Source organism: Granulicatella elegans (assembly GCF_020735385.1).
Taxonomy (GTDB): Bacteria; Bacillota; Bacilli; order Lactobacillales; family Aerococcaceae; genus Granulicatella; species Granulicatella elegans_B.
On sequence record NZ_CP085953.1, the window covers coordinates 1151587 to 1209257 of the forward strand.

The window sequence follows — 57671 nt, forward strand, 5'->3', positions numbered from 1 at the left end:
ATTGATGGTTTAGGAATTGAAGAAGGTAAACGATTCATTCACCACTATAATTTCCCACAATTCTCTGTAGGTTCAGTGGGTCGTGCTGGTAGCCCAGGTCGTCGTGAAATTGGTCACGGTGCTTTAGGGGAACGTGCATTGAAACAAGTCATTCCAACTCCAGAAGATTTCCCCTATACAATTCGTCTTGTATCAGAAGTGTTAGAATCAAATGGTTCTTCTTCTCAAGCAAGTATTTGTGCGGGAACATTAGCCTTAATGGCAGCAGGTGTTCCAATTAAAGCGCCAGTTGCGGGTATTGCGATGGGATTAATTTCTGATGGTACAAATTATACAGTATTAACAGATATCCAAGGTTTAGAAGACCACTTAGGAGATATGGACTTTAAAGTTGCTGGTACAACAACTGGTATTACAGCTTTACAAATGGACATTAAAATCCAAGGAATTACAGAACAAATTTTACGTGAAGCATTAACACAAGCGAAAAAAGCTCGTTTTGAAATTTTAGAAGAATTAACTTCTACAATTGCTGAACCTCGTAAAGAGTTAAGCCCATATGCACCTAAGATTGAAATGATTTCTATTCACCCAGATAAGATTAAAGTCGTTATCGGTCGTGGTGGAGAAACAATCAATAACATTATTGATGAAACAGGCGTTAAAATTGATATCGATCAAGAAGGTCATGTATCAATTGCTTCAACAGATGCAGCAATGATTCAACGTGCAAAAGAAATTATTGAAGATTTAACACGTGAAATCGAAGCTGGGCAAGTGTATGAAGGAACTGTTCGCCGTATTGAAAAATTCGGAGCTTTTGTTGAAATTGCAAAAGGAAAAGATGGATTAGTTCACATCTCAGAATTAGCGCATGAACGTGTAGCGAAAGTGGAAGATGTATTAGCCATTGGAGATAAAGTAAAAGTAAAAGTTACTGAAATTGACGGACAAGGTCGTATCAACTTATCTCGTAAAGCATTAATCGAAAAAGAAGCTTAATCATTCATGAAATGAGGCTAGGAAAAACCCTAGTCTCATTTTTTATTTCTAAGAAAAATATGAAATGTTAGTCAAAAAAACGTAAATATGGTATTCTAGAATAAGAATGTAAACAAGTTGGTAAGACAAAATACAACAAATAAATAAGATGAGGTGAACTATGAGTTCAATTAAAATAATGGCGCTAGGAGGCGTTCGAGAAAACGGTAAGAGTTTGTATGCCGTTGAAGTAGATGAAGATATTTTCGTCTTAGATTGTGGATTGGTTTATCCAGAAGACGAATTATTAGGAATCGATGTCGTGATTCCAGATTTTACTTACTTAGAAGACAACAAAGATCGGATTGCAGGAGTATTTTTAACCCATGGTCATGCGGATGCAGTAGGAGCTCTTCCTTATTTTCTAAAAAATATTCAAGCACCAGTTTTTGGAACAGAATTAACGATTGCTTTAGCAAAATATTATGTAGAGTCTTCTAAACAAGTAAAAGGCTTCGATGATTATCACGTTGTAACTGAAAATACAGAAATTGATTTTGAATCTGTAACGGTGAAATTTTTCAAAACAACCCATACTATTCCAGATTCAGTAGCGATTGTTTTAAAAACGGTGGACGGAAGTATTGTTTATACTGGAGATTTTAAATTTGATCAAAGTGCTGCAGTAGGATATCAAAGTAATTTTGGACGTATTACGGATATTGGAGAAGAATATGTCCTAGCTTTATTAAGTGATTCTAGTGATGCTGAAAGTTACGAGGAAAATGTTAGCGATTGTAAAATTGAAGCTAGTATTTTAGATACTTTTAGAAATGCAACGGGTCGTATTATTGTAGCTTGTGTGGCAAGTAATATTTTACGAATTCAACAAGTGTTTAATGCAGCTTATGAATCAGGACGTAAGATTTTCTTAACAGGTGTAGAATTAGAAGAAATCGTGAATATTGCATTGAAATTAAATAAATTAACCGTTCCTTCAGAAGATTTATTCGTAACAGCACGTGCATTAAAACGTTTAGCAGATGATGAAATTGTGGTGTTAGAAACAGGAAACGTAGGCGAACCAATTAAAGCTTTACAAAAAATGGCACAAGGTCGTCACCGTCAAGTGAATTTACATCAAGGAGATTTAGTTTATATTGCGACAACACCTTCAACTGCAATGGAAACAGCCATTGCTCGTACGAAAGATATGATTTATCGTGCGGAAGCTGAAGTCGTTGAAATGGCAGATAATGCGAAAGCAAGCGGACATGCAACTCCAAATGATTTAAAACTAATGATGAATTTATTACAACCAACATTCTTCATTCCAGTTCAAGGGGAATATCGTAGTTTATTAGCTCATGCTGAGTTAGCACATGAATTAGGAATTCCATATTCTAATATTTTCATTCCTGGTAAAGGGGATGTGATTGAAATTTCTAATGGAAGAATGACAGTTACTGGACAAGTTCCAGCGGGGAATGTTTTAGTAGATGGAATTGGTGTTGGAGATATCGGCAATATTGTACTAAAAGATCGTAAGATTTTATCAGAAGATGGAATTTTCGTAGTCGTTGTAACCATTTCTAGACGTTTAGGGAAAATTTTATCGGGTCCACAAATTGTCTCTCGAGGATTTGTTTATATGAAGACAAGTGAGGAATTATTACAAGAATCTCAAAAAATTGTCACAGATATTGTAGAGGAAAACTTAGCAAGTGATAATTTTGAATGGCCACGTTTAAAACAAGAAGTACGTGATGGACTAAGTCGCTACTTATTTGAACAAACAAAACGTCGCCCAGTTATTCTTCCAATTATTATGGAAGCATCACATTATAAAAAAGATTAAGTTGTATCATTGAAAGGGGAACGTTCATGGGTTCAAAAGCAGTTAAAATTATGTTAGAAGTGGTATTAGCAATCGTTGTTGCTAGTGGACTTTCTTACATTCCAGTAATTGGAGGAAATGTAGTCATTGACTTTGCCATTATTCCTTTAATTTTGCTATCTCTTCGTCATGGAGGAATTTGGGGAGTAATTGCAAGTATTTTATTTGGTCTTTTACATGGAGTATTGCATCCAAGTGGAACAGGATATATTGTCGTTGCATTCCATGATTCTGTAATGGCATATGGTTTTGTAGCTTTTGCTGGATTCTTTGCGAGAAATACCGTTCGTACAGCATTTAATGCTCGTATTTCTTCTACTGTTTTAAATGTAGTAACAGCAAGTATTATTGCAACATTTGTTAGCTATGGTTTCCATGCTATTGCTAGTGCAATTGGAGCACCAACACTATTTGCAACTGAAAAAGTTGCTTTAGCAAGTGGATTTTTAGGATTTTCAGTAAACTTTATTGCTACATTAGTAGTGACATTAGTAGTATTAGTAACGTTAATCTATGTAAAACGTGACATTTATATTCCGAAAGGAACAAAATACTTATCTCGAAAAGAAAAATCTCACTTATTAAATGACTAATGAGAGTGGGAAAACAGTTTCTGTTTTCCTACTTTTTTTCTAAGTAAGAAGGGAAGGAGAGAGGAAATGGATTTATTATCAATAATAGTGACAGGTTTGGTATTTATCAATACACTTGGAGCGATTATTACGATATTTAGAGAACCAAGAGAGATATCAGCTACATGGGCTTGGTTATTAGTCTTAGTCTTTTTCCCATTTTTAGGTTTTTTCATTTATTTCTTTTTTGGAAGAAAAATTAGTAAAGATCGGATTTTTGATTTGAAATCCCAAGATACATTTGGAATTAGAAAACTAGCTGAAACTCAATTAGAAGAATTAGAACAAGATAATACTTTTTTTGAAGACTTATATTTAAAAGAATTAGCAGTATTATTTTTAGAAAGTGATGAATCTGTTATTACGAAAGGAAATCAAGTTGAAATTATCACAACTGGGCAGGTGAAATTTACTCAATTAAAAGAAGATTTGAGAAATGCTACAGACCATATTCATATCGGCTATTATATTTTTAATGATGATGAATTAGGGCGTGAATTGTTGGAAATTTTAATTGAAAAAGCGCAACAAGGAGTCGAAGTTTTAGTGCTATACGATGCACTAGGTGCCCGTTTTACAAAACAAAAATTTTGGAAGAAACTTCATGATGCAGGTGGCCGTTCAGAAGCCTTTTTCGGGTATACATTTGGAATCATTAATTTACGGATGAATTATCGTAATCACCGTAAAATTGTTGTCATTGATGGAAAAATTGGCTATGTAGGTGGCTTTAATATTGGGGATGAATATTTAGGAAAAGGAAAATTGGGTCAGTGGAGAGATACGCATTTAAGAATTAGAGGGAATGCGGTATTATCTCTTCAAGCTCGTTTCTTTATTGATTGGAATGCAACAGCTTCAGAACGATATCAAAAAATATTTTCTGAGCGATATTTTCCTACTTTAGAATGTCTAGGAGATACAGCGATGCAAATCGTTTCAACAGGGCCAGATAATGATTATCAAAAAATAAAAATGGGATTTGTTAAAATGATTTATATGGCAAAAAAATCGATTGATATTCAAACGCCTTATTTTATTCCGGATGAAAGTGTTATTGAAGCTTTACAAGTAGCAGCTCTTTCAGGGGTGAAAGTACGAATTATGATTCCATGCAAACCGGATCATCCATTTGTTTATCGTGCCACTGAATATTATTGTCGAAATTTATTAAAAGATGGTGTAGAAATTTATTTATATGAAGAAGGTTTCTTACATGCGAAAACAATGGTTGTAGATGGCGTGGCTTCTACAGTTGGAACGTCAAATTTTGATATGAGAAGTTTCCGATTGAATTTTGAAATTAATGCGTTTATTTATGATGAAGAAATTTCATGTAAGCTACAAGATATTTTTGAAAAAGATATTGAGAATTGTTTATTAGTAGATGAAGCGTATTTTAAAAAGCAATCTCCATGGAGAAAATTAAAACAAAAATTCTCCAGACTGCTTTCTCCGATACTTTAAATTATTTATAAAAGACTTCCCATTGTAGGCAGGAAAATTTGAGACCTTAGGCTCAAATTTTAGCTATGAGACCGAAGGTCTGCTGGCGTCCTAATACTACAATATTAGAAGTCTTTTTTCTACACCTGAATGGCTGAAACGACTTGTTCTAAGTTTAGGATCATGGTTAAATCTTCGCTTAGAAAAACAAAATGATTGTTTGGTTGAATACAGCTTTTAATAATACCTTTTTTAGTAAATTGTTGTAATTCACCTTTCGAATTATATTGTTCAAATAAAAGAGTAATTTCTTTTTTGAAATAGTAACTGTTATGAATCGTCTCAACAACATCAATTAATGGCATCACAGGTGTAAATGAAGTTGATTCTGGTGTAAATTGTAAACTGTTTAATAATGGTTGAATAAATGAATGAAATGGTTTTTTATATTGTTCCATAATCGAACCTCCCGAACAAACGTTTGTATTTATATTATACGAACATTTGTTCTGAAATGCAAACATTATTTAAAAAAATAAAAAAATTTTTTCAAAAAAAGTAGTGTTTCTTCCTATTTAATTATACTAATCAGAGAGGAAGCAGGCGTAGAATTAACGTTTGATACATTTTATAAAGAAGGGTATAATAATAAAAGTAGGGATTTATAATCGATTCAGACCTATAAGATGGGAGGTGTACTATGAGCCAAAAAATTGTAGAATCTGTTCAATCTATTGAAAATCAAGCTCAACAATTAAAAGAAGATTTTCAAAAGAAAATTGATGAAGCAAAAATTCAAGCGAATCAAAAGATTTCTGAATCTAAAAAGAATGTAGAAATCGCTTTGACAAATTATAAAAAAGAATTAGAGGATAAATATTCTCAAAAGAAATTGGATTTCCAAGAAGAATTAGCATCTCTTCAAAAAGAAGAAATTCAACAAATACAACAGGTATTTGAAGTCAATCGACAAGAATTGGTTCAGGAAACAATTAAGGAGGTGTTAAAACGATATGGCAATTGCTAAAATGAAAAAATTGATGTTTATTGCACCAAATCGTATTCAAAGCCAATTGATGGACGCGGTTCAAGAATTACAATCATTAGAATTCATTTCCTTAAGTCAAGGGCAATCCATGTTAGAAGAATCAAAACCTTCGAATCAAAAAAATCTTCAAGAGTTAGAAAGTAAAGTAGAACGATTACAAGTAGATATTTGCTTTTTAGAAAAATATCTTAAAACACCTTCACTCATGAAAAAATTGAGAACTAAAAAAGAAACCTTTACGATTGAAGAACTTCAACAAACGGTTTCTAATTGGGATTATCAAGGATTAATAGAGAGTGTTGAAAACTATCGAGTACAATTACAAAAATTTGAAGATAAAAATGCAGAGCTCGTTGAAACTGAAATTCTACTTAGAAAATGGGGGGAATTAGACTTCCATCCAAAGGAAATCTTTAAACAACCATTTACGAAGACAAAAATGGGGACGATTCCTCAAACAACGGATAATCGTTATTTAGAAAGTCTAAAAGAGAGTCAGTGGATTGTTATTCAGGAAGTGTATCATACAAGAGAAGAGGTTGGAGTATTTGCAACCTATTCAAGAAAACATCAACAAGAAGCTAAAGAAGAATTAGCGAAAGTGAATTTTAGTGTGACATGGTACCCATTTGACCATAGTCCTAAAGAAGAATTGCAATTGAATTTAGAATGTCAAAAACAATTAAAAGAAGCTAAAATTTCATTAGTACAAGAAATGCAACAACAAGAAGATCTTGTTAGAAAATTAAAATTGTATTGTGAATATGCGTTTAATGAATGGCAAAAAGAAATTGCAAAAGAGCAATTGTATTCAGGAGAACATTTATTCTGTTTACATGGTTATTTATGTGATGATGTGGTGGAACAAGCAAAACAACAAATTGAAGATTATGGAATTGCTTCTCAAGTGACAGTAGTAGAATTGGAAATTGATCCAGAAGAATATGAAGAAGCTCCAACTGTCTTGAAAAACCATTCGCTCATTAAACCATTTGAAATGATGATTGAGATGTATGGTTTACCAAAATATGGAGAGGTGGATCCAACACCATTTACAGCGCCGTTTTATCTTGTGTTCTTTGGAATGATGTCTGCGGATATCGGATATGGACTTGTATTATGGTTCGCAACATTCCTCGGGTTAAAACTGTTTGTATTAGATAAAGGGATGAAACGTAATTTAATGTTCTTCCATTTATTAAGTTATCCAACAGTAGTTTGGGGAATTATATTTGGTTCATTTTTTGGAGTAGATATGCCATTCCAACCATTATCGCTTTCAAAAGATTTAACGACAATTATGATTTTGTCAATCATTTTTGGGATTATTCAAATTATTGTAGGTCTATTTATCGGAGCTTATAGTAACTGGAAGAAAAAAGATTATGCCAATGCGTACACCACCCATATTGGATGGTTAGCGATTATTTTTGGCTTAATTTTATATTTAGTAGGTTCGATGATTTTAAATATACCGATTCTTGCAACCATTGGATCATATGTAGCAATGATTGCAGCGGTACTAATTGTGATCGTATCGATGTTGACAAGTTCGAATAAATTTGCGGGCTTGGCAAGTGGTTTATATAACTTATATGGGATTAGTGGTTATGTGGGAGATGTTGTCAGCTATACTCGTTTGATGGCTTTAGCGGTATCAGGGGGGAGTATTGCAGCAGCGTTTAACATGCTAGTGACTTTCTTACCACCAGTCGCAAGAGTGACAGTAGGAATTCTTCTGTTAATTGCACTTCATGGGTTAAATATTTTCCTAACATTTTTAGGAGCTTATGTTCATGGATTAAGATTACAGTTTGTAGAATTCTTTGGTAAATTCTATGAAGGTGGCGGAAGAGCGTTAAAACCATTTAAAACGTATGAAAAATATATTGAAACAAAACAAAAATCAAATCAATAAGATGGAGGAAGATTTATTATGACAAACTGGTTAACATTTTTTACTGAAAATTCTGGAGGTTTTATTTTCGCAGCATTAGGAATGGCTGTAGCAAGTATTTTTTCAGGAATTGGTTCTTCAAAAGGTGTAGGGATTGCAGGGGAAGCTGCAGCAGCCTTAATTAAAGAACAACCTGAAAAATTCGTTCAAGCGTTAATTTTACAATTATTACCTGGTACTCAAGGGATTTATGGATTCATCATCGCATTCTTCATTATGCAAAAAATGAGCGCAACAATGCCTTTAAGTTCTGGTTTATACTTATTAATGGCAGCTTTACCAATTGCATTCACAGGTTTATTATCTGGTATTGCTCAAGGGAAAGTAGCAGCGGCTGGTGTTCAAATTTTAGCGAAAAAACCAGAAGAATCTACTAAAGGGATTATCTTTGCAGCCATGGTTGAAACTTATGCAATTTTAGGATTATTGGCTTCATTCTTAATTATCAATCAATTAGGTTAGGAGTTGGAACGTTTGAAAGATTTAGAGCAACTAAAACAACAAGTATTAAAAGAAGTTGAAGAAGATTTCTCACATCAATTAGCTGTTGCTACTAAAGAAGAAGAAGAACGTACAAATGTCATGAATGCAACTTTAGCCGAACAAGAAGTGGTAAAGAAAACTCAATTAAAACAACGTGCAAAACAACTTTTGGATAAAGAAAAACAATCTTTAGTCAATGCGAGTAAAAAAGAAATTTTACAAGAGAAAAGACGATTACTCGATAGCGTGTTTGAGGAAGTTTACTCCTTAATGTCTGGATGGAGCGGCGTAACGTTAGTACAGTTTATTCAATCGGCAGTAGCTCAATTACCTAAACAAGAAAAAATCACTTTAGTGTTAGGGGAAGCAACAGCAAGTCAATTATCACAAGAAGATATTCACCAATTAACGATTGCTTCTGAAGTAGAAGTATCCCAAACGACTTTAAAACAAAAAGTGGGCTTTGTGTTACAACAATCAGGAATTGAATACAACTATTTATTCGATGCATTATTAAAGGATTTAAAACAAGAATACTCACCAGAGTTAGCTAAAAAAGCTTTTGAAAGATAGGAGGGATTTCAATGAATGATTTAGCTTATTCAGGAATCAATACTACTGTTCGTATTTTAGAACAGCAATTACTTTCAAAAGATATCATGAATAGTTTATTAGCTTCAAAAGACTTACAACAAGCTTTAGAAGTTTTACAAAAAACGGCTTATGATTTTCAAGCGGATGAATTATTACAAACGAAACAATTTGATGCGGTATTAATGAAACATTTGAAAAAACAGTATGAGGAATTATATGAATTAATGCCTACACCTGAATTGTTCGATATTTTTTCAATTCGTTATACGTATCATAATTTAAAAGTTTTATTAAAAGAAAAATTTACTAAAAAAGATTTCTCGCATTTATTAATCCCAATTGGCCGTTATTCATTGGCAAGCTTAAAACAATTGGTAGAAACGAGAGATTCTCAAGATGTTCCTAATGTAATGGTGACAGCTGTTCGAGAAGCTTATGAAGATTTTGAAAATTTTGAGCGATTAGAAACTGCTGACGTTTTTATGGATACGTATTATTTTAAACATTTAAGAATGTTAGAACGTCAATTGCAAGATGAAAAAGTAACAGAATTTGTCAATTTAATGATTGATTTAGAAAATATTGCTACTTTGATTCGAGCAAGTGCTCAAAAACAATCAAGAAGCTTTTTACAAACCGTATTATCCAATGAAGGAACGGTATCGAAAACGCAATTAATTGATACATTCCAAGAATTGGGTTGGGCATCATTATTACAATTGTTTGATGGTGTGTCTTATAAAGAAGAATTGGAAAGTATTTTATCGCAAGAAAACATTTCTGTATTGAAATTAGAATTGTTGAAAGACGAATGCATTTATCGTTATTTAAAAGATGCGACTTTCGATGCTTTTGGACCTTATCCATCCCTTGCCTATATTCATGCCAGTGAAATGGAAGTGAAAAATATTCGATTGATTTTAGTAGGAATCGATAATGGGTTTAGTGAAGAACAATTAAGAGAAAGGATGCGACCAGTTTATGGCTCATAAAATTGCAGTTGTTGGAGATAAAGACTCAGTCCTTCCTTTCAAAATTCTTGGGTTTGATGTATTTCCTGCTCATGAAAGTTTAGAAGCAAGAGAAACCATTGATCGATTAGCCAGTGAAGAATATGGAATTATTTATGTCACAGAAGCGATTGCATCAGAAATTGCGGAAACCATTCGTCGTTATGATGCAGTTGTTTCACCAGCAATCATTTTAATTCCAAATCATAAAGGTTCATTGTCCATTGGAAAATCAAGAATTCAAGAAAATGTGGAAAAGGCTGTAGGTCAAAACATTTTATAATTCGTAAAATTTAGTTAAGAGGAGGTACTTCGGTGAAGAGCGGAAGAATCGTAAAAGTATCAGGACCATTAGTGACCGCTGAAGGTATGGAAGATGCAAATATTCAAGATATTTGTCATGTGGGTCACCTTGGACTGATTGGTGAAATTATTGAGATGCGTAAAGGTGTTGCCTCTATTCAAGTTTATGAAGAAACGTCTGGAATAGGACCAGGAGAACCAGTAACAACAACAGGAGAAGCACTTTCTGTTGAATTAGCTCCCGGAATCATCTCTCAAATGTTTGATGGAATTCAACGTCCATTGAATACATTTAAAGAAGTATCTAACAGTGACTTTTTAGTTCGTGGAACAGTAGTAGCCCCATTAGATCGTCAAAAAGAATGGGAGTTTCACGCAACAGCAGCAGTAGGTCAAACTGTTGAAGCTGGAGACATTGTAGGTTATGTACAAGAAACTAAAGTTGTTCAACATAAAATTATGGTTCCTTATGGAGTGAAAGGAACAGTAACAAGTATTTCAAGTGGAACGTATCGTATTGAAGATACGGTTTATACGATTGAAACAGAAGAAGGAGAAAAATCTTTCAATCTCATTCAACGTTGGCCTGTTCGTCAAGGACGTCCATTTAAAGTGAAGAAAAATACGGAAGTTCCAATGTTAACAGGACAACGTGTTATCGATACTTTCTTCCCTGTCACAAAAGGGGGAGCTGCAGCTGTACCTGGACCATTCGGAGCTGGTAAAACAGTTGTTCAACACCAAATTGCAAAATGGTCTGACGTAGATATCGTAGTTTACGTAGGTTGCGGTGAACGTGGAAATGAGATGACAGACGTATTAAATGAGTTCCCAGAATTAATTGACCCAACTACTGGTGAATCCATTATGGAAAGAACGATTTTAATTGCGAACACATCGAATATGCCTGTAGCAGCTCGTGAAGCTTCGATTTATACAGGGATTACAATTGCAGAGTATTTCCGTGATATGGGATATAGTGTAGCTATTATGGCGGATTCAACTTCACGTTGGGCAGAAGCATTACGTGAAATGTCAGGACGTTTAGAAGAAATGCCTGGGGATGAAGGATATCCTGCTTACTTAGGTGGTCGTATTGCTGAATATTATGAACGTGCAGGACGTGTTGTTACTTTAGGTAGCGAGGGTCGTGAAGGTACCATTACTGCCATTGGTGCGGTATCACCTCCAGGGGGAGATACTTCAGAACCTGTTACTCAAAATACATTACGTGTTGCTAAAGTATTCTGGGGATTAGATGCAACATTAGCGCAAAAACGTCACTTCCCATCGATGAACTGGCTAACTTCTTATTCTCTATACAATCAAGAAGTTGGAAAATATATGGATGAACACATTCATGAAAATTGGTCATCAATGGTTCAACATGCGATGCAAACATTGCAAGAAGAAGCAAGTTTAGAAGAAATTGTGCGTTTAGTTGGTTTAGAGTCATTATCCGAAAAAGACCGCTTAACAATGACGATTGCTAAATCCATTCGTGAAGATTACTTACAACAAAATGCCTTTGATGATGTGGATACATTCACTTCTCGTGAAAAACAATATCGTATGTTAGATTTAATTTTAACATTTGAAGAACAAGCAAGACATGCGATGAGTGTTGGAGCTTATTATGCAGAAATTATGGATGGTACAGAAGAAATTCGTGACCGTATTGCTCGTTCAAAATATATTCCAGAAAGTCAAATGGAACAATTTACAGCAATTAAAGAACAAATTCAACAAGATGTTAAAGCAACTATTCAAAGAGGAGGAATGACAAATGCTTAAAGAATATCGTACGATTAGTGAAGTTGTCGGGCCTCTAATGATGGTTGAACAAGTAGAAGGCGTTAAATTTGATGAGTTAGTAGAAATTCAATTACAAAATGGAGAAACTCGTCATGGTCAAGTACTAGAAGTACATGAAGATAAAGCAATGGTACAAATTTTTGAAGGACCAAGCGGTATTAATATTCGTGATTCAAAAGTACGTTTTAAAGGGAAACCTTTATCGTTAAATGTATCAGAAGATATGGTTGGTCGTATTTTTGATGGAATGGGAAATGTCATTGATGGTGGACCTGAATTATTACCGGAAGCATCTTTAGATGTAAACGGACAAGCAATTAACCCAGTTTCTCGTGACTATCCGGATGAATTTATTCAAACAGGAATTTCAGCCATTGACCATTTAAATACATTAGTTCGTGGACAAAAATTACCAGTATTTTCTGGGTCAGGTTTACCTCATAAAGAATTAGCAGCTCAAATTGCTCGTCAAGCTACGGTATTAAATAGTGATGAAAAATTTGCGGTAGTATTTGCTGCCATGGGAATTACCTTTGACGAAGCAGAATACTTTATGGAAGATTTCCGTAAAACAGGAGCGATTGATCGTTCAGTCATGTTTATTAACTTAGCAAATGACCCAGCGATTGAAAGAATTGCGACTCCTAAAATTGCCTTAACAACAGCTGAATATTTAGCGTATGAAAAAGACATGCACGTTTTAGTTATCATGACAGATATGACAAACTACTGTGAAGCATTACGTGAAATTTCAGCAGCTCGTCGTGAGGTTCCAGGTCGTCGTGGATATCCAGGTTACTTATATACAAACTTATCGACATTATATGAACGTGCTGGACGTCTCGTAGGACGTAAAGGATCTGTAACTCAAATTCCAATTTTATCCATGCCTGAAGATGATATTACACACCCAATTCCAGACTTAACAGGTTATATTACTGAAGGTCAAATTATTTTGGATCGTGCATTAGATAAACAAGGAATTCAACCTCCAATTAATGTATTGCCATCTCTTTCTCGTTTGAAAGATAAAGGTTCAGGTGAAGGAAAAACTCGTAAAGACCATGCTTCAACGATGAACCAATTATTTGCTGCCTATGCAACAGGAAAACAAGCAAAAGAATTAGCAGTCGTATTAGGAGAATCTGCTTTATCAAAAACAGATAAATTATATGTTGAATTTACAGATCGATTCGAAAAAGAATACATCAGTCAAGGATTCCAAACGAATCGTACCATTCAAGAAACATTAGATTTAGGTTGGGAATTACTATCAATTTTACCTCGTACGGAATTAAAACGTATCAAGGATGAAATGCTTGATGAATTTTTACCTAAAGGGGAGTGATTCCTAAATGGTGAGATTAAATGTAAAACCAACAAGAATGGAATTGTCTAAATTAAAACAGCGATTAACCGTTTCTGTTCGTGGTCATAAATTATTAAAAGATAAACAAGATGAATTAATGAGACAATTCATTGAGTTGATTCGTAAAAATAATGAATTACGTGATCAAGTTGAAAAACGATTAACAGCAGGAATGAAAAGTTTTGTTTTAGCAAAAGCAACGTTAGAAGAAGCTTTTATTGAAGAACTAGTGGCAATTCCACCACAAAGTGTCACATTGAATTTACAAGAAAAGAATATTATGAGTGTTTCTGTTCCGGAAATGAATTTTACAGTAGTAGAACAAAATCAAGAGAGTGATTTTAAATATGGCTATTTAAACTCAAATAGTGAGATTGATCATTCAATTGAAGAAATTTCTGCAGTGTTACCCGATTTATTATCATTAACAGAAATTGAAAAAACTTGTCAGTTATTAGCTGATGAGATTGAAAAAACACGTCGAAGAGTAAATGCTTTAGAATATCGTATGATTCCTCAATTAGAAGAGACGATTTACTACATTGAAATGAAGTTAGAAGAACAAGAACGTGCAAGTATCACTCGTATTATGAAAGTAAAAGATATGGGTCAAAAATCATAATGAATAAATAAGAAAACGAGCATCTTGAAACGGAGATGCTCGTTTTTGTTATTATCGGACTATATTTCCGGCTTGTTTAAGAGAAAACGCAGATAATAATGAGGAAAAGATTATAATTTGTTGAGGAAGGGATATTTTTTCTGCTTTGGCTTGTTGTTAGACTAAAGTTTATGATAAGATAGTAGAAAGCTTTAAAAAGAATGGAGTTTAGAGACGATTATGACAAAAAGAGGATTGTTAATCGTTTTATCTGGCCCATCAGGCGTAGGGAAAGGAACAGTTAGGGCTGCAATTTTTTCAAAAGGGGAACAAAAATTTGTTTACTCAATTTCAGCTACAACTCGCCTACCACGTACAGGTGAAACAGATGGAGTCGATTATTTCTTCAAGACAAGAGAAGAATTTGAACAAATGATTCAAAATAAACAATTATTGGAATATGCTGAATATGTTGGGAATTATTATGGCACTCCACTAGAATATGTAGAAAATACATTAGCGCAAGGAAAAGATGTATTTTTAGAAATTGATGTACAAGGCGCGATTCAAGTTCGTGAATTAATGCCAGATGGAGTATTTATTTTCTTAACACCGCCTGATTTAAATGAATTAGAATCTCGTATTGTTAATAGAGGAACAGATTCTGATGAAGTAATTGCGAAACGTATGAAAACAGCTCGTGAAGAATTAGAGTTGATGAAGTACTATGATTACTCTGTTGTGAACGATACAGTGAACAATGCTGTTCAAAAAATCGAAGCAATTATTCAAACAGAGCACTTGCGAATCGTTAGAAATTTAGATACTATAGAAGAGTTAGAAGAAATATTGGATGAAGAGTAGAAAGAGGTAATCTATTATGATGTTATATCCTTCAATTGATAAATTATTAAATAAAATTGATTCAAAATATTCTTTAGTAATTTTATCAAGTAAAAGAGCTCATGAATTACACCATCATGAACCACAAAAATTAGAAGACTATCAATCAGATAAAAATGTTGGCCGTGCGTTAGAAGAAGTTATCGCAGGTGAATTAGGAATTCGCGAAGATAGTATTCCTGAAGAAGTTTAATGATGAAGAAGCCTTGAAGTGGAGAAATCACTTCAAGGTTTTTATTTTTTAAAATATGATTTAAGAGTGAATAAATCGTTTTCTATTTTTTGAAAAAGATGATACACTATTCTTATGATGTAAATTGGGGTAAGTATACCTCTAAAGCGAGGTGAAATCATGTTTGCACAAGTAATAGTAGATGTTCCAGTAAATCAAGTGAATCATACTTTTGATTATATCATTCCTGAAATTTTCGATGGAGAAATTGAAGTGGGAATGAGAGTAGTTGTTCCGTTTGGTTCAAGAAATGTGCAAGGCTTTGTTGTTTCCATTTCTCCTACAACAGAGTTTGAAGGTGAATTTAAAGAAATTGAACGATTGATGGATCTTGAACCTGTTCTCTCAAAAGAAATGATTGAATTAGGAGCATATATGTCCAATCATTTATTCGCATTTTTAATTCACTGTTATCAAACAATGTTGCCAGCGATGTTAAAAACAACAACGAGAAAATTTTTTATATTAGAAAATCCCCAAGAACACGAAGAGATTTATCAAGAAATTTTTAAGGGACAAACCGAAATAGAAGTAACTGATGAAATGCCAAAGGAAATACTAGCGAAGTTACTACGTTTAAAACTTAAAGGAATTATCCAAGCTAAAACATTAGTAGAAGATCGTAAACAAATTAAAACCGAAGATTGGATTGTGTTATCGTATTTACCCGAAGAATATTTGGAAATGATGAAACAAGTTCCAAAAAATGCGACAAAACAAATAAGATTTCTGGAAGGGTTATCTAGTTTAGAGAATACAGAAATTTCAAAAGCTGAATTTATGACTCGCTTTAATGTTATTTCACCAGATGTGAAAACAGCTCTTGATAAAGGGTGGATTATGCTTGAAAAAAGAGTAGTAGACAGAGATCCCTATGCGGGAAGAACAATTGTCCACTCGAAACCATTTGAACTAAATGACGAGCAAAAACAAGTCTTCGAACAAGTGTTAGAAGAAAAGGATGATACTTCTCATGTTTATTTATTGCAAGGTGTGACAGGATCAGGAAAAACGGAAGTATATCTTCAATGGATTGGAGAAGCTATTCAAAAAGGAAAAAGCGCTATGATGCTTGTTCCAGAAATTTCATTAACTCCTCAAATGGTTCAGCGATTCAAAGAACGATTTGGAAATCGAGTAGCTGTTTTACATAGTGGTTTGAATCCTGGAGAAAAACATGATGAATGGCAAAAAATAAAAGAAGGTCGTGCAGATATTGTTGTTGGAGCAAGATCTTCGGTATTTGCACCGTTAGAAAATATTGGCATTATTGTTTTAGATGAAGAACATGAGAGCACTTATAAGCAGGATGATACTCCACGTTATCATGCGAGAGATATTGCGATTTGGAGAGGAAAATATCATGGTTGTCCTGTCGTACTTGGAAGTGCAACTCCAAGTTTAGAATCGCGAGCAAGAGCGGAAAAAGGAGTTTATCGTTTATTACGCTTAACAAAGCGTGCTAAACATCAACCGTTGCCTCAAGTTCATGTACTAGATATGAAACAAGAATTTTTGGCACAAAAAGGAAGTTTCTCTAAACGTCTATTACAAGTTTTAGAAGACCGTTTAGAAAAAGGAGAGCAAAGTGTGTTGCTCTTAAATCGAAGAGGATATTCATCCTTTATTATGTGTCGAGATTGTGGTTATGTATTAGAATGTCCAAATTGTGATATTTCCTTGACGCTTCATATGGATACAAAAGTGATGAAATGCCATTACTGTGGTCATGAAGAAGGTATTCCAAATCATTGTCCGAAATGTCATAGCCGACAAATTCGTTATTTCGGAACGGGAACTCAAAAGCTTCAAGAAGAATTAGAGCAATTGTTGCCAACTGCAAGAGTTATTCGAATGGATGTCGATACAACTCGTAAAAAGGGACAACATGAAGCGTTGTTAAAACAATTTGAAGAACAAAAAGCGGATATTTTAATTGGAACACAAATGATTGCCAAAGGCTTAGATTTTCCAAATGTCACTTTAGTAGGAGTAGTTAATGCAGATACAGCTTTAAATATTCCCGATTTTAGAGCAGCAGAAAAAACTTTCCAATTATTAACGCAAGTAGCAGGAAGAGCTGGTAGAGGAGATAAGGCTGGAGAAGTAATTATTCAAACGTATAATCCAGATCATTATGCGATTCAATTAGCCCAACATCATTATTACGAGGCCTTCTTTGCTCAAGAGATGAAAATGAGACACCTGGCTCATTATCCGCCGTATTATTTTACAGTGATGATTACAGTTTCTAGTGAACAAGAATATGTTGCACAAAAACAGGCATATGACATTAAAAAGGTATTGGAAGGTAAACTATCTTCTCAATCTGTCTTATTAGGCCCAAGTGCGAAATCAATTGCTAGAATGAATAATCGTTATTATTATCAATTAATTATTAAATATAAAAAAGATCCAGTATTAGATATTTTATTACATGAGGTCTTAGTCAATACTCAACCAACTCCACTGTCAAAAGTAGCAGTATCTATTGATGTAGAACCTCAATATTTTTTATAAAGATAGGAAGTGGAATTTTGAAAAAAATTATTTTTATGGGGACACCCGAATTTTCAACAAAAGTATTACATGCTTTAGTCAATTCAGAAGAATATGAAGTGATTGCGGTTGTGACTCAACCGGATAGACCAGTTGGGCGTAAAAAAGTGATTACTCCATCACCCGTGAAAAAATATGCATTAGAGCAAAATATTGCTGTTTATCAACCAGAAAAATTAACAGGTTCAGAAGAATTAGAGCAATTAATGACATTAGATGCTGATTTAATTGTAACAGCTGCTTATGGTCAGTTTTTACCGAAGAAATTTTTAGAATTTCCAAAACAAGGTGCTGTCAATGTTCATGCATCCTTATTACCAAAATATCGCGGGGGTGCACCGATTCATTACGCGATTATGAATGGAGATTCTCATACAGGTGTAACTATTATGCGAATGGTTAGCAAAATGGACGCGGGAAATATTTTGTCACAACGTTCTATTCCAATTGAACAAGAAGATGATGTAGCTTCTATGTTTGAAAAATTAAGTGTGGTAGGTGCGGAATTATTATTAGACACATTGCCGCAAATTTTTGATGGGACAATTACAGAAATTGTACAAGATGAAGCGTTCGTAACGTATTCTCCGAATATTACACGAGAACAAGAACAAATCGATTGGACAAAAGAAGCGAGAATGGTGGATTGCTTTATCCGTGGCTTACGTCCTTGGCCAACTTCATTTACTATATTAAATGGAGAAAGAGTGAAAATCTGGCAAGTGAAAGTAGTAGAACAAACAACTGCTGAACAACCAGGAACTTTATTTAAAGAAAATCATCAATTGTATGTAGCGTGTGGTAATCAAACCGTATTAGAAATTATTGAATTACAACCTGCGGGTAAAGCTAAAATGAGTTCAGAGTCCTTTATGAATGGTTTTGCTTCTGTCATTGAAGAGAAAGCTTGCTTTGAAGGAGTAAATCATGGATAAAGTCAGAAATGCAGTTGTAGACTTATTAGTTCAAGTGGAACAGGATCAATCCTATTCAACGATTAGTTTGAAAAAAGTGATTGAGCAGCAAAAATGGTCTGCAAAAGATAAAGGTCTGTTAACTGAATTGTTTTATGGAACGATTCAACGAAAAATAACAATTGATTTTTATTTAGCGCCTTATATTCAAAAAGCAAAGAAAATTCAACCATGGGTGAAACAGTTGCTAAGAATTTCGATTTATCAAATGGTGTTTTTAGATAAAATTCCTGATCATGCAGCGATTTTTGAAGCAGTACAAATTGCGAAAAAACGTGGTCATCAAGGGATTGCAAAATTTGTCAATGGCGTACTGAGAAATTTCCAAAGAAATGATTTAAGAAGTTTGGAGGAAATAAAAGATGCAGATGAAAGAATGAGTGTACAGTATAGTATTTCAAAATGGATGTATCAATTATTTAAAGACCAGTATGGAGTAGAAAAAGCACAACAAATTTCTGAGTCTATTTTAACAGCGCCAAGTGTCAGTGTTCGTATTCAACCAAATCATTTATCGCAGGAACAAGTAAAACAACTGTTAGAAAAAGAAGGAGTTCAGACTAGAGAGAGTCAGTTATCTAACAGATGTCTTATTGTGGAAGAGGGAAATGTTTTCCAATCGAAAGCTTTTGAACAAGGACTTATAACGATTCAAGATGAGGCTTCTTCTTTAGTAGCACAAGTTGCTAATTTACAACCAATCAATAAAGTACTCGATACATGTGCTGCCCCCGGAGGAAAGACAACGCATATTGCAAGCTATTTAGATTCATTAAAAGGTGGACATGTCGATGCATTAGATTTATATGAACATAAACTAAAGAAAATACAAGAAAACGCTAAAAGACTACAAGTGGAAGATTGTATTTCGATGAGGGTACTAGATGCTCGTACTGTTCATGAAGTTTATCCAATGGAAAGCTTTGATGCGGTATTTGTGGATGCACCTTGTTCAGGTTTAGGATTAGTTCGTCGTAAACCGGATATTAAATATACAAAAGAATTAAAAGATTTAAAGAGTTTGGGAAAAATTCAACTTGATATTTTGATATCTGCTTCAAAAATGGTAAAATCAAAGGGAAGTCTAGTGTATTCTACTTGTACGATAAATAAGTCAGAAAACAGAGAGTTAGTCAATCAATTTTTAAAAGCGAATCCAGAATTTGAAATCGAACCGATTGGGCAGTGGATTCATAAAGATACAGAAGATATTACAATATTACCAAATGACTATAATAGTGATGGCTTTTATATTTGTAAATTAATTAAAAAATCTTAATTATTGAGGAGGGATTGAATGAAATTTGCGATAAAAAGTGATGTTGGTCAACGAAGAAAAGTAAACGAAGATGCTGCAGGATACTTTGAAAGCAAAAATAATATCCCGATTATGATGGTATGTGATGGTATTGGTGGTCATAATGCTGGTGAAGTTGCAAGTTCAATGGCTCTTATGTCAATTGGTCAAGCTTGGGAAAAAATGGAATTAGATGATATTGAAGAAGTTTATCAATGGTTGATTCAAAAAATTGAAGAAGTAAATAAGGATATTTTTTCACGTTCCACACAATATGAAGATTTGTATGGGATGGGCACTACCTTAGTTGCAGCCATTGTAATTGGAAATCAATTAATGATTGCCAATGTTGGAGATAGTCGAGCTTATGTATTGAGAAATTTCCAATTAAAACAATTGACAGAAGATCAAAGTTTAGTCAATGCGTTGTTGAAATCTGGTGAAATTACTCCGGAAGAAGCAGAAAATCACCCTAATAAAAATATTGTTACTCAATCACTGGGGGTAACATCTTCAGTAGAAATTGATTTTGTAAGAATGACTGTCAAAGACGAGGACACATTATTATTATGTAGTGATGGTTTGAGTGATATGTTATCTCTAGAAGAGATTCGAAATGTAATGAATCATTATTCAGATGTCGAACAACAAGTAGAAAAAGCTGTACAAGAAGCTAATGATGCAGGCGGTCATGATAATATTACGGTTGCAATTGCAAGAATTCAATTACAAGAGGAGGTAGCCTAATGTTAGAAGCTGGAAAAACATTAAATGGACGTTATAAAATTCAAACTTTAATTGGAACCGGTGGAATGGCTGCGGTTTACCTTGCAAAAGATTTAATATTAGATAGATTAGTAGCAATTAAAGTGTTACGATTGGATTTTAGACAAAATAATGATGCAATGAGAAGGTTTAGACGTGAAGCTTTATCAGCAACACAATTAACTCACCCGAATATTGTTGGAGTGTATGATGTAGGACAGTCACAAGAAATGAATTATATTGTGATGGAATATGTTGAAGGAACAGATTTAAAAGACTACATTAGACAAAGCGGAGCTCTACATCCAATTGAAGCTGTTCGGATTATGATGCAAATTGTTTCAGCAATTGCTGCGGCTCATCAAAATCGTATTATTCATCGCGATATAAAACCACAAAATATTTTAATCGATCGAGAAGGAAATGTTAAAATCACAGATTTTGGGATTGCCGTCGCATTATCTGATACTTCTTTAACTCAAACGAATACATTGCTAGGGTCTGTTCATTACTTATCACCTGAACAAGCAAGAGGTGGAATGGCGACGATTCAAACGGACATCTATGCTTTAGGAATTGTGTTATATGAATTATTAACAGGTAGAGTTCCTTTTGATGGTGAATCAGCAGTCTCTATTGCCTTAAAACATTTCCAAGAGCCATTACCACCAGTTGTAAATCCAACGGCGATGGTTCCGCAAAGTTTAGAAAATATAGTGTTAAAAGCAACTGCAAAAGATCCAATGAATCGTTATAGAAGTTGCTATGAAATGTTCCAAGATTTAAAAACTTGTTTAGACTCTACAAGATTATATGAGAAGAAATTTGTCCCAACGAGTTTTTCAGGAGAAACAAAAGTACTATCTCCAATCACAACACAAAAAATTAAACCAATTCAATCAAGTAGAGAAATTCCAGTTGTAGAAATGGATGAAGAAAAGCCAGTTAAGAAAAAAAGGAAATGGCCTTGGTTATTATTACTTATGATATCCGTTATTGGAATTATGACTTTTGTATTTTTACGTTCAAGCCCAAAAGAAGTTCAAGTGCCAGATGTAACGAATTTAACAGAAGCTGCTGCTAAAATAAAATTAGCAGATGCTAAGTTAAGTGTAACGGATGTTATTCAAGTACAATCAGACGAGATTGAGAGTGGAAAGGTTATTGAAACGAATCCAAAGGCCGGCAGTACAGTAAAAGAAAAATCAAAAGTGACGATAAAAGTAAGTTCTGGAAAAGAAGCAGTCATTATGAAAGACTATCGGAATAAAACTTATGAAGCTGCAAGAGATGAATTGAAAAAATTAGGATTCACTGTAGAGAAAAAAGAAGAAAATTCTGATAGTGTCGAAGCAGGAAAAGTAATTTCGCAAAGTATTGCTCCAAATCAAAAAGTTGAAGGGAAAGATACAGTCATCACTTTAGTGGTAAGTAAAGGTGAAACTTCAATTAAAATGGCAAACTTAAAAGGTTATACAAGAGAAGGAGCCATTGAATACGCAAATACGAATAATTTAAACTTAACGATTACTGAAGAAGAAAATGATGCGACAGTAGATACTGTTATTAGTCAATCAATTCGCGAGGGTTCTAATATTAAAAAAGGAACCCCTTTAACGATTGTTTTATCAAAAGGGAAAAAAGCACATACAGTTACAAAACAAATTATGATTCCTTATCAAAAATCAGCAAACAACTCGAATGGAAAAGTTAATAAAATTTCTATCTACATTGAAGATTCTGTAAACCAAATTCAAAATGTATATAAAACTTTAGAAATTACTGAAGATACAAGTGTGAATATAACATTTAATTTAAACAATACCCAATCAACTGGTAAATATAAAATTGTAAGTGATGGTAAGGAAATTGCTTCTGGAACTGTTCAATAGCGTGAAAGACTGTAGCGTAAAAAACTGGCTCATCGACAAATTCTGTTGGTGGATTAAATTTAACACCAAATTAAGTCTTTCATTTTAAATGAACAAGGTGGAAGAAAAGTAACGATTTAATCGATTTAACAATCAACCACAAACATAACTATGAACGAAATCTAGTTTTAACTTTATAATGAGCAGGGGCATGTTATCCGCGATTAGCGGTTTGGGGGCTGTGAAATTTGATATTATTTTTCGCTTCCCCCAATTCAACATGCCCATGGAGGCTCATTGTCAAGTTAAAACGACTCTATACATACTTTTTTAACTCATAATGACTTTCTATTGACCGGGGTAAAGAAACAACCTTTAATAATCTTGATTCTTAATTTCATATTCTCAAAATTTCGATATCCATATGCAACACGTTTAATTACTTTAATGAGATTATTCGTTCCTTCAATAGCTCCATTGGAATATCCTGTCGTAAAAGCTTGATAAATCCCATTCTTAAAACGTTTAAACACTTCAAACTTCTTCTTAAATTCATAAGGTAATTGTTTTGGAATTTCCTTTATACATGTCATAAATGCCTCGTAATTTTTCTTTTTATAGGCTTTTCTAAGTTCTTGAATGAAATCATATGCATCTGATAACACTTCGTCAAAACTCAATAATTTTTCTACCAATTGAGCTTGAGTAAGATAGGTTTTGAAGTGATAATTGTACCTTAATTTTTCTTCATCTAATTCATCACTAGGCTTTAAGAGTACTTTCCAGTAACGTTTCAATGTCTTCTGTTGTGTTGATTTCGCTGAGAATTGCTTCATAATCACAATGCGCAGTTGATTAAAATTACGATTCATATGTTGAATGATATGGAATCGATCTACTACGATAACAGCGTTTGGAAATACAGTTTTAATAAGATTTTGATAAGAAGCATTCATATCCATCACTAAATATCTTACTTTTAAACGTTGTTTACGAGAAAACTTCATAAAGAATGAAATCATTTCATGAAGTGTTCTACCAGGCAAAATATCAATTAATTGGCGATTTTCTCCATCTAAACAAATGAAATTCATTTTCCCTTGTTGCGTTTTAACGCCTCTAAATTCATCTAAACAAAGCACTTTAGGTAAATAATGATACTGCTGCATTGTTTTTATTTTAAACTTTTTCATCACTCTTTCAACAGTCTTATCAGAAATTGAAAGGAGTTTAGCGATTGCTTTTCTAGAGAAGTTTTCTTTTAAATACAACATAATTTGACACTCTAAATCATAAGAAATATTACTATTTTTTGGAACAAGAGGGCAATCTGCAACCCATGTTTTATGACAATCTTTACAGATGAATCGTTGTACTTTAAGGTCTAAAATAGTCTTATGTCCAAATAGGTGTGGAATTCTAATTTTATGTTCCATAGGAGAATGTTTCATCACATTTTCGCTAGAACAATATAGACAAGAAGTACAAGCACTTGTCCAAGTTCCATTAATTTTATGAACTGTTTCATTGTTTTCTGTCACGATTTCTAACCAATTTTCATCCGTAATAAAATTTTCTTCTGTTAATCTTAGTAATTTTCGTATACAATAGTCCATGAGAGAAATCCTCCTTTGATTTGTTTTAGTCGACTTAATCATAACTCGGATTTCTCTTTTTTGCATGTAAAAAATCCTGTCGGTGATTTCTCACCAACAGGATTTGTCGAACAAGCAAAAAACTACAGTCTTTTTTTCGTAAAAATATAAAAAATGTTAAAAAATGGACTTGCAAAGGAAGAAAATCTATGGTAAATTATAAACACTGTTAACGAACGTTCGCCTTTGAAACGATTGCGAAAAATAAATTTAAAATAAATTTTAAAAAGTAGTTGACAGAAAAAAACACCTGTGATAATATATAGGAGTTGTCGCGATAAAGCGACGTTGACCTTTGAAAACTAAACAAAGAAGACAAACCAAATGTGTAGGGACTTCACAAAAGTGAAGAAACAACAATTTCTTTTCTCTAAGGAGAAAAACAATAAGTCAGTAATTAAAATGAGCTTTCAAAAGCTCATGAATGTATTTTCATGAGAGTTTGATCCTGGCTCAGGACGAACGCTGGCGGCGTGCCTAATACATGCAAGTCGAACGAGAGCGACCGGTGCTTGCACAGGTCAATCTAGTGGCGAACGGGTGAGTAACACGTGGGTAACCTGCCCATCAGAGGGGGATAACATTCGGAAACGGATGCTAAAACCGCATAGGTTCTTTAGTCGCATGACTGAAGAAGGAAAAGAGGCTTCGGCTTCTGCTGATGGATGGACCCGCGGTGCATTAGCTAGTTGGTGAGGTAACGGCTCACCAAGGCCGTGATGCATAGCCGACCTGAGAGGGTGATCGGCCACATTGGGACTGAGACACGGCCCAAACTCCTACGGGAGGCAGCAGTAGGGAATCTTCCGCAATGGACGCAAGTCTGACGGAGCAACGCCGCGTGAGTGAAGAAGGATTTCGGTTCGTAAAACTCTGTTGTTAGAGAAGAACAGCGCATAGAGTAACTGTTATGCGTGTGACGGTATCTAACCAGAAAGCCACGGCTAACTACGTGCCAGCAGCCGCGGTAATACGTAGGTGGCAAGCGTTGTCCGGATTTATTGGGCGTAAAGCGAGCGCAGGCGGTCAATTAAGTCTGATGTGAAAGCCCCCGGCTCAACCGGGGAGGGTCATTGGAAACTGGTTGACTTGAGTGCAGAAGAGGAGAGTGGAATTCCATGTGTAGCGGTGAAATGCGTAGATATATGGAGGAACACCAGTGGCGAAGGCGACTCTCTGGTCTGTAACTGACGCTGAGGCTCGAAAGCGTGGGTAGCAAACAGGATTAGATACCCTGGTAGTCCACGCCGTAAACGATGAGTGCTAAGTGTTGGAGGGTTTCCGCCCTTCAGTGCTGCAGTTAACGCATTAAGCACTCCGCCTGGGGAGTACGACCGCAAGGTTGAAACTCAAAGGAATTGACGGGGACCCGCACAAGCGGTGGAGCATGTGGTTTAATTCGAAGCAACGCGAAGAACCTTACCAAGTCTTGACATCCTTTGACCACTCTAGAGATAGAGCATTCCCTTCGGGGACAAAGAGACAGGTGGTGCATGGTTGTCGTCAGCTCGTGTCGTGAGATGTTGGGTTAAGTCCCGCAACGAGCGCAACCCTTATTACTAGTTGCCAGCATTGAGTTGGGCACTCTAGTGAGACTGCCGGTGACAAACCGGAGGAAGGTGGGGATGACGTCAAATCATCATGCCCCTTATGACTTGGGCTACACACGTGCTACAATGGATGGTACAACGAGCAGCGAACTCGCGAGGGTAAGCGAATCTCTTAAAGCCATTCTCAGTTCGGATTGTAGGCTGCAACTCGCCTACATGAAGCCGGAATCGCTAGTAATCGCGGATCAGCACGCCGCGGTGAATACGTTCCCGGGTCTTGTACACACCGCCCGTCACACCACGAGAGTTTGTAACACCCAAAGTCGGTGAGGTAACCTTACGGAGCCAGCCGCCTAAGGTGGGATAGATGATTGGGGTGAAGTCGTAACAAGGTAGCCGTATCGGAAGGTGCGGCTGGATCACCTCCTTTCTAAGGATAACATCTAATGTTTCGACGTTAGATGAACACGGAACCCTACAGGTTGAAATCTTTGTTTAGTTTTGAGAGGTTAACTCTCAAAACAATAAGTCTAAATCCGAACGGGCCTATAGCTCAGCTGGTTAGAGCGCACGCCTGATAAGCGTGAGGTCGATGGTTCGAGTCCATTTAGGCCCATAAGTTTCGAATTTAATGGGGGCTTAGCTCAGCTGGGAGAGCGCCTGCTTTGCACGCAGGAGGTCAGCGGTTCGATCCCGCTAGTCTCCATACTATCCGAAAGGATAGAAACTCGACCTTTGAAAACTGAATACTATATCACAAATGAAAACCAAAAATTTACCGAGAGTTAGAGAAATCTAACGAAAAAGAGTTTTTTAACAAGAAGCAACGCGACCATAATGGTTAAGTGAATAAGGGCGCACGGTGAATGCCTTGGCACTAGGAGCCGAAGAAGGACGGAACGAACACCGATATGCTTTGGGGAGCTGTAAGCAAGCTAAGATCCAGAGATTTCCGAATGGGGGAACCCAACACCCGTGATGGGGTGTTACGCATAAGCGCAGGCTTATGACGAGGTAGACGCGGGGAACTGAAACATCTCATTACCCGCAGGAAGAGAAAGAAAAATCGATTTCCTGAGTAGCGGCGAGCGAAACGGGAAGAGCCCAAACCAGTGTGCATGCACACTGGGGTTGTAGGACTTTCAACAACGTGTATGACAATCTGTAGCAGAACCCTGTTGGAAAGCAGGATCAAAGAAGGTGACAGTCCTGTATGCAAAACAGAAAGTTGGCACAAGAGAGCACCTGAGTACGGCGGGACACGAGGAATCCCGTCGGAATCCGCCAGGACCATCTGGCAAGGCTAAATACTACCTAGTGACCGATAGTGAACCAGTACCGTGAGGGAAAGGTGAAAAGAACCCCGGGAGGGGAGTGAAAGAGTACCTGAAACCGTGTGCTTACAAGTAGTCAGAGCCCGTTAATGGGTGATGGCGTGCCTTTTGTAGAATGAACCGGCGAGTTACGTTAACATGCGAGGTTAAGATGAAGAGTCGGAGCCGTAGCGAAAGCGAGTCTGAATAGGGCGGCAGAGTATGTTGACGTAGACCCGAAACCAAGTGATCTACCCATGTCCAGGTTGAAGGTGCGGTAAAACGCACTGGAGGACCGAACCAGGGCACGTTGAAAAGTGCTTGGATGAGGTGTGGGTAGCGGAGAAATTCCAATCGAACTTGGAGATAGCTGGTTCTCTCCGAAATAGCTTTAGGGCTAGCCTCGGAATGAAGAATCGTGGAGGTAGAGCACTGTTTGGACTAGGGGCCCATCTCGGGTTACCGAATTCAGATAAACTCCGAATGCCATGTATTTATGTCCGGGAGTCAGACTGCGAGTGATAAGATCCGTAGTCGAAAGGGAAACAGCCCAGACCACCAGCTAAGGTCCCAAAATATCTGTTAAGTGGAAAAGGATGTGGGGTTGCACAGACAACTAGGATGTTGGCTTAGAAGCAGCCATCATTCAAAGAGTGCGTAATAGCTCACTAGTCGAGTGACCCTGCGCCGAAAATGTAACGGGGCTAAACAGATTACCGAAGCTGTGGATTCAGATAATAACTGAGTGGTAGGAGAGCGTTCTAAGGGCGAAGAAGCATGACCGTAAGGACATGTGGAGCGCTTAGAAGTGAGAATGCCGGTATGAGTAGCGAAAGACGGGTGAGAATCCCGTCCACCGAATGACTAAGGTTTCCTGGGGAAGGCTCGTCCTCCCAGGGTTAGTCGGGACCTAAGGCGAGGCCGAAAGGCGTAGTCGATGGATAACAGGTTGATATTCCTGTACTTCTGTTAATTGTTTGAGCAATGGAGGGACGCAGGAGGCTAAGTTGAGCGTACGAGTGGAAAAGTACGTCCAAGCAGCGAGTCCGCTGATGAGTGAAATGCTTGTCACAAACGGGGTAAGCTGTGAAGGGGAGCGAAAAAAAGTAGCGAAGCAACTGACGTCACACTGCCGAGAAAAGCTTCTAGTGAGATTAACAGAACCCGTACCGCAAACCGACACAGGTAGTTGAGTGGAGAACACTAAGGTGAGCGAGCGAACTCTCGTTAAGGAACTCGGCAAAATGACCCCGTAACTTCGGGAGAAGGGGTGCTGGTAGAAATACCAGCCGCAGTGAATAGGCCCAGGCGACTGTTTATCAAAAACATAGGTCTCTGCAAAATCGAAAGATGACGTATAGGGGCTGACGCCTGCCCGGTGCTGGAAGGTTAAGAGGAGAGGTTAGTCCATTAGGGCGAAGCTTTGAATTGAAGCCCCAGTAAACGGCGGCCGTAACTATAACGGTCCTAAGGTAGCGAAATTCCTTGTCGGGTAAGTTCCGACCCGCACGAAAGGCGTAACGATCTGGGCACTGTCTCAACGAGAGACTCGGTGAAATTATAGTACCTGTGAAGATGCAGGTTACCCGCGACAGGACGGAAAGACCCCATGGAGCTTTACTGTAGTTTGATATTGAGTGTTTGTGTGACATGTACAGGATAGGTAGGAGCCGAAGAGATGGGAACGCCAGTTTCCAAGGAGGCAATGGTGGGATACTACCCTTGTTACATGAACCCTCTAACCCGCACCTAGAAGCAAGGTGGGAGACAGTGTCAGACGGGCAGTTTGACTGGGGCGGTCGCCTCCTAAAGTGTAACGGAGGCGCCCAAAGGTTCCCTCAGAATGGTTGGAAATCATTCGAAGAGTGTAAAGGCAGAAGGGAGCTTGACTGCGAGACCAACAAGTCGAGCAGGGACGAAAGTCGGGCTTAGTGATCCGGTGGTACCGAATGGAAGGGCCATCGCTCAACGGATAAAAGCTACCCTGGGGATAACAGGCTTATCTCCCCCAAGAGTTCACATCGACGGGGAGGTTTGGCACCTCGATGTCGGCTCATCGCATCCTGGGGCTGAAGTCGGTCCCAAGGGTTGGGCTGTTCGCCCATTAAAGCGGTACGCGAGCTGGGTTCAGAACGTCGTGAGACAGTTCGGTCCCTATCCGTCGCGGGCGTTGGAAATTTGAGAGGAGCTGTCCTTAGTACGAGAGGACCGGGATGGACACACCGCTGGTGTACCAGTTGTTCTGCCAAGAGCATCGCTGGGTAGCTATGTGTGGACGGGATAAACGCTGAAAGCATCTAAGCGTGAAGCCCCCCTCGAGATGAGATTTCCCATCATTTAAAATGAGTAAGACCCCTGAGAGACGAACAGGTAGATAGGTTAGGAGTGGAAGTGCCGTGAGGCATGGAGCGGACTAGTACTAATCGGTCGAGGACTTAACCAAGGTTGAAGGTAAATGAGGAAGGAATTGGATATAGATTCAGTTTTGAGAGAGCGAGAGCTTTTTCAAGAGAGAAGTGTGGTGACGATGGCAAGAAGGATACACCTGTTCCCATCTCGAACACAGAAGTTAAGCTTCTTAGCGCCGATAGTAGTTGGGGGTTTCCCCCTGTGAGGATAGGACGTTGCCACGCTTTTCAAATATTCCGCAATAGCTCAGTTGGTAGTAGCGCATGACTGTTAATCATGATGTCGTAGGTTCGAGTCCTACTTGCGGAGTTTACAAAATATACTGGATACTCGGAGAGTTGTCCGAGCTGGTCGAAGGAGCACGATTGGAAATCGTGTAGGCAGGAAACTGTCTCAAGGGTTCGAATCCCTTACTCTCCATATTTTGTAGTTTTTATTTTATGGCCCGTTGGTCAAGCGGTTAAGACACCGCCCTTTCACGGCGGTAACACGGGTTCGATTCCCGTACGGGTCATTAATGGAGGATTACCCAAGTCCGGCTGAAGGGAACGGTCTTGAAAACCGTCAGGCGTGTAAAAGCGTGCAAGGGTTCGAATCCCTTATCCTCCTTACTAATGTTATCGCGGGGTGGAGCAGTTGGCAGCTCGTCGGGCTCATAACCCGAAGGTCGTAGGTTCGAGTCCTACCTCCGCAATTGAATAATTTGGTTCCGTGGTGTAGGGGTTAACATGCCTGCCTGTCACGCAGGAGATCGCGGGTTCGATTCCCGTCGGGACCGTAATTCCAGGCTCGGTAGCTCAGTTGGTAGAGCATTTGATTGAAGCTCAAAGTGTCGGCAGTTCGATTCTGTCCCGAGCCATCTGGAGGGGTAGCGAAGTGGCTAAACGCGGCGGACTGTAAATCCGCTCCTTAGGGTTCGGCAGTTCGAATCTGCCCCCCTCCATTCATTAAATAGTTTAACTATTTAGGGGTATAGTTTAAAGGTAGAACAGCGGTCTCCAAAACCGTTAGTGTGGGTTCGATTCCTGCTACCCCTGTTATCATATTATGGCGATTGTGGCGAAGTGGTTAACGCATCGGTTTGTGGCACCGACATTCGGGGGTTCGATTCCCCTCAATCGCCCTTTTTTCTTGGGGTATAGCCAAGCGGTAAGGCAACGGACTTTGACTCCGTCATTCGTTGGTTCGAATCCAGCTACCCCAGTTTTTTTATATAGAAATGGCGGTATAGCCAAGTGGTAAGGCAGAGGTCTGCAAAACCTTTATCATCGGTTCAAATCCGTTTACCGCCTTTATATGCCGGCGTGGCGGAATTGGCAGACGCGCTGGACTCAAAATCCAGTGCCCGCGAGGGCGTGCCGGTTCGACCCCGGCCGCCGGTATTTTTAGTACAAAAAAGAAGCTAAAAGTACAAATGTAAAATAGCTAGAAATGTTGATTTAACAACGTTTCTAGCTATTTTTACATTTTTGAGAAACTCATAAAAACTAATAAAAAAGGTTGTTCGACAAATCCTGTTGGTGAGAAATTACCGACAGGATTTTTTACATGCAAAAAAGAGAAATCCGAGTTATGATTAAGTCGACTAAAACAAATCAAAGGAGGATTTCTCTCATGGACTATTGTATACGAAAATTACTAAGATTAACAGAAGAAAATTTTATTACGGATGAAAATTGGTTAGAAATCGTGACAGAAAATAATGAAATAGTTCATAAAATTAATGGAACTTGGACAAATACTTGTACTTCTTGTCTATATTGTTCTAGCGAAAATGTGATGAAACATTCTCCTATGGAACATAAAATTAGAATTCCACACCTATTTGGACATAAGACTATTTTAGACCTTAAAGTACAACGATTCATCTGTAAAGATTGTCATAAAACATGGGTTGCAGATTGCCCTCTTGTTCCAAAAAATAGTAATATTTCTTATGATTTAGAGTGTCAAATTATGTTGTATTTAAAAGAAAACTTCTCTAGAAAAGCAATCGCTAAACTCCTTTCAATTTCTGATAAGACTGTTGAAAGAGTGATGAAAAAGTTTAAAATAAAAACAATGCAGCAGTATCATTATTTACCTAAAGTGCTTTGTTTAGATGAATTTAGAGGCGTTAAAACGCAACAAGGGAAAATGAATTTCATTTGTTTAGATGGAGAAAATCGCCAATTAATTGATATTTTGCCTGGTAGAACACTTCATGAAATGATTTCATTCTTTATGAAGTTTTCTCGTAAACAACGTTTAAAAGTAAGATATTTAGTGATGGATATGAATGCTTCTTATCAAAACCTTATTAAAACAGTATTTCCAAATGCTGTTATCGTAGTAGATCGATTCCATATCGTTCAACATATGAATCGTAATTTTAATCAACTGCGCATTGTGATTATGAAGCAATTCTCTCCTAAATCAACACAACAGAAGACATTAAAGCGATACTGGAAAGTACTCTTAAAGCCTAGTGATGAATTAGATGAAGAAAAATTAAGGTACAATTATCACTTCAAAACCTATCTTACTCAAGCTCAATTGGTAGAAAAATTATTGAGTTTTGACGAAGTGTTATCAGATGCATATGATTTCATTCAAGAACTTAGAAAAGCCTATAAAAAGAAAAATTACGAGGCATTTATGACATGTATAAAGGAAATTCCAAAACAATTACCTTATGAATTTAAGAAGAAGTTTGAAGTGTTTAAACGTTTTAAGAATGGGATTTATCAAGCTTTTACGACAGGATATTCCAATGGAGCTATTGAAGGAACGAATAATCTCATTAAAGTAATTAAACGTGTTGCATATGGATATCGAAATTTTGAGAATATGAAATTAAGAATCAAGATTATTAAAGGTTGTTTCTTTACCCCGGTCAATAGAAAGTCATTATGAGTTAAAAAAGTATGTATAGAGTCGTTTTAACTTGACAATGAGCCTCCATGGGCATGTTGAATTGGGGGAAGCGAAAAATAATATCAAATTTCACAGCCCCCAAACCGCTAATCGCGGATAACATGCCCCTGCTCATTATAAAGTTAAAACTAGATTTCGTTCATAGTTATGTTTGTGGTTGATTGTTAAATCGATTAAATCGTTACTTTTCTTCCACCTTGTTCATTTAAAATGAAAGACTTAATTTGGTGTTAAATTTGATCCACCAACAGAATTTGTCGATGAGCCATAAAAAATAAAAATTTGGTGGGCAAATGGTGGGCAAATTTTTCTACAAAGTTTGTGAATCTAAGAAATATAAAGGAGGAAAGCAATGGCAACTATAGATTTACTTGAAAATTATCCAAAGGAGTTAATTCTAAAAGGATATTCTGAAGAAATGAAGTATAAAGTTAAAGCTGATAAGAATTACTTTTTAAAAATCTCTCCTCTATCATTTATTAAGAAGAAGGAGTTAGAAATAAAATATATTTCACTTTTAGAAAAAGAAATAAAAATTCCAAAATTAATTGAGTTAAGGTATGAATCGAATGTTATTCTTAGTTTATATGAATGGATTGATGGTGTTGATTTTCGAGATTATGTGACTCAATTGACAGATAAAGAACTGTATCAATATGGTATTCAAGCAGGTGAATTTCTAAAGAAGTTTCATTCGATTTCTATTGAAGAACACTTGGACAATTGGAAGGAATATTATGTACAGAAATCAATGAAGAAGATTGATTCTTTTAGAAAGTCGAATATAAATTTTTCTGAAATTGAAACTTTTATTGACTATATTCAAACTCATCAGTATTTATTACATGATAGACCCATTTCATTATGTCATGGGGATTTTCATGTTGGAAATATGATGGTTGATTTTAAAACAAAAGAACTTGTTATTATTGATTTTGGTTCTATAGAAATTGGTGATCCTATGGAAGAGTTTAATCGCATGATTTGGAATGCACAATTATCTGAGGAGTTCGCAACAGGATGTATTAATGGCTATTTTAATGGAAAGAATATTCCCGATGAATTTTGGAAGTTAATGGCATATTATATAGCATGTGATGTTGTAGGCTCTATTCCTTGGGCAGTAAATTATGGAACTCATCAGTTGACAATTATGCTTGAAAGAGCAAAATTAGTGTTAGATTGGTTTGATGATTTTGAACGTGTGATTCCAAAGTTTTATAAAAGAATTGAGTCTAAAAAGGATGGTAAGTTATAGTGGATATTCAACAATACAAACAAATGTTAGAGCAACCTTGGGGAAAGATTCAATATGAAATTATTTTTGCCCAATTAGCTCATTTAAAAAATAAGAAAATTTTAGATTTTGGTTCAGGACTTGGATTAGTAAGTAAGTTTTTAAGCGAAAATAATGAAGTTGTTGCGATTGAACCAGAAAAAGAAATGCTGTTTGCTTATTCCAATCATACTTATGAGAAAATTTTAGGTAGCTTAGAGCAAGTTGAAGAATTTGAATCGGAATCTTTTGATATCGTTTTGTGTCACAATGTACTGGAGTATATAGAAGAAAATAATCGAGAAAAATATCTTTCTGAATTTAAACGAGTACTAAAACGTGATGGAAAGTTATCTATTATCAAACATAATCAGGTTGGTAAAATTATGCAAGCAGTTGTATTTTCTAATGATGTAGATCAAGCATTGGATTTATTGAAAGGAAATGAATTTAGAAGTGTCTCATTTAATTCTGGTTCAACTTATACCATTGACAAATTATTAGAGATGTCAAAAATGAAATTGGATAAGTATCAAGCGATTCGAACTTTCTATAGTCTACAAATGAATGAAGTAAAAACTCAAGATAAATGGATAGAAAAGATGACTGAAATGGAACTTTCAGTATGTGACTTGTATCCTTATAAAGATATTAGTTTTTTACAACATGTATGGCTTATGAAGGAGTAAAAGTTAGTTTTTCTTGTAAGTACTAATATCGTGTGGTAGAGTTTAATTATAGAATTTAAAGGAGAATTAAAATGAATAGAAATGAAGTGATTGAATTACAACATAAACGTTTTGCAGTAAAGAAATATAATCCGAATCGTCGTATTTCAGATGAAGATTGGGATGCATTAGTGGAAGTAGGACGTTTAGCTCCATCATCTCTTGGGTTTGAACCTTGGAAAATGCTTCTATTAAAAAATGAACAAATGAGAGAAGATTTGAAAGAAATGACTTGGGGAGGAATAAATAGTTTAGAAGCTGCGAGTCATTTTGTAATTTTCCTTGCTCGTAAAGGAGTTACTTATGATAGTCCGTATGTAGCAAAGTTGATGAAGGAAGTAAAAAATCGTGATTATGATCCAAGTTCAAGATTTGCTCAACGTGTAAAGAGTTTCCATGAAATAGATGCTGGATTAAATGATGAAAGAACATTATTTGACTGGGCTAGTAAACAAACGTATATTCAAATGGCAAATATGATGTCTGCAGCAACTCTTCTAGGAATTGATTCTTTACCGATTGAAGGGTTTAACAGAGAAAAAGTAGAAGCATATTTAAAAGAAAAAGGATTTTTAAATACGGATGAATTTGGAGTATCTGTAATGGCAAGTTTTGGATATCGTGATCAAGAGATTACTCCTAAAGTTCGTTGGAATAAAGAAGCAATTTATGAGGTAATTGAATAGTTTTTAATTTCGACTTTAAACTGTTTAAAGAAATAGTAGAATTTCTTTGGACAGTTTTTTGAATTTTAGAATATTTTGTCTCGCTATAAGAAATCGTGTAGTTTGTGAATCAAAATGTCATTTAAATAGAGTATTAGAATTATTAAATAATCAGAATAATTCTGAAAAATGTTCAAAATTCTATTTTTGCATTAAAATTATTTGCTTTTTTTTGTTTAAAGATTGTGAATAGTTTGTGAAAAACAATGGATTCACAAATAGAATTTCATATTTTTGAAAATTTAAACAAATCTTAAGAAATTTAAAGAGTCTATTTTCTACTTCATATGAATTTAATGATAAAAAATAATATATTTTCATAATTTTTCAAAATATTATTTATAAGTTTCTTTTAGAGGAAAACTTATAAATGAAAATAAATGATGAAACACAACGTTTCGGATTAATTCCTTTATAGTATTAATTTTCATAATTTCAATAGTGTTATTTCTATAAAATGCCAGAAATATTCTTGAAGCTTTTCACAGATATATTATAATTAAGTAGAAGAAAAAATAGGAGGGATTCATATGAGTAGTATAGAGAAATTAGTTTTAGAAATTCAAAATGGGGATGATGAAGAAGCTTTTCCTCTTTTAGTAGGAAAAGTAAAACCTTTAATGTATAGTGTTTATTATCGTCATTTTTATTTCTGTATTGAATTAGAAGATTTTATTCAAGAAGCTAGTTATTTATTGTTTTACACGGCAAAGAAATTTGATTTAAAAAAAGGTACAGTCTTTATTTCTTATTACGAACGTGCATTAAAAAACTATGCTATACAATTAGTACGACATGAACATCGAGAAAGAGTAGTTCCTGGTTCTTGTTTATGCAATTATGATATTTCTAATTTTAAGTATCCTGTGTCTGTTGAAGAAGAATTTTTATTAAAAGAAGAAATTCCTCATTATTGGCGTTCTCTGTCTCCGTTTGAAAAAGCAGTATTATTACATTATATGAAAGGATATACATTTGAAGAAATTTCTGAAAAATCAAATAAATCTTTATCTGCCATTAAGAGTGCATTTAATCGTTGCCATAAAAAATTCAAATTGTTTTACAATAAAATACAAGAAGAGGAAACGTAAAATGATAGATAACTTTACAGACAACTTTCTCCCGAACGTAGGGACTAAGAATTATTTTTGTAGTTAAATAAAGCCAATGAAATCAATACTATGGAAGTAGTGCTAAAATAAAAATCGACACCATAAAATCCCGTAAAATAAAGATTTTATGGTGTCGATATGTGCATTGTAACACAAATAAACCTATTTAGTGAAGAAGAAAATTTAGGGGAATTAGAAAAATTAGCATAAATACTATCAGTATTACCAGCAGAAAAGTTATTAAAAAAATTAGATGAAGAACGAGAAAATGGTCGAAATGATTATCCAGTTGTATGTATGTGGCGTTTACTCCTTGCGAAAAATATTTTCCAACATGCAACGATTGAAAGTTTATTGCGCGAATGTCATAGAAATAGCCAATTAAGACAATTATGTGGACTTCTATCGCACTATATTTCTATGAATCATACCAATAATCATGTTCGTATAGTGCCAAGCTCTGCTGTGATGTCTCGTTTTATAAAAAATTAAAGGAACATCAAGAAGAATTGACAGAGATGATGGTAATTTTAGAAAAGAAATTACAAGAAGAATTAGCGGATTTTGGAAAAAAAGTAGCCATTGATGGGAAAATGATTCAAAGTTATGCCAATAAGGTATCTATTAAAGAACCAGACGGCAGAAGAGAAACGCAAGCAGATAGACAGCTAAAACTTATTATTCAAATAACGGAACTAAAACTACTAAGTATTATTTTGGTTTCCGAGTCCATTTATTAGCAGATGTAAATGATGAACGACCGTTGGCTTTTAAAGTGACTCCAGCAAGTAAAGGAGAACGGGAAGTCGCTGAAGAAATTCTATTAAAGAATACAAAAGCAGTGATGGCAGATAAAGGATATGATAGTGTTGACTTTAGGAAATTCATCGAAGAACAAGGGATAATTGCGATTATCCCTCCAAGATACATGTGGAAAGACAAAGAAAGTCATCAATATAAAGACACATCACTCTATTATAATCAAGATGGGGAAGTATTTTATCGCACAGAAGATATTCGCATCTTCTCTAAAGTATCACAAAAATCACATAAATTTGAGAGACTTTACAATCAGAGAAGTGCCATTGAGAGGATTAATGGTCGCTTAGACAGAGATTTTATGTTTGAAAATCATACGATAAGAGGATTAGAAAAAGTAACTTTATATGTCTCAATGGCTTGTTTATGTACATTAGGATTTGCTTATTTAAAAGTGAAAAAACAAGAAACAGAACATTTGAGCAGTTGGGTTGCATAATAGTTATATAACTTTTTTAAAAAAATTGCGAAAATTTAAGGGGGAATAGTTTGCTTTTTTTTAGGAACAGAGGTTACTATTGAATAAGTATGTCCGAAAATGAAAATAAAAAAAGGTTTTCTGAAATGATTTTTTCGTTTTTGGCATCATTTTTTGTTCCGAGAATCGATTTTCTTTTTCAAAAATAACGAAACCGCTATTTTAGGTAAAAAAAGGGCTACAGCGTAAATGATTGATTCGGACTAATATTTATTATTGCTCTATTGTATGATATACTATACAAGGTATATATGGTGTCTTTTAGGACACAAAAAGGAGGACCAGTTGTGGTTGCATTAAGTTTAAGAGCACAAAATATTGGAATTGATTTAGGTACAGCCAATACAATTGTCTATCTTGAAAATGAAGGAATTGTGACACGTGAACCATCAGTTGTCGCAAAAAATACAATTACTGAAGAAATTATAGCCGTTGGTCAAAATGCATTTGATATGATTGGTCGTACACCAGAAAATATTGTGGCAGTTAGACCAATGAAAGACGGTGTTATTGCAGATTATAATACAACAACAGCTATGTTAAAATATTTTGTACAATCAATTGTCGGTCGCTCTTTCTTTAAACCGATTGTAATGATTTGTGTTCCAAGTGGAATTACGGATGTTGAAAAAAGAGCAGTACTAGATGCTACTAAATATGCAGGTGCTAAAGAAGCCTATGTTGTTGAAGAACCATTTGCAGCAGCAGTCGGAGCAGGCTTACCAGTTCAAGAGCCAACAGGAAGCATGATTGTAGATATTGGTGGAGGAACGACAGATGTAGCAACAATTTCATTAGGTGGAATTGTCAATAGCCAATCTATCCGAATCGGTGGTGACGAATTAAATGAAGCAATTATTTTACATGTTCGTAAAAAATATAATTTATTAATTGGGGAAAGAACTGCCGAAGATTTAAAAATTCAATTAGGATCAGCTTCAGTTGAAAAAGCTTCTGCTTATGGAAGTATGCAAGTTCGTGGACGTGATATGGTTACTGGATTGCCAAGAATTATTGAAGTTGAAGCTGTTGAAATTGCAGAAGCAATGAGTGAAATTATTACGCAAATTATAGATGCAGTTAGAGACGTTCTTGAACAAACACCACCGGAGATTGCCTCTGATGTTATTGATCATGGTATCGTATTAACAGGTGGTGGTGCCTTGTTAAGAAATTTAGCAGACGTGATTTCTGACTATACTAAAGTTCCAGCTTTTGTAGCCAATGATCCTTTGGATTGTGTAGCTTTAGGAACTGGAAAAATTTTAGCAAATCCGCTATTAATGAAAAAATAATGAAAAGGAGACTGAACAGTGAATCCAATATTTTCGAATAAGAAATTAATTGGTTGGGTTTTAGGTGGAATTGTTACACTTTTACTCATTACTTTTTCACTCACTGTTGGTAGTACTATTGTTTCGCAAGGTGTTAATGATGTGACGAATATTTTAGGACGAATGCTTGCGTATCCTGCCAATAGTGTCAATGATTTTATGGAAAGTATTTCCAATTTGACAAATACTTATCAAGAAAATCAGACGTTAAAACAAAAAGTAGAAACAATTTATGAATTAGAAGTTCAACTAAATGACTTAAAAAAAGATAATGAAAAAATGAAGGAAACGTTGAAGTTACAAGATACTTTAAACGACTATACTTTAATTAACGCAACAGTTATTGCAAGAAATCCAGATACTTGGAGAGATATTGTTACGATTAATAAGGGAGCAAATGATGGATTAACTCCTCAAATGTCTGTTATGAGTGATAATGGTCTAGTAGGTAAAGTATTAGATGTGAATCCTACAAGTGCTAGAGTTGCATTATTATCGAATAATGATCATACCTTAGTTCGTGTTGCAGCGATGATTCAAGGAGAAAAAGAATCGATTTATGGAACATTAACAGGTTATGACCATGAAAAAAACATTTTAATTATGAGTCAAATTCAAGCAACTCAAGAAATTAAAGTTGGGGATAAAGTTGTGACGTCTGGTTTAGGAGGCGTTTCTCCAAGTTCTTTATATATAGGAACTGTTGAAGAAGTAGCAATGGATCGTTTTGGATTATATAAAGAAGTTCGTATTAAACCAGCAGCAGATACAAATGATGTTCGTTATGTAACAGTGGTGAAGCGAACAAGTGAAAGTAGGACTGAATGATGCATACTTCGAAGCGTATTTATTGGTTACCCATTTTGATGATTATTGCTTTTTTAATAGATGGAGTGATGATGAATCATTTTTCGGTATTTTTAATTGAATCAGGGTATACTCTTGTTCCAAGAATTGTGGTTATAACATTAATCTTATTAACTTTTATTATTGATCATTCAAGTATGTTTTGGTTTGCAGTAATGGTTGGATTTATGTATGATAGTTACTATTCTGGTATTTTAGGAGTTTATATGGCAATTTTTGCTGTTATTATTCGACTAATCGGTCATATTAGAGGGAAAATTAGTATCAATCCATTTACGTTGGGATTAGCTTTAATTCTCTTATTAACGATTACTGAAACCGGAGTATATATCATTTATACATTAATAGGGATTCAACATCTTTCAGTGCAACAATTTTTAATCCAACGTTTAGGTTCAAGTTTAGTATTAAATCTTGTTTTGTATTATGTATTATATATTCCTTTGAAAAACTTTGCTTTATGGGTACAATCTGGAATTTCTCATGAGAAAATTTCATTGCGAGCAACTCGTAGAAATCATGGGAATTCTTATCATTATCATTAACAGAAAGTCGGCTATAGCCGGCTTTTTTATGTGCGAACATATGTGCGAAAAAGTAGAAGAAAACGTTATAGTTATGTTATAATGAGTTTGGAAAAAGGAGGTATGATGATGAGCAATTTATACGATACAGCGAATCAATTAGAACGTGAACTTCGTCAATCAGATGAGTTTGCTGCAGTGAAAGAGGCTTTTGAAGCAGTACAACAATCAGAAGAAGCGAAAGCTTTATTTGAAGAGTTCCGTGATATGAATGTAAAATTCCAACAAAAACAAATGAATGCTGAAGATTTGACTGAAGAAGATATGGATTATGCAAATGCTTTATATCAAAAAGCTAGTTCTAACGAAGCTATTCAAACATTAATGCAAGCAGAACAACGTTTAAATGTGATGATGCAAGATATTAATCGTATTTTAACGACTTCATTACAAGAATTATATCAATAATTACATTGATCGAAACGGTCTTATTGATTTTTAGCCAAATGAATAAAATTCATAATGGACTAGAAGTGAATAGACCGTTTTTTATTTTTACAGATAAGGAGTTTTTATGATTCGCTTTATTCATTGTGCCGATATACATTTAGGAAGTCCGTTTACAGGACTTCAACAAAAAAATAGTACGATTGCATCTCAAGCAATCGAAGCTACAAAAAAAGCTTTTTTAACATTAATAGAAACTGCAATTGAATATCATGTTGATTTTGTTCTAATTTCAGGGGACATATTTGATTCAAGTCAGCAACATATTCAAGAAAAAATCTTTTTAAAAGAACAATTTCAAAGACTAGCTCAATCAGGTATTTATACGTATTTAATTCATGGAAATCATGATTATGGGAGGTTTACTGAAGAGTGGAATAATGAGTTTGTAAAAGTTTTTAAGAAGGAGGTTTCAACAGAAATACTGACCACTTTATCTGGTGAAAGTGTTGCGATTAGTGGATTTAGTTTTGAAACAAGATGGATAACAGAGTCGATGGCGCTGCAATTTCCAATGAGAAATGCATTAGTGGATTATCACATTGGAATGTATCATGGGCAAACTTGTACAACTTCTGATTCTTCTGGAGCTTATGCTCCGTTTAAAGTAGGTGATTTAGAAAAGCTTCATTATGATTATTGGGCTTTAGGACATATTCATCGAGCTATGGATTTAGATTCTGATGGAAGAATCGCATATTCTGGAACAATTCAAGGAAGAAGTTTTAAGGAAGTTGGGGAAAAAGGATTTTATCTTGTGACTTTAGATAAAACTTTGCCAATGGAAAGAAATTTTATGTCTTGTAATTCAATTGAATGGATAGCAATGACATTTGATTGTGAAAAAATTTCTTCAGTAGAATTTATTGTAGCAAAGTTATATCATCATATTGCGAAAAAAACGTGGAATTCGGACAAGACTTATTTATTAAAATTTGTTCTTAAAGTAAGTAGAGGATTTAATCAAGCTTGGTTGAAATTAATAGAAGATATATTACAAAATGAAATTGCAAAGAATTACAGCAATTTATATGTAATAGAAATGGAAGTGGATTATCAATCTTTTAAAGAAAATAATCAGTTATGGATTGATTTATTAGAGGATGAAGAAAGTCATCAAAATCGATTTCTCGAAATTCAAACGACTGCTATGCAACACTCATTGTTAGCAAAATATTTTTCAAAAGAAATGAGTAGCCAATCATTTCAACATAAAATCATTCAAAAAGCAAAATGTTTAATTGAAACAAATATGGAAGAAGGTGATGAAAATGTACATTAAGCAAATAGAAATATTTGGATATGGTAAATGGTCAAAAGTGAAAATGGATTTTCATCATCAACTACAAATATTTCAGGGGAAAAATGAATCGGGAAAATCAACGTTACGTTCTTTTATTCAACATATGTTCTTTGGTTTTCCAAAGAAATTTGCTGGGAAATACCCATATGAACCTCTAAATGGGGGAATGATGGGAGGAAGAATTTGGTTAGAAAAAACAGCTGAAGGTTCGTTAGTCATTGAACGAATGATAAAAAATGGAAAATTATTTTTTCGATGCGAAACAAGTTTAGGAAAAAGTTTATCAGAAGATAAATGGAAACAAATAATTTCCCAAATAGATGAGAAACAATATGTACAAGTTTTTGGATTTAATAAAGAGCAATTAGACCAATTTCATTTTTCTTCAATGGAGGAGATGGATCAGTTTCTCTATAGTGTGAGTGTAACCGGTAGTGAAGAATGGATGAAATTATCGACGAAATTACAAAAACAAGCAGAGTCAATTTTCACTCCTAAAGCAGTTAAAAGAGTGATAAACCAACAATTACAACAATTAGATTTACAAATGCGGAAAATTGAAGATTTAGCAAAAAATAATGATGTATATGAAGAAACGCTTCAAAAATCTGAAAATAAGAAGCAAGAGATTCAAAGCCTTTCACAGATGATTCAGAAAAAACAAGAAGAAGAAAGAAAACTTCAATTATTACAAGCTCATTGGAGCAACTATGAAAAATGGATAGAGTTAAGAAATAAGATTCATTTTAATCAGGAAGATAGTTGGAATCCAGAGTGGAAATACGAACTAGAAAAAAGTCGAATCGATTCTGAATGGAATGAGCAACAACTTCAACAATTACAGAAAGAGTATCATTTATGGAAAGAAAAACATCAGAATCATCAACAATTAAAAGAAGATGAAAGATGGTCTCAGTTATTAAATATTTCTTTACTGGAAGAGGACATTGAAGAAAAGATACTGATTAGAAAAAAATTAACATTAGAAATAGAGGAATTGCAACAAAATATTTTAAAAGAAGAAAAAATGTGGAATATCCATCATGAATTTCTTCCTATAGAAATCCCAGAACATGAAATAGAACAATTAAAAGAAAAGATTCATCAGGAAAAATTTCTGAATTTTGCAGAAATAGAATTAGAAAGTCAAATAGCTCGCTTAAAAGAAGAACAAGAAAAAATCAAGAGTCATTCTGAAAAACAAAATAGCAACTATCCTCGATTGAATGTTAATGGACTGTTGATGTTTAGTGGAGTAGTGGTTATTCTTTTTTCTCTGATGTTATTTACAAATCCTGTGTTAAAAGCAATTGGAGGAATCAGTGGTTTAATAATCAGTTTATTTAGTTGGATGTATGGAAAGAAATCTACCCATACAAATCAAGTTAAGGACTATTTCTCAAAAAGATTAGAGAAAATCACTGTTGAATTAGAAGGATATACATTACAAAGAACCATTAATAAAGAAAAACTCGAGAAAATTTCACTGGAATTAGTTAGTTGGAGAAATAACTATGGATATGCTGACTCCCAAATATCAGTAGAACAACTTTGCCAAGGAGATGTTTTAAAATCTCTTCGATACTTTGTTAAACAGGCTCAAACAAAAGAAGAATTACTTCGTCAAATTGAAAAAGAGTTCATGCAATTACAGAAGAATTGGCAGTGGGTGTTTGAACTGAAAAAAGAAGCTATTCCTCATACGATTGAATTAGAATGGAAATTATTAAAAAAAATCATTCAGGAAGTTCAAAATTCTTATCAAACAGAAATGATTCAGATGAATGAAGGGTTAAAATTACAAGAACAAATTCATCAATTGTATCGTGAAAAACAAGTGTTAAAAGAACAATTAGAAGTATTATTGAAGACAGCAAACGTTCAAAATATGGAGGAATTTTATCAAAAAGAAGCAGAATATGAAGCGAATCGTTTGCTCATCCAACAATATACTCAAATCAAACAAGCTTTAGAACCATATTTAGAAGAACTTAAAAAGTTACAAAATCAAGAAGAATTAGAGAAAAAAATGAAAGAGACTCATCAATCATTAGTCATACTTCTTCAAAAAAATCAATTTTTATTAGAAGAACAAGCAAAAAATCTACAACAGATTCATCATTTAGTAACAGATGGAACATACCATGAACAAGTGATTCAATTTGAATTATGGAAGGCAGAAGTAGAAGAACAAATAGTAAAATGGGCAAGTTCTTTATACGCTTCAAAATGGATTTTAGAAAGTTTACAAAACCAGTTGCCGACTCAAACAGATGAAGTGCTAAAGATAGCGGCTCATTATTTTAATCGATTAACTCAAGGTAGATATCAAGCTATTCAAATGAAAAATATGAAAATAGCTGTACAAAATAATGAAAAACAGTGGTTATTTGCGAGTGAATTATCAAGGGGAACTTTGGATCAATTATTAGTGAGTCTTCGATTGGCATTTATCGGTAATCTATCTTCTAAAGTTCCATTACCGGTGTTAATCGATGATAGTTTCGTGAATTTTGATAGTGAACGTAAACAGATTATGTTACAATTAATTAAAGAGCTTTCAAGTAAAGTACAAGTGATTTATTTTTCATTAGATGATGAGCCATTTACAATTGCTGAAACAGAAGCTAATGTAATAAGATTACAAAGATAGAAAGAAGAGGTATTCATGGTAAAAAAATTATATGATTACGCAGTAGATGAACCGTTGGAGTTATTTTTATTAATTAAAACAGCAGACGTAAGATTAGCAAAGAATGGAAAGCCATTTTTAGCTTTTACCTTCCAAGATAAGTCAGGTCAAATGGATGGAAAATATTGGTCTGCAACTCCAGAAGAAATTGAACGTTTTTCATCAGGAAGTATTGTTTATCTTGCTGGAAAAAGAGAAATCTTTAATGGAATGCCCCAGATTAAAATTACTGGATTACGTTTATCTAGACCAGAATTTGGTGAACCAAATGAGGTTTCAGATTTCTTAGAACACGCACCAATGAAAAGAGACGAAATGGAGACTGAATTAAATTCTATTCTGTTTGAAATCATTAATCCAGTCATGCGAAGAATTGTGCACAAAATTTTAGGGAAGTATCAACAAGATTTCTTCGAATACCCTGCAGCTAAGCGACACCATCATGCGTTTGCAGGAGGATTAAGTTATCATACTTTATCGATATTACGCTTAGCTAAATCTATTGCGGAACAATATCCAGAAGTAAATCGTTCATTATTACTTTCAGGTGCTTTATTACATGATATTGGGAAGATTATTGAATTATCAGGAGCTGTTGGAACAGAGTATACTCTAAAAGGAAAATTAATGGGTCATATTGTGTTAATGGATGAAGAAATAACAAAAGCCTGTGAAGAATTAGAGATTGATCAAAGCCATGAAGATGTTGTTTTATTAAAACATTTAGTATTAGCTCATCATGGTAAATTAGAATATGGTTCTCCAGTTCGTCCATTATTATTAGAAGCAGAAATTTTACATCATGTGGACTTAATGGATGCGAGTGTCACAATGATTACTTCAGCATTACAAAAGACAGAACCAGGACAATTTAGTGAGCGAATTTTTGGATTAGATCATCGAACATTTTATAAACCACAAACTGTAGAGTAGAAAATAAAAAAGAGGTATATGCTATAAACTGTAATTAAAAATATCACACTTAAAGAAAGGCGATTCAAATGTCAAAAAATGTAAAAAAATATTATTATTGGGTTTGGTAAAGCAGGTAAAACTATCGCTGCTTACTTAGGAAAACAAGGAGAAAAAAAGTTTTAATTGAAAAATCTCCTGTAATGTACGGTGGAACAAGTATCAATGTTAGATGTATTCCAACTAAAAAATTGCAACAGCAGCAGCTTGTAAAAAATATAGCCAAGAAGATGCAGCAAGTTATTATCAAAAATCAATTCAAGAGAAAAAAGCTTTAATTATTGCCTTAAATCAAGCAAATGTTCAAAAAGTTAATGCTGCTCCTAATGTAACAATTGTAGATGGATTCGGTCGTTTTGTAGCTGAACATACAGTTGCTGTAGATACTGCAAATGGAGTGGAAGAATATGTAGCAGATGCAGTTTTAGTAGCAACTGGTAGAAAACCAAATATCCAAGGCTTAGACTTAGAAAAAGCTGGTGTTGAATTATCTGAACGTGGAGCAATTAAAGTAAATGAATTTTTACAAACAAATAAACCACATATCTTTGCATTAGGAGATGTAAATGGTGGACCTCAATTCACATTTATCTTATTAGATGACTTCAGAATCGTGAAAAACTTCTTAGCAGGAAATAAAGAATATTCAACTAAAGAACGTTCATTCATTCCTACTTCAACATTTATTAGTCCTACATTATCAAGTGTTGGGTTAAATGAAAAAGCAGCGCAAGCAGCAGGTATTCCAGTGAAAGTTGCTAAGTTACCAATGGCTGGTGTTCCAAAAGTTAAAATTTTAGAAAATCAAGATGGATTCTAGAAAGTTTTAGTACAGGAACAAACAAATGAATTTGTTGGGGCAACATTATTTGCTGAAGAGTCTCATGAAGTGATTAATATCATTGTTACTGCTATTAAAGCAAAATTATCTTATACAGCTTTACGTGACTAAATCTTCACTCACCCAACAATGGCAGAAGCCTTAAATGATATATTTGGATTAATCAAATAGAGGAATCGAAATGGGAAACGACCTTATAGTGATCATCCATTGTTTAACCTATTTATCTGTACATTATGATAGAAGATTTTCTAGTCAACAATTAGCACATCATGCATGTAGTAATCCTGTTATTAATCGAAAAGTGATGAGTTTAGCTTCTTCTAATGGGTATGTTGATGTTGTGAATGGAGTTAATGGAGGATACAAGATTCAAGTAGATTCCAAAGATATTTTATGAGGAGATTTGTTTATTCTAGTTGGAGAGAATCAACGATTAAAAAAACAATATCAATCAACTTTAGATGAAGTATGTCTTGTGGCGAATCATATTTGTGGTGTTTTTTTTGACCTATAAGAAGAACAAATTCAAAATCAAATAGATTTTTATCAAAAACAGAGTATACTAGATGTTGTATAACGGTTACAAAAAAGTCTGAACAAGTCGAAGTTTAGAATGAACTTTAAGGAGTGAGTTTAATGGAATTTGTAAAAGAAGAAAATGCATTTAGACATTATAATGCTGTGGGTGAAGTGGATGCTGAAATTACTTTTCAAGTTGAAAAATATGTATTGATTGCTGATCATACTTTTGTAGATCCGATTTATAGAGGGCAAGGAATTGGAAAATTATTAGTCGATAAATTAGCGGATTATGCAAGGGAAAATCAGAAGAAAATCCATCCAACGTGTTCATATGTCGTTAATTTATTTAAAAAATATGATGAATATACCGATGTAAAAATATAAAAAGTTAAATTTCATAAAAAATCACAAAAAATTCATATTTTACCTTTATAATACATGCATACCCAATAAAACACCTAAGGTTTACTTCTCCAAAATAAAAAATGAACTCCCAACATTTTTTATTAGTAAACCCTCCTAACCTTTTCCCGTTGTTAGAAATAGCAACGGGTTTTTTGGTTTTATAATTTCTTACAGAATGATTAAATTTTTATCATAAGTGTTGGAAGTTTTGAAAAGAAATAGTATAGTTAATTATTATGGAAGAAAAAGGAGAATTTATGGCAAATCATTATTATACAAAAAATCCAGATAGCATTAGCCAACAAAAACATTGGACATATCGCTTAAAAGGAAACACTCTTTCTTTTACAAGTGATAATGGAGTTTTTTCAAAACATACTGTTGATTTTGGAAGTGAATTATTAGTTGAGTCTTATGATATTCCTGAACAGTTTCAAAAAGCAAGTTTATTGGATATTGGCTGTGGTTATGGGACAATGGGGCTAGCTTATGGAAAAGCTTATCCTGAATTATCCATTGAGATGATAGATGTGAATGAACGTGCTTTATTATTAGCAAAGGAAAATGCTGAGAAAAATGGAATTCATAATGTGGATATACATGAAAGTAATTTATATGATGCTGTAAAAAAATCTCAATATGAAATCATTATTAGTAATCCACCGATTCGTGCTGGAAAAACAGTTGTTCATACTATTTTAGAAAAAGCATATGATTATTTATCTAAAAATGGGCAATTAGTCATTGTGATTCAAAAGAAACAAGGAGCTCCAAGTGCTCAAAAGAAAATGGAAGAAGTATTTGGTAACTGTGAAAGAATTCAATGGGATAAAGGATATTGGATTTTAGTAAGTACAAAAGTTTAAAGGAGAATATTATGACAAGAAGAGAAAAGATGAAAAAGAAAAAAAGAAAGAAAGGCTTTAATTGGAGAATATGGGTGGCCGGACTATTATTCATTATTGCAGGATTGCTATTTGCTGCTGGACCGATTCGTTCTTATATGCTAGCACAATTCCAACAAGAGCATACGCAACAATTAAGTAAGGTTACCGCAGCCGAAGTAAAAGAAAATGAAACTCAAGATGCAGAGTTTGATTTTTCAACGGTTGAGCCTTTAGATTTACAATCAGTGCTTAAAGCGAAGATGGATACGTCTAAGTTTTTAACTTTAGGAGCAATTGCTGTTCCAAGTGTGAAATTAAATTTACCAATTTATAAAGGAATTTCTAATCCAGTGTTATTAGCGGGAGCTGGAACAATGAAACCAACTCAAAAAATGGGGGAAGGAAATTATGCATTAGCGAGTCATCACTATTTTTCAGATGAAAAATTATTATTTTCACCATTAATTAAATTAAAAGTTGGCGATAAAATCTATTTAACAGATATGGAATATGTCTATGAATACGAAACTACAAGTATCGATTTAGTGGAAGCTTATCAAGTTGAAGTGATTTATGATGTACCAGGAAAAACAGAGATTACTTTAATTACATGTGATGATTTACAAGCTTCTCGTCGTTACAGCTTTAAAGGAAAATTCGTTTCAAAAACACCAATTAGTGATGTCACTGAAGATGTAAAACAAGCATTTAATATTGATTTTACAACGTTATAAAGGCAGGTGGAGTAATTGGCAACTATTCAAGATATTGCGAAAAAAGCTGGTGTAACGAAAAGTACCGTTTCAAGATATTTAAATGGTGGATCGATTAGTTTAGAAACAGCGCAAAAAATTGAAAAAGTTATTAAAGAAGAAAATTATACGCCAAGCCCATTTGCTCGAAGCTTAAAAGCGAAATTAAGTTCCATGATTGGTGTGATTGTACCAAGAGTAGATTCAGCTGCTACTGCTCAGACATTAATGGGGATTGATGAAGTTGTTGAAGAATTAAACTATGAATTTATTATGAATAATGCCAGACAAGATAGTAAAAGAGAAATTAAAGCTATTGAAACTTTTGCTCGAAATAAAGTTGCCGGTATTATCTTGATTGCAACAGAGATAACTTCAGCACATATTACAGCAATTAAAAATTGTCCAGTCCCCGTTGTAATAGTTGGACAAGAATATGATGAAATTCATAGCGTAGTTCACGATGACTATGCAGCAGGGTTTGAGTTAGTTAAAAATCTTGCAGAATTAGGTTATCATGAATTAACTTATGTAGGAGTTTCGAAACGAGATTATGCAGTTGGAGTTGTTCGAAAAGAAGGGATTTTTTCAGGAGCAAAAGCTCATCAATTTGAAAAAATTGAACAGTTAGAAGGAGATTTCTCATCTCAAAAAGCATTGACCATCGGGATGGATTTATTTAAAGATCAAACACATTCTTTAGTCATTGCAGCAACCGATAAGATTGCAGTAGCTTTAATGAAAGCCGCTCAACAGTGTGGTAGAAAAATACCTGAGGAAGTTGCGATTGCGGGATTTGGTGGATATGAAATTGGTCAATTTATGAATCCAACATTAACAACGGTTGAATATCAGTTTAAAGAAGCTGGAAGAGTCTCCATGAAAGTTTTAGAAAAATTAATTCGAAACATTCCTTGCGAGATAAAAACGACGATTCCAGTTCATGTAAAACTAGGAGAAAGTACAAAAAAAGCTAGAAATTAGGAAAACACCTAATTTCTAGCTTTTTTATAAGGTTCAACATGAATATCTATGAAATTGATTCCGAAGTGTTCAGCGAGCTCTGTTTCGATTTCTTCTGTTATTTCATGACTTCTCCAAACGGTTAAATTAGGATCCATACAAACAGTTAAATCTAAATAAATATTAGAACCATATCGTCTAGCTTTCATTTCTTCAATACTTTTAACTTCTGGGTGAGAGAGTATGAGAGGTTTATATTCTTTCATTTCTTCTGTTTCAAATCCGTCCGTTAATTGGAAGGTACTTTCACTGAAAACATCATAAGCAGTTTTTAAAATCATCATTCCGACAATAAAAGCCATCACTCCATCTAACCATGAGAGTCCTAAAATTGCTGTGAAAATGGCAATAGAAGTAGAAATACTTGTTAAGGCATCACTATAATTATCCTTTGCTGCTGCTTTTAGCCCGATAGAATTTATTTTTTTAGCTAGTGAATCGTTAAAACGATAAACTCCGTACATCATTATACCAGAAATAAATCCTACTAAAGCAGTAATGAGTGATGGGAGTTCTGGAGTTGGATTCATAATAGTAGTCCAAGAGTTTCTAATAACTTCTATTCCAATGATACACATAATAAAAGAAGTAATGAGGCTTGCAAGAGTTTCAAATTTCCAATGTCCATAGGGGTGATTTTTATCGGCAGGTTTTTGTGAAATTTTTAAACCTATAAATACTAAAATGGAAGATAAAACATCTGTTAAATTATTTAAGCCATCTGCAAAGAGTGCTTGAGAGAAAAATAATTTTCCAAATAGTAATTTGCTACTTGAAAGAATGATGTAAGTGATAATACTTAGAATTGCACCTTTTTCAGCTTGTTTTAAACGTTGAGTAGCGTTCATTTCATTTCCTCGATTCTGTAAAATTTATTATAAAATTATAACAAAAAAAGACTGAAAATAAAAAGAAAATGCTATGAAGGTAATTTTATTTGAAAATATGTATGAAAATGACATAATAAATCTCTTTTTTTGACTATCTCTTGAGGAATTCTTTTGGTATAATAAAAACAATTGAAACGAAAGAGAGTGAAGTAAATGGCAACAGCATTAATTGTATATGCTAGTTTAACAGGAAACACAGAAGAAATTGCAGATATTTTAGCAGAATCATTAGAAGAACAAGGAGTAGAAGTAGATATTAAAGAATGTACTTCTGCTACAGCTGATGAATTTCATGACTATGATATTTGTGTAGTCGCAACTTACACTTATGGTACAGATGGTGATTTACCAGATGAAATCGTTGATTTTTATGAAGAATTAGAAGAAGAAGATTTATCAGGAAAAATATATGGAGCATTAGGTTCTGGAGATACTTTCTATGATAAATTCTGTCAATCAGTATTAGATTTTGATGAACAATTTGCTAAAACTGGTGCGACAAAAGGTGCAGAAAATGTATTAGTTGATTTAAATGCAGAAGAAGAAGATGTGAAAAATATCGAAGCTTTTGCGAAAAGTTTAGTAGAAAAATTAGGATAGAAGAGAAGGTAACAGTTTGGAAATAAACTGTTACTTTTATTTATGGAGAAAAAAGATGTATCAAACAATTGAAGGGATTGCGGAATATTTAGAAGTAGATATTGCGTATGTATTATATTTAATTCGTGAAAAGCAAATTTCTACGATTACAGTGGATGATGAAGTCCTCATTAATCGATCTCAATTTGATTTTTTTATGAAGCAACGTCAAAAAATGATTGAAGAATACCAAAAATACTTAGATGAACCGATTCCAGAAGATATTGATATTAAGGATGAGGATTAAAAAAAGGTTGCCAAGACAGGCAACCTTTTTTGATGTATTCATTATTTTAAGTAAGCAGCAGCTTGTGCTCCAGCTTGACGTCCAAAGATGATGATGTCAGCTACAGCGTTACCACCGATACGGTTAGCACCGTGAACTCCACCAGTTACTTCACCAGCAGCGTATAATCCATTGATAACTGAACCGTCTTCTTTTAATACTTGAGCGTTTGTATTAATTTTCAAACCACCCATTGTGTGGTGAATACCAGGTGCGATTTTGATTGCGTGGAATGGACCAGTTGTTAAGTCGTGATCCATAGCAGTTGAACGACCAAATTCGCCATCTTTTTTATCAGCAACAGCTTTGTTCCAAGCTTCTAAAGTTGCTTTTAAGTTTTCAGCAGGTACACCAATTTCTTTTGCTAAGCCTTCTAATGTATCAGCAGTTTTTACTAACCCACGTTTTTGATAGAATTTAACAGCTTTAGCACGATCTGTTAATGCATTATCTAAAATTAAGTATGCATATTTTTCTGGTAATCCGATAATTGCTTGAGATACTTTATCACGAGTTTCCATTTCATTGAAGAAACGTTTACCATCTTGGTTAACAAGGATTGCACCTTCACCACGAACTGATTCAGAAATTAATGTTGAAGTTGTTTGTTCAACAGTAGGGTGGATTTGGATTTCTCCCATATCTACAGTTGCAGCACCGATTTCTTTGGCTAATACAACACCGTCACCAGTTGAACCTTTTTGGTTTGTTGTTACAAATCCGTTTAATTCAGGTTTGTATTCAGTAACCATTTCCATATTTGCGCCGAAACCACCAGTTGTTAAAACAACAGCGTTTGAAGCAATTGTTTTTTCATTTCCGTCGATCGTTACTGTAACGCCAGTTACTTTACCATCTTTTTCATTTACTTTGTTTACAACTGCGTTTACAAATACTGGAATTTCACGTTCTGATGCATTACGTAATAATCCAGCTACTAAATATTCACCAACAGCTGAACCGTCTGCAGGACGGTGAGTACGTTTTTCACTCATACCACCAGTTGTTGTTAAGTTACTTAATGTAATTCCCATAGAATCTAACCAATCAATAGCAGAAGCAGAGTTATCTACTAAGAAGTGTAATAATTCAGGATTGTTTGTTCCGTGTCCACCTTTTAAAGACTCTGCATAGAATTTATCGTTTGAATCTTTAATTCCATTTGCTTCTTGGAATTTAGTTTGAGAGGCATTCATCCCTGCAGAAGATTTAGTTGTGTTTCCTCCTGCTGTTGCCATTTTTTCTAAAATAACTGGGTTTTTACCAGCTTCTTTAGCTTGGATAGCTGCTGATAAACCAGCACCACCAGAACCAACGATTACAACATCATAGCTGTCTTTTAATGTTGAAGGATCTGCATATTTTTGAGCAGATGCACTTGCAACAGCTTCTGTTTTAGTTGTCTCCTTTGTTGTTTTTGTAGTACTACTATTTCCGCAAGCAGATAATAATAGCACTGAGGCGAAGGCTAAACTAGCCATAAGACTTTTCTTCATCTCTATTCTCCTTTTTTGTGAATAATTTTTTTTGCCTTAAATATCCTAACATAAATTTCATTAATTTTCAATATGTTACAAAATTGTTACAAAATAGTGATGAGAAAAATATAAAAAAGTTGTTGACAATTGATTTGAATCAGCGCATAATAACGACATCAAACGAAAAGGAGTTAGGAACATGAACCAAGTATTCGTATTACAATTAAATACTCGTTGGCAAAGCCACTAGATACAGGTTGTTCTTAACGTACATTTTGTACATATAGATACAACCTTCATTGACGTGAAATTGTATCTATGTGGCAAACTATAACTATGAACGAACTCGACCACGTAGATTCTTATCAAAATGAACCTACGTGGTCTTTTTGTATTTATCGAGTTCACTCAAACTGATTTAGTTATATTGGAGGAATTTATTATGAAAAAAAATAAACGAATTTTAGGATTTTCATTAGTATTATTAGTCGTATTATTAGGATCATTGATTTACAATACAGTACAAAAATCATCACAAAAGACAATAAATACACAACAAGTAGCACAAACAACTCAAGATAAAAAAGTGAAATTAGGAGTATTACAATTATTAAGCCATCCAGCATTAGATGCAATTTACCAAGGGATTCAAGATGAATTAGCTAAAGAAGGTTATGAAGCAGGTAAAAACTTAGAAATTGATTTCCAAAATGCACAAGGGGATCAAAGTAACTTAGCATCAATGAGTGAAAAATTAGTTTCTAACAAAAATGACGTGATTGTTGGAATTACAACACCTGTAACATTATCATTAGCAAATGTAACAAAAGATATTCCAATCGTAATGGGTGGGATTACTTATCCAGTAGAAGCAGGACTAATTAAAGATGAGAAAAAACCAGGAAACAATATTACAGGGGTTAGTGACCGTACACCAATTAAACAACAATTAGAAATGATGAAACAAGTTGTTCCAACATTAAAAACAGTTGGTATTTTATATACATCAAGTGAAGATAACTCGGTAAAACAAGCTAAACAAGCTGAAGAAGATGCAAAAGCTTTAGGACTAGAAGTAAAAGTTGCAACAATTGTAAATACAAATGATATTCAACAAGTAACAGAAAGTTTAGCAAGCCAAGTAGAAGCAATCTTTGTTCCAATCGACAATACAATTGCAAGTGCAATGTCTACAGTTGTTAAAGCAACAGATGCTAAAAAAATCCCAGTATTCCCTTCAGCAGATACAATGGTTGCTGACGGTGGAGTGTTAGGTTTAGGGGTTGACCAATACCAAATCGGTGTAGAAACAGCTAAAATGGTCGTGGAAGTATTAAAAGGTGCTAAACCAGAAGATACACCAATTAAATTAGCAAATAAAGGTGTTATCTACTTAAATGAAGAAAAAGCAAAAGAATTAGGAATTACAATTCCAGCAGATATTGCTCAAAAAGCACAAAAAGTTACTGCTAAAAAATAACGAATCGTAAAGCGTAGTCTAGAGAAGAAACATATATCATTGAGGGATTAGACAAGAAAGTTGTCTGCTCTCAATGGTTTATTAAAAAGAATACTCATAATGATAGCTGATATGGATGGAATACGCTATAGTAGTCATTGAGTTTCATACACATAGATTTAATAGAAAAGGAAGGAAAATATGGATTTAGTTATTTCAGCGATTTCTCAAGGAATACTTTGGGGAATTTTATCATTAGGTTTATTTATTAGTTTTAGAATTTTAAATATTGCAGATATGACAACAGAAGGAAGCTTCCCATTAGGAGCAGCAACTTGTGTCATGTGTATTCAACATGGTGTACATCCTCTTTTGGCGACATTTATTGCGATGTTTGTAGGCGCCTTAGCAGGATATGTTACAGGATTTTTAATTACGGCATGTAAATTACCTAGCTTGTTAGCCGGAATTTTAACAATGACAGGGTTATTATCTGTGAATTTAAGAATTATGGGTCGTCCAAATTTATCCTTATTAAATTATAAAACGATTTTTAGTTTTTTAGAGGGAATGGAATTACCGAAATATTTTGATATTATTTTAATCGGAATTATATTTGTCGGAATTCTAATCGTAGTGATGTATGTCTTTTTTACAACTGAAATTGGTCAAGCATTAATTGCTACGGGGGATAATGAAAAAATGGCTATTTCTCTTGGAATTAACACGAATCAAATGACAGTATTTGCTTTAATGTTATCGAATGCATTAATTGCAATGGCGGGAGCTGTGTTAGCTCAAAATAACGGTTATGCAGATGTAAACTCTGGTTTAGGAACAATTGTTATTGCGCTAGCAGCAATTATTATTGGAGAAGTGATTTTTGCAGATGAATCATTTGTAGGAAGATTAGTATGTATTATTTTTGGTTCAATTATTTATCGTTTACTACAAGCGTCTATTTTACGATTAAATATTTTTGATCCAAATGATTTCAAATTATTATCTGCAGCATTAATCGCCATTTGCTTAACGATTCCGCAAATTAAACAAGCGATTTATAAAATTAGTCACCGTAAAAGTGTACAATAGGAGGTAGAAGATGGATATTAGAATTGAAAATGTTCATAAAACATTTTACCCAAATACAAATAGAAGTCATGATGCATTAATTGATGTTAACTTAACAATCCATAAAGGGGATTTTATTACAATTGTTGGGGGAAATGGTGCAGGAAAATCAACTTTTTTAAATGCCATTTCAGGAAGTTTTCCATTAGATAAAGGACATATTTATATGGGAGAAGCAGCAGTTGAACAAACAGCTGAATGCGAAAGGGCAAAATATATTAGTCGTGTTTATCAAAATCCAATGCAAGGAACAGCACCTCGTATGACAGTCGCTGAAAATCTTTCTTTAGCTTTAAGAAGAGGACTAAAACGTGGCTTAAGAAAAGGATATACAGCGGAAGAATTAGAACAATTTAAAGCATTATTAACACCCTTGCAATTGGGGTTAGAAGAACGACTAGATGCAGAAATTGGATTATTATCGGGTGGGCAAAGACAAGCAGTTTCGTTATTAATGGCAACATTACGAACTCCTGAATTATTATTATTAGATGAACACACTGCTGCACTAGATCCAAAAACACAACGAAAAATTATGCAATTAACAAAGGAAATTATTGAAGAAAAACAATTAACTGCTTTAATGATTACGCATAATTTATCAGATGCCTTAAGATATGGAAATCGTTTAATGATGATGCATCGTGGAAAAATTATTCGAGTGTTCGAAAAAGATGAAAAAGATGTACTAACAGAAGAAAAATTATACCAATTAATGGCAGAATTAGACGAAGCAGATTTCAATCAAGAAGCTTAATAATGGACAGGCAGACATTTGTAATGAGTGTCTGCTTTTTTGTATAGAATTTATCATTTATTTAGAATTACAGTTTTTATTCTAATGGAATTTGGTATAATAGAAATAATTAGAAATTGAAAGGATGTTTTAAAGTGGGATTGTTTAATAGTAAACAATTTGGAAAGAGCAGTTATATTGCAATAGGTGCTGTTATAGGAATACTAGTTGGAACAACGGTAAGTTTATTCCGCTTATTTCTTGGAAAAATATTAGAAGGAGTTGTTACCGTTTATTCATATTTACAAGAATCTCCAGAATGGATACCGGTATGGTTCATATTTTCTATGGTAATGGCTGTGATTTTAGGTCAAATTGTAAAAAGTGATCCAGATATTAAAGGGAGTGGGATACCACAAGTAGAACTACAATTACAAGGCAAATTGGACATGAATTGGTGGTCTGTTTGTTGGAAAAAATTTGTGGCGGGATCTATTTCGATTGGGTCAGGATTATTACTTGGAAGAGAAGGGCCGTCTATCCAATTAGGAGCTTCTGTAGCACAAGGAGTAGCGGAAGGATTGAAGAGTAATCGAGTTCAAAAAAGTATATTGATTTCAAGTGGTGCGGGCGCTGGATTAGCGGCAGCTTTTAATGCACCAATTGCTGGTTTAATGTTTGTATTAGAAGAAGTTCATCATA

50 protein-coding genes, 15 tRNA genes, 3 rRNA genes and 1 pseudogene (2 of these 69 only partly in view) are annotated in these 57671 nt (G+C 34.4%); 65 read left to right on the forward strand and 4 right to left on the reverse strand.

Annotated features, from left to right (window positions below):
* The 4 genes from pnp to cls form a co-directional block, all read left to right on the forward strand.
* A protein-coding gene (gene pnp / locus LK443_RS05690) for a polyribonucleotide nucleotidyltransferase (RefSeq protein WP_227931007.1) crosses the window boundary here: on the forward strand, positions 1-1002 show its end. 1104 nt of this gene lie to the left of the window's left edge; the window shows 1002 of its 2106 coding nt (coding positions 1105-2106); its start codon lies beyond the left edge, outside the window; its stop codon occupies positions 1000-1002.
* 160 nt (positions 1003-1162) lie between these two features.
* Complete coding sequence (locus LK443_RS05695; RefSeq protein ID WP_227931008.1) at positions 1163-2839, forward strand: ribonuclease J; 1677 nt, start codon at positions 1163-1165, stop codon at positions 2837-2839.
* A 26-nt stretch (positions 2840-2865) separates the two neighbouring features.
* Entirely contained in the window at positions 2866-3471 is a 606-nt protein-coding gene (locus tag LK443_RS05700) for an energy-coupled thiamine transporter ThiT (RefSeq protein WP_227931009.1), read from the forward strand.
* A gap of 66 nt (positions 3472-3537) precedes the next feature.
* Positions 3538-4977 (forward strand): cardiolipin synthase, encoded by a 1440-nt coding sequence (cls, locus tag LK443_RS05705; protein WP_227931010.1) that lies wholly within the window; start codon positions 3538-3540, stop codon positions 4975-4977.
* A 119-nt stretch (positions 4978-5096) separates the two neighbouring features.
* Here the strand turns inward: cls and LK443_RS05710 are convergent, their stop codons facing one another.
* Positions 5097-5414 (reverse strand): hypothetical protein, encoded by a 318-nt coding sequence (locus LK443_RS05710; protein ID WP_227931011.1) that lies wholly within the window; start codon positions 5412-5414, stop codon positions 5097-5099.
* Between the two features lie 242 nt (positions 5415-5656).
* On the opposite strand from LK443_RS05710, the gene LK443_RS05715 reads away from it, so the two are divergent.
* The 16 genes from LK443_RS05715 (at position 5657) to pknB (ending at position 22758) form a co-directional block, all read left to right on the forward strand.
* Positions 5657-5983 carry a hypothetical protein gene (locus LK443_RS05715; RefSeq protein ID WP_227931012.1) on the forward strand — a complete coding sequence of 109 codons (327 nt, stop codon included), beginning with the start codon at positions 5657-5659 and terminating at the stop codon, positions 5981-5983.
* Positions 5970-7922, forward strand: coding sequence for a V-type ATP synthase subunit I (locus LK443_RS05720; RefSeq protein WP_227931013.1), 1953 nt, complete (start codon positions 5970-5972; stop codon positions 7920-7922). The genes LK443_RS05715 and LK443_RS05720 overlap by 14 nt, the downstream gene beginning before the upstream one ends.
* A gap of 18 nt (positions 7923-7940) precedes the next feature.
* Positions 7941-8423 (forward strand): V-type ATP synthase subunit K, encoded by a 483-nt coding sequence (locus tag LK443_RS05725; protein WP_227931014.1) that lies wholly within the window; start codon positions 7941-7943, stop codon positions 8421-8423.
* Between the two features lie 12 nt (positions 8424-8435).
* On the forward strand, positions 8436-9017 hold the full coding sequence (locus LK443_RS05730) for a hypothetical protein (protein ID WP_227931015.1): 582 nt from the start codon (positions 8436-8438) through the stop codon (positions 9015-9017).
* 11 nt (positions 9018-9028) lie between these two features.
* Entirely contained in the window at positions 9029-10030 is a 1002-nt protein-coding gene (locus LK443_RS05735; protein ID WP_227931016.1) for a V-type ATPase subunit, read from the forward strand.
* Positions 10020-10331 carry a V-type ATP synthase subunit F gene (locus LK443_RS05740; RefSeq protein ID WP_006703585.1) on the forward strand — a complete coding sequence of 104 codons (312 nt, stop codon included), beginning with the start codon at positions 10020-10022 and terminating at the stop codon, positions 10329-10331. Before LK443_RS05735 ends, LK443_RS05740 begins: the two co-directional genes overlap by 11 nt.
* A 32-nt stretch (positions 10332-10363) precedes the next feature.
* Positions 10364-12145 carry a V-type ATP synthase subunit A gene (locus LK443_RS05745; protein ID WP_227931017.1) on the forward strand — a complete coding sequence of 594 codons (1782 nt, stop codon included), beginning with the start codon at positions 10364-10366 and terminating at the stop codon, positions 12143-12145.
* Positions 12138-13514, forward strand: a complete 1377-nt coding sequence (locus LK443_RS05750) for a V-type ATP synthase subunit B (RefSeq protein ID WP_006703587.1) — start codon at positions 12138-12140, stop codon at positions 13512-13514. Before LK443_RS05745 ends, LK443_RS05750 begins: the two co-directional genes overlap by 8 nt.
* A gap of 7 nt (positions 13515-13521) precedes the next feature.
* Positions 13522-14157 carry a V-type ATP synthase subunit D gene (locus LK443_RS05755; protein ID WP_006703588.1) on the forward strand — a complete coding sequence of 212 codons (636 nt, stop codon included), beginning with the start codon at positions 13522-13524 and terminating at the stop codon, positions 14155-14157.
* A 219-nt stretch (positions 14158-14376) separates the two neighbouring features.
* Positions 14377-15000 carry a guanylate kinase gene (gmk, locus tag LK443_RS05760; RefSeq protein WP_227931018.1) on the forward strand — a complete coding sequence of 208 codons (624 nt, stop codon included), beginning with the start codon at positions 14377-14379 and terminating at the stop codon, positions 14998-15000.
* A 16-nt stretch (positions 15001-15016) separates the two neighbouring features.
* Positions 15017-15232 (forward strand): DNA-directed RNA polymerase subunit omega, encoded by a 216-nt coding sequence (rpoZ, locus tag LK443_RS05765; protein WP_006703591.1) that lies wholly within the window; start codon positions 15017-15019, stop codon positions 15230-15232.
* Between the two features lie 159 nt (positions 15233-15391).
* A complete protein-coding gene (gene priA / locus LK443_RS05770; RefSeq protein ID WP_227931019.1) occupies positions 15392-17791 on the forward strand; it encodes a primosomal protein N' in 2400 nt (799 codons plus the stop codon).
* 17 nt (positions 17792-17808) lie between these two features.
* On the forward strand, positions 17809-18765 hold the full coding sequence (gene fmt, locus LK443_RS05775) for a methionyl-tRNA formyltransferase (protein ID WP_227931020.1): 957 nt from the start codon (positions 17809-17811) through the stop codon (positions 18763-18765).
* Positions 18758-20083, forward strand: a complete 1326-nt coding sequence (rsmB, locus tag LK443_RS05780; protein WP_227931021.1) for a 16S rRNA (cytosine(967)-C(5))-methyltransferase RsmB — start codon at positions 18758-18760, stop codon at positions 20081-20083. The genes fmt and rsmB overlap by 8 nt, the downstream gene beginning before the upstream one ends.
* Positions 20084-20101: 18 nt before the next feature.
* Positions 20102-20848: a Stp1/IreP family PP2C-type Ser/Thr phosphatase gene (locus tag LK443_RS05785; protein ID WP_227931022.1), complete on the forward strand. Its 747-nt coding sequence runs from the start codon at positions 20102-20104 to the stop codon at positions 20846-20848.
* Positions 20848-22758, forward strand: coding sequence for a Stk1 family PASTA domain-containing Ser/Thr kinase (gene pknB / locus LK443_RS05790; protein WP_227931023.1), 1911 nt, complete (start codon positions 20848-20850; stop codon positions 22756-22758). Before LK443_RS05785 ends, pknB begins: the two co-directional genes overlap by 1 nt.
* Positions 22759-23072: 314 nt before the next feature.
* Here the strand turns inward: pknB and LK443_RS05795 are convergent, their stop codons facing one another.
* The gene (locus LK443_RS05795; RefSeq protein WP_227931024.1) at positions 23073-24419 is read right to left on the reverse strand and encodes an ISL3 family transposase; all 1347 of its coding nucleotides are present in this window, start codon (positions 24417-24419) and stop codon (positions 23073-23075) included.
* A gap of 403 nt (positions 24420-24822) precedes the next feature.
* Between LK443_RS05795 and LK443_RS05800 the strand changes: the two genes are divergently transcribed.
* The 39 genes and pseudogenes from LK443_RS05800 to LK443_RS06000 all read left to right on the forward strand — a co-directional run bounded on the left by LK443_RS05800 (position 24823) and on the right by LK443_RS06000 (position 50311).
* A 16S ribosomal RNA gene (locus LK443_RS05800) occupies positions 24823-26372 on the forward strand.
* A gap of 112 nt (positions 26373-26484) precedes the next feature.
* Positions 26485-26558: transfer RNA gene (locus LK443_RS05805), tRNA-Ile, on the forward strand.
* Between the two features lie 17 nt (positions 26559-26575).
* Positions 26576-26648 (forward strand) — tRNA-Ala (locus tag LK443_RS05810).
* A 133-nt stretch (positions 26649-26781) separates the two neighbouring features.
* Positions 26782-29698: ribosomal RNA gene (locus LK443_RS05815) — 23S ribosomal RNA — on the forward strand.
* A gap of 74 nt (positions 29699-29772) precedes the next feature.
* A 5S ribosomal RNA gene (gene rrf, locus LK443_RS05820) occupies positions 29773-29888 on the forward strand.
* Together the 16S, 23S and 5S rRNA genes with 15 tRNA genes alongside form the textbook arrangement of a ribosomal RNA operon.
* Positions 29889-29899: 11 nt before the next feature.
* Positions 29900-29973 (forward strand) — tRNA-Asn (locus tag LK443_RS05825).
* Between the two features lie 23 nt (positions 29974-29996).
* Positions 29997-30084, forward strand: a tRNA-Ser gene (locus LK443_RS05830).
* 22 nt (positions 30085-30106) lie between these two features.
* A tRNA-Glu gene (locus LK443_RS05835) sits at positions 30107-30178 on the forward strand.
* A 5-nt stretch (positions 30179-30183) separates the two neighbouring features.
* Positions 30184-30273 (forward strand) — tRNA-Ser (locus LK443_RS05840).
* A 12-nt stretch (positions 30274-30285) separates the two neighbouring features.
* A tRNA-Met gene (locus tag LK443_RS05845) sits at positions 30286-30358 on the forward strand.
* Between the two features lie 11 nt (positions 30359-30369).
* Positions 30370-30442, forward strand: a tRNA-Asp gene (locus LK443_RS05850).
* A gap of 8 nt (positions 30443-30450) precedes the next feature.
* Positions 30451-30523, forward strand: a tRNA-Phe gene (locus tag LK443_RS05855).
* Positions 30524-30526: 3 nt separating this feature from the next.
* Positions 30527-30607: transfer RNA gene (locus LK443_RS05860), tRNA-Tyr, on the forward strand.
* Between the two features lie 23 nt (positions 30608-30630).
* Positions 30631-30701 (forward strand) — tRNA-Trp (locus tag LK443_RS05865).
* A 13-nt stretch (positions 30702-30714) separates the two neighbouring features.
* Positions 30715-30787 (forward strand) — tRNA-His (locus LK443_RS05870).
* A gap of 9 nt (positions 30788-30796) precedes the next feature.
* A tRNA-Gln gene (locus LK443_RS05875) sits at positions 30797-30868 on the forward strand.
* A gap of 17 nt (positions 30869-30885) precedes the next feature.
* Positions 30886-30956, forward strand: a tRNA-Cys gene (locus LK443_RS05880).
* A gap of 6 nt (positions 30957-30962) precedes the next feature.
* Positions 30963-31046: transfer RNA gene (locus LK443_RS05885), tRNA-Leu, on the forward strand.
* Between the two features lie 166 nt (positions 31047-31212).
* The gene (locus LK443_RS05890; protein ID WP_227931025.1) at positions 31213-32559 is read left to right on the forward strand and encodes an ISL3 family transposase; all 1347 of its coding nucleotides are present in this window, start codon (positions 31213-31215) and stop codon (positions 32557-32559) included.
* A 373-nt stretch (positions 32560-32932) separates the two neighbouring features.
* Positions 32933-33838, forward strand: coding sequence for a phosphotransferase family protein (locus tag LK443_RS05895; RefSeq protein WP_227931026.1), 906 nt, complete (start codon positions 32933-32935; stop codon positions 33836-33838).
* A gap of 23 nt (positions 33839-33861) precedes the next feature.
* A complete protein-coding gene (locus tag LK443_RS05900; RefSeq protein WP_227932455.1) occupies positions 33862-34545 on the forward strand; it encodes a class I SAM-dependent methyltransferase in 684 nt (227 codons plus the stop codon).
* Between the two features lie 71 nt (positions 34546-34616).
* Positions 34617-35270: an NAD(P)H-dependent oxidoreductase gene (locus LK443_RS05905; RefSeq protein WP_227931027.1), complete on the forward strand. Its 654-nt coding sequence runs from the start codon at positions 34617-34619 to the stop codon at positions 35268-35270.
* Between the two features lie 569 nt (positions 35271-35839).
* Entirely contained in the window at positions 35840-36400 is a 561-nt protein-coding gene (locus LK443_RS05910) for an RNA polymerase sigma factor (protein ID WP_227931028.1), read from the forward strand.
* Between the two features lie 318 nt (positions 36401-36718).
* Entirely contained in the window at positions 36719-36913 is a 195-nt protein-coding gene (locus tag LK443_RS09540; protein ID WP_416216987.1) for a transposase, read from the forward strand.
* Between the two features lie 26 nt (positions 36914-36939).
* On the forward strand, positions 36940-37161 hold the full coding sequence (locus LK443_RS05920) for a hypothetical protein (RefSeq protein ID WP_227931029.1): 222 nt from the start codon (positions 36940-36942) through the stop codon (positions 37159-37161).
* Between the two features lie 2 nt (positions 37162-37163).
* Positions 37164-37679: pseudogene (locus LK443_RS05925) on the forward strand (transposase); the annotation flags it as partial.
* Between the two features lie 290 nt (positions 37680-37969).
* Positions 37970-39013 carry a rod shape-determining protein gene (locus tag LK443_RS05930; RefSeq protein ID WP_227931030.1) on the forward strand — a complete coding sequence of 348 codons (1044 nt, stop codon included), beginning with the start codon at positions 37970-37972 and terminating at the stop codon, positions 39011-39013.
* 18 nt (positions 39014-39031) lie between these two features.
* Entirely contained in the window at positions 39032-39880 is an 849-nt protein-coding gene (gene mreC / locus LK443_RS05935; RefSeq protein WP_227931031.1) for a rod shape-determining protein MreC, read from the forward strand.
* On the forward strand, positions 39877-40464 hold the full coding sequence (mreD, locus tag LK443_RS05940) for a rod shape-determining protein MreD (protein WP_227931032.1): 588 nt from the start codon (positions 39877-39879) through the stop codon (positions 40462-40464). The genes mreC and mreD overlap by 4 nt, the downstream gene beginning before the upstream one ends.
* Before the next feature lie 108 nt (positions 40465-40572).
* Positions 40573-40911 carry a YlbF family regulator gene (locus LK443_RS05945; protein WP_227931033.1) on the forward strand — a complete coding sequence of 113 codons (339 nt, stop codon included), beginning with the start codon at positions 40573-40575 and terminating at the stop codon, positions 40909-40911.
* A 106-nt stretch (positions 40912-41017) separates the two neighbouring features.
* The gene (locus LK443_RS05950) at positions 41018-42232 is read left to right on the forward strand and encodes a metallophosphoesterase family protein (protein WP_227931034.1); all 1215 of its coding nucleotides are present in this window, start codon (positions 41018-41020) and stop codon (positions 42230-42232) included.
* Complete coding sequence (locus tag LK443_RS05955) at positions 42222-44906, forward strand: ATP-binding protein (RefSeq protein WP_227931035.1); 2685 nt, start codon at positions 42222-42224, stop codon at positions 44904-44906. The genes LK443_RS05950 and LK443_RS05955 overlap by 11 nt, the downstream gene beginning before the upstream one ends.
* Positions 44907-44921: 15 nt before the next feature.
* Positions 44922-45878 (forward strand): 3'-5' exoribonuclease YhaM family protein, encoded by a 957-nt coding sequence (locus LK443_RS05960; protein ID WP_227931036.1) that lies wholly within the window; start codon positions 44922-44924, stop codon positions 45876-45878.
* A gap of 373 nt (positions 45879-46251) precedes the next feature.
* Positions 46252-46737 (forward strand): FAD-dependent oxidoreductase, encoded by a 486-nt coding sequence (locus tag LK443_RS09465; RefSeq protein WP_322563575.1) that lies wholly within the window; start codon positions 46252-46254, stop codon positions 46735-46737.
* A gap of 202 nt (positions 46738-46939) precedes the next feature.
* Positions 46940-47158 (forward strand): Rrf2 family transcriptional regulator, encoded by a 219-nt coding sequence (locus LK443_RS05980; RefSeq protein ID WP_227931037.1) that lies wholly within the window; start codon positions 46940-46942, stop codon positions 47156-47158.
* A 239-nt stretch (positions 47159-47397) separates the two neighbouring features.
* Positions 47398-47667, forward strand: a complete 270-nt coding sequence (locus tag LK443_RS05985) for a GNAT family N-acetyltransferase (RefSeq protein ID WP_227931038.1) — start codon at positions 47398-47400, stop codon at positions 47665-47667.
* Positions 47668-47945: 278 nt separating this feature from the next.
* Positions 47946-48554 carry a class I SAM-dependent methyltransferase gene (locus LK443_RS05990; RefSeq protein WP_227931039.1) on the forward strand — a complete coding sequence of 203 codons (609 nt, stop codon included), beginning with the start codon at positions 47946-47948 and terminating at the stop codon, positions 48552-48554.
* An 11-nt stretch (positions 48555-48565) separates the two neighbouring features.
* The gene (locus LK443_RS05995; RefSeq protein ID WP_227931040.1) at positions 48566-49309 is read left to right on the forward strand and encodes a class A sortase; all 744 of its coding nucleotides are present in this window, start codon (positions 48566-48568) and stop codon (positions 49307-49309) included.
* Positions 49310-49324: 15 nt separating this feature from the next.
* Positions 49325-50311 carry a LacI family DNA-binding transcriptional regulator gene (locus tag LK443_RS06000; RefSeq protein WP_227931041.1) on the forward strand — a complete coding sequence of 329 codons (987 nt, stop codon included), beginning with the start codon at positions 49325-49327 and terminating at the stop codon, positions 50309-50311.
* Between the two features lie 8 nt (positions 50312-50319).
* Here LK443_RS06000 and LK443_RS06005 read toward each other — a convergent pair whose 3' ends face one another.
* Positions 50320-51198 carry a cation diffusion facilitator family transporter gene (locus LK443_RS06005; RefSeq protein ID WP_227931042.1) on the reverse strand — a complete coding sequence of 293 codons (879 nt, stop codon included), beginning with the start codon at positions 51196-51198 and terminating at the stop codon, positions 50320-50322.
* A gap of 195 nt (positions 51199-51393) precedes the next feature.
* Here LK443_RS06005 and LK443_RS06010 point away from each other — a divergent pair, with 195 nt between their 5' ends.
* Complete coding sequence (locus tag LK443_RS06010) at positions 51394-51840, forward strand: flavodoxin (protein WP_006703079.1); 447 nt, start codon at positions 51394-51396, stop codon at positions 51838-51840.
* A 55-nt stretch (positions 51841-51895) separates the two neighbouring features.
* A complete protein-coding gene (locus tag LK443_RS06015; RefSeq protein ID WP_227931043.1) occupies positions 51896-52126 on the forward strand; it encodes a hypothetical protein in 231 nt (76 codons plus the stop codon).
* Positions 52127-52167: 41 nt separating this feature from the next.
* On the opposite strand, the gene LK443_RS06020 is transcribed toward LK443_RS06015, so the two are convergent.
* Positions 52168-53661: a flavocytochrome c gene (locus LK443_RS06020; protein WP_227931044.1), complete on the reverse strand. Its 1494-nt coding sequence runs from the start codon at positions 53659-53661 to the stop codon at positions 52168-52170.
* A 424-nt stretch (positions 53662-54085) separates the two neighbouring features.
* Between LK443_RS06020 and trpX the strand changes: the two genes are divergently transcribed.
* The 4 genes from trpX to LK443_RS06040 all read left to right on the forward strand — a co-directional run.
* The gene (gene trpX, locus LK443_RS06025) at positions 54086-55123 is read left to right on the forward strand and encodes a tryptophan ABC transporter substrate-binding protein (protein WP_227931045.1); all 1038 of its coding nucleotides are present in this window, start codon (positions 54086-54088) and stop codon (positions 55121-55123) included.
* Positions 55124-55303: 180 nt separating this feature from the next.
* A complete protein-coding gene (locus LK443_RS06030; RefSeq protein WP_227931046.1) occupies positions 55304-56194 on the forward strand; it encodes an ABC transporter permease in 891 nt (296 codons plus the stop codon).
* 10 nt (positions 56195-56204) lie between these two features.
* Positions 56205-56990, forward strand: a complete 786-nt coding sequence (locus tag LK443_RS06035) for an ABC transporter ATP-binding protein (protein ID WP_227931047.1) — start codon at positions 56205-56207, stop codon at positions 56988-56990.
* A 134-nt stretch (positions 56991-57124) separates the two neighbouring features.
* Positions 57125-57671, forward strand: partial view of a ClC family H(+)/Cl(-) exchange transporter gene (locus LK443_RS06040; protein WP_227931048.1) — the beginning only. Its footprint extends 1001 nt past the window's final position; 547 of the gene's 1548 nt are visible here — the first part of the coding sequence; the start codon lies at positions 57125-57127; its stop codon lies off the right edge, out of view.

What these genes read in the sequence shown, in the direction of transcription:
- priA (WP_227931019.1), top strand. Translation starts at nt 15,392, where the DNA reads ATGTTTGCACAAGTAATAGTAGATGTTCCAGTAAATCAAGTGAATCAT.
- LK443_RS06020 (WP_227931044.1), bottom strand. Translation starts at nt 53,661, where the DNA reads ATGAAGAAAAGTCTTATGGCTAGTTTAGCCTTCGCCTCAGTGCTATTA.
- LK443_RS05945 (WP_227931033.1), top strand. Translation starts at nt 40,573, where the DNA reads ATGAGCAATTTATACGATACAGCGAATCAATTAGAACGTGAACTTCGT.
- LK443_RS05950 (WP_227931034.1), top strand. Translation starts at nt 41,018, where the DNA reads ATGATTCGCTTTATTCATTGTGCCGATATACATTTAGGAAGTCCGTTT.
- LK443_RS05750 (WP_006703587.1), top strand. Translation starts at nt 12,138, where the DNA reads ATGCTTAAAGAATATCGTACGATTAGTGAAGTTGTCGGGCCTCTAATG.
- LK443_RS05725 (WP_227931014.1), top strand. Translation starts at nt 7,941, where the DNA reads ATGACAAACTGGTTAACATTTTTTACTGAAAATTCTGGAGGTTTTATT.
- LK443_RS05955 (WP_227931035.1), top strand. Translation starts at nt 42,222, where the DNA reads ATGTACATTAAGCAAATAGAAATATTTGGATATGGTAAATGGTCAAAA.
- LK443_RS05755 (WP_006703588.1), top strand. Translation starts at nt 13,522, where the DNA reads ATGGTGAGATTAAATGTAAAACCAACAAGAATGGAATTGTCTAAATTA.
- LK443_RS05890 (WP_227931025.1), top strand. Translation starts at nt 31,213, where the DNA reads ATGCAAAAAAGAGAAATCCGAGTTATGATTAAGTCGACTAAAACAAAT.
- LK443_RS06030 (WP_227931046.1), top strand. Translation starts at nt 55,304, where the DNA reads ATGGATTTAGTTATTTCAGCGATTTCTCAAGGAATACTTTGGGGAATT.
- LK443_RS06010 (WP_006703079.1), top strand. Translation starts at nt 51,394, where the DNA reads ATGGCAACAGCATTAATTGTATATGCTAGTTTAACAGGAAACACAGAA.
- LK443_RS05735 (WP_227931016.1), top strand. Translation starts at nt 9,029, where the DNA reads ATGAATGATTTAGCTTATTCAGGAATCAATACTACTGTTCGTATTTTA.
- LK443_RS06015 (WP_227931043.1), top strand. Translation starts at nt 51,896, where the DNA reads ATGTATCAAACAATTGAAGGGATTGCGGAATATTTAGAAGTAGATATT.
- LK443_RS05740 (WP_006703585.1), top strand. Translation starts at nt 10,020, where the DNA reads ATGGCTCATAAAATTGCAGTTGTTGGAGATAAAGACTCAGTCCTTCCT.
- LK443_RS05995 (WP_227931040.1), top strand. Translation starts at nt 48,566, where the DNA reads ATGACAAGAAGAGAAAAGATGAAAAAGAAAAAAAGAAAGAAAGGCTTT.
- LK443_RS05695 (WP_227931008.1), top strand. Translation starts at nt 1,163, where the DNA reads ATGAGTTCAATTAAAATAATGGCGCTAGGAGGCGTTCGAGAAAACGGT.
- LK443_RS09540 (WP_416216987.1), top strand. Translation starts at nt 36,719, where the DNA reads ATGTGGCGTTTACTCCTTGCGAAAAATATTTTCCAACATGCAACGATT.
- trpX (WP_227931045.1), top strand. Translation starts at nt 54,086, where the DNA reads ATGAAAAAAAATAAACGAATTTTAGGATTTTCATTAGTATTATTAGTC.
- rsmB (WP_227931021.1), top strand. Translation starts at nt 18,758, where the DNA reads ATGGATAAAGTCAGAAATGCAGTTGTAGACTTATTAGTTCAAGTGGAA.
- LK443_RS05715 (WP_227931012.1), top strand. Translation starts at nt 5,657, where the DNA reads ATGAGCCAAAAAATTGTAGAATCTGTTCAATCTATTGAAAATCAAGCT.
- LK443_RS05985 (WP_227931038.1), top strand. Translation starts at nt 47,398, where the DNA reads ATGGAATTTGTAAAAGAAGAAAATGCATTTAGACATTATAATGCTGTG.
- rpoZ (WP_006703591.1), top strand. Translation starts at nt 15,017, where the DNA reads ATGATGTTATATCCTTCAATTGATAAATTATTAAATAAAATTGATTCA.
- LK443_RS05980 (WP_227931037.1), top strand. Translation starts at nt 46,940, where the DNA reads ATGGGAAACGACCTTATAGTGATCATCCATTGTTTAACCTATTTATCT.
- LK443_RS05795 (WP_227931024.1), bottom strand. Translation starts at nt 24,419, where the DNA reads ATGCAAAAAAGAGAAATCCGAGTTATGATTAAGTCGACTAAAACAAAT.
- LK443_RS05900 (WP_227932455.1), top strand. Translation starts at nt 33,862, where the DNA reads ATGTTAGAGCAACCTTGGGGAAAGATTCAATATGAAATTATTTTTGCC.
- LK443_RS05895 (WP_227931026.1), top strand. Translation starts at nt 32,933, where the DNA reads ATGGCAACTATAGATTTACTTGAAAATTATCCAAAGGAGTTAATTCTA.
- LK443_RS05960 (WP_227931036.1), top strand. Translation starts at nt 44,922, where the DNA reads ATGGTAAAAAAATTATATGATTACGCAGTAGATGAACCGTTGGAGTTA.
- LK443_RS05990 (WP_227931039.1), top strand. Translation starts at nt 47,946, where the DNA reads ATGGCAAATCATTATTATACAAAAAATCCAGATAGCATTAGCCAACAA.
- pknB (WP_227931023.1), top strand. Translation starts at nt 20,848, where the DNA reads ATGTTAGAAGCTGGAAAAACATTAAATGGACGTTATAAAATTCAAACT.
- LK443_RS06035 (WP_227931047.1), top strand. Translation starts at nt 56,205, where the DNA reads ATGGATATTAGAATTGAAAATGTTCATAAAACATTTTACCCAAATACA.
- LK443_RS05720 (WP_227931013.1), top strand. Translation starts at nt 5,970, where the DNA reads ATGGCAATTGCTAAAATGAAAAAATTGATGTTTATTGCACCAAATCGT.
- LK443_RS05920 (WP_227931029.1), top strand. Translation starts at nt 36,940, where the DNA reads ATGATGGTAATTTTAGAAAAGAAATTACAAGAAGAATTAGCGGATTTT.
- gmk (WP_227931018.1), top strand. Translation starts at nt 14,377, where the DNA reads ATGACAAAAAGAGGATTGTTAATCGTTTTATCTGGCCCATCAGGCGTA.
- mreD (WP_227931032.1), top strand. Translation starts at nt 39,877, where the DNA reads ATGATGCATACTTCGAAGCGTATTTATTGGTTACCCATTTTGATGATT.
- LK443_RS05710 (WP_227931011.1), bottom strand. Translation starts at nt 5,414, where the DNA reads ATGGAACAATATAAAAAACCATTTCATTCATTTATTCAACCATTATTA.
- LK443_RS05930 (WP_227931030.1), top strand. Translation starts at nt 37,970, where the DNA reads ATGGTGTCTTTTAGGACACAAAAAGGAGGACCAGTTGTGGTTGCATTA.
- LK443_RS05785 (WP_227931022.1), top strand. Translation starts at nt 20,102, where the DNA reads ATGAAATTTGCGATAAAAAGTGATGTTGGTCAACGAAGAAAAGTAAAC.
- cls (WP_227931010.1), top strand. Translation starts at nt 3,538, where the DNA reads ATGGATTTATTATCAATAATAGTGACAGGTTTGGTATTTATCAATACA.
- LK443_RS06005 (WP_227931042.1), bottom strand. Translation starts at nt 51,198, where the DNA reads ATGAACGCTACTCAACGTTTAAAACAAGCTGAAAAAGGTGCAATTCTA.
- LK443_RS05905 (WP_227931027.1), top strand. Translation starts at nt 34,617, where the DNA reads ATGAATAGAAATGAAGTGATTGAATTACAACATAAACGTTTTGCAGTA.
- LK443_RS05700 (WP_227931009.1), top strand. Translation starts at nt 2,866, where the DNA reads ATGGGTTCAAAAGCAGTTAAAATTATGTTAGAAGTGGTATTAGCAATC.
- LK443_RS05910 (WP_227931028.1), top strand. Translation starts at nt 35,840, where the DNA reads ATGAGTAGTATAGAGAAATTAGTTTTAGAAATTCAAAATGGGGATGAT.